Origin of the sequence: Nonomuraea sp. NPDC005692, from assembly GCF_040631115.1 — a bacterium.
In the GTDB taxonomy this organism is placed as follows: domain Bacteria; phylum Actinomycetota; class Actinomycetes; order Streptosporangiales; family Streptosporangiaceae; genus Nonomuraea.
The window spans coordinates 1-55,642 of record NZ_JBEXYU010000025.1 but is presented as its reverse complement, the minus strand read 5'-3'; the positions used below and the strand labels follow the sequence as shown (position 1 = coordinate 55,642).

Sequence of the window (55,642 nt, the reverse complement as noted above, 5' to 3'; positions counted from 1 at the left end):
CGGGGAGCGGGCGCCGAAGAACAGCGGGGTCCAGGCGGCGTTGAGCGCCAGGTTGGCGCCCAGGGCGCGGGCCAGGCCGGCGCGGTCGTCTCCCGAGGTCAGGGCGCGCGCGCCGGCGTAGGCGATCAGGGCGTAGACCGGCGTCCAGACCAGGCCGAACGCCTGCTTGGGCGGCTGCCAGCGGGGCTTGCGCAGCCGGCGGTACCAGGCCGAGCCCGAGGAGGTGGCCAGGCTGCCGAGCGTGGCCGTGGCGGTGACCGCGGCCGTCGTGGCGAGGAGGTTACGGGCGAACGGGCGCATCTGCATGGGCCTGCCCCTACCCGCCAGGGCCGCCGCATGCCCTAGGCGCCCTCCGGCTCCTCGACGACGAGGGCGAGCAGGCCGGGGAAACGTTCGTCGAACTCCGCGCGGCGCAGCCGGTTGAGCCGGCGGGTGCCTTCGTCGCGCTGCTCCAGCAGGCCGACCTGGCGCAGCACCCCGAAGTGGTGGCTGAGCGTGGACTTGGCCACCGGCAGGTGGGCGAACGTGCCGCAGGCGCGGGCCCAGTCGGGCTCCTCGGCCAGCTCGCGGACGATGCGGCGGCGGACCGGGTCGCCGAGCGCGTCGAGGGCGGCCTGCAGCGACACCTCGACGGGAGAGGTGTGGGTCAGGCCGCGCGTTCTGTTCGATGGCGGTCGAACATTGGTGTAGTGTTCCATCTCGATCGAACATTCTAGTCGAGGGAGCGGTCATGGAGACCGGGCACTTCGGGGTGTGGCATCCGCTGTTCGGCAAGGCCCCCGCCGAGCAGGCGCGGCGCGCGGCGGCCGAGATCGAGCGGCTGGGCTACGGCTCCGTGTGGATCAACGAGGGCCGGCAGAGCAAGGAGCCGCTCACCACCGCGGCCGTCCTGCTGGCCGCCACCACCCGCGTCGCGGTCGCGACCGGCATCGCCAGCATCTGGGGCCGCGACGCGACGGGCATGACGGCGGGCGCGAAGACGCTGGCCGACGCCTTCCCGGGCCGTTTCGTGCTGGGCATCGGGGTCAGCCACGGCCCGCTGGTCGGCAGCCGCGGCCACGCCTACGACAAGCCGCTGAGCGCGATGCGCGCCTATCTCGACGGCATGGACGCCGCCGAGGAGGGCCTGCCCGCGGCGAGGGCGCCCCGGCTGCTGGCGGCGCTGCGGCCCCGGATGCTGGAGCTGTCCAGAGACCGGGCCGACGGCGCCCACACCTACTTCGTGCCGCCCGAGCACACCGAGCAGGCCCGCCGCGTCCTCGGCGCGAGCCGGCTGCTGGTGCCCGAGCAGGCCGTGGTGCTGGAGACCGACCCGGCAAGGGCCCGCGAGATCGCCCGCGCCCACCTGGCCTACTACCTGACCCTGCCCAACTACCTGGGCAATCTGCGCGCCCTGGGCTTCACCGACGACGACTTCGCCGGCGGCGGCAGCGACCGGCTGGCCGACGCCATCGTGGCCTGGGGCGACGAAGGGCAGGTCGCCGCGCGGCTGCGGGCCCACCTCGACGCCGGGGCCGACCATGTGGCCGTCCAGCCGCTGTCACCGGGCGGCCCCGACCTCGACGACGCCCTGAGCCGGCTCCAGCGCCTGGCCCCGGCCCTCGGCCTCTGATCGGGGCAGGCGGGTCCGGCGGGTCGGTTTGACTTAGAGCGCACTTCACTTCGTAACGTCGGTCCCATGACAACGCCTCAGCACAGGATCGGTTCGGGTTTCGGCGCGCGCAGCACCGCGGACGAGGTGCTCAAGGGCATCGACCTCACCGGCAGGGTCGCGCTCGTCACCGGCGGCTACTCCGGCCTCGGCCTGCAGACCACGCGCGCGCTCAGCGGGGCCGGCGCCCATGTCGTCGTCCCGGCCCGGCGCCGCGGCGCGGCCGAGGAGGCCCTGGCCGGCATCGACGGCGTCGAGGTGGGCGAGCTCGACCTGGGCGACCTCGACAGCGTGCGCCGCTTCGCCGAGGAGTTCCTGGCCTCCGGCCGCGACCTGCACCTCGTGATCAACAACGCGGGCATCATGGCCTGCCCCGAGACGCGGGTCGGCCCCGGCTGGGAGGCCCAGTTCGCCACCAACCACCTCGGCCACTACGCGCTGGTCAACCGCCTGTGGCCGGCCGTCGAGCGCGGCGGCGGCCGGGTCGTGGCCGTCTCCTCCGGCGGCCACCGGCGCTCCGGCATGCGCTGGGACGACGTGATGTTCGAGCACGGCTACGACAAGTGGCAGGCGTACGGCCAGGCGAAGACGGCCAACGTGCTGTTCGCCGTGCACCTCGACGCCCTGGCCAAGGACGCGGGGGTGCGGGCGTTCGCGGTGCACCCCGGCGGCATCCTCACCCCGCTCCAGCGCCACCTGACCAAGCAGGAGATGGTCGAGGCGGGCTGGATCGACGAGCAGGGCAACCTGCTCAATCCCGGCTTCAAGAGCCCTGAGCAGGGCGCGGCCACCCAGCTGTGGGCGGCCACCTCCCCGCAGCTCGACGGCATGGGCGGCGTCTACTGCGAAGACTGCGACATCGCCGAGCGGGCCGACGGCTCCGGCGGCGGGGTGCATCCCTACGCCACCGACCCCGAGCAGGCCGCCCGCCTGTGGCGGTTGTCGGCCGAGCTGACCGGCGTCGACGCCTTCGCCGGGCGGACGGCCTGACGGTCAGCGTTTCATGGCGCCGTCGGCGATGGCGTCCGCCGCCTCGCCGATGGCCATGCCCACGATCTCCAGGCGGCGTACCAGCTCGCGCTGCTTGAGCGCGTTCGAGGTGACCTCGCCGGAGAAGATCCGGGAGATCTCGTACTGGTACATGCGCCGGATCGCGCCGCCGGCCTTCTTGGCCTCTAGGGCGTCCTGCACCACCGCCGAGGGCCGGGCGGCCAGGCCGCGCACGGCGCTCTCCAGGGCGTCGATGCCCACGATGACCTGGTCGAGCAGCGGCGTGAAGCGGATCTGGTCGGGCACCCGGTACAGGTGCGACTCGCGCACGAAGTCCCGGAGCGAGTCCAGCACGTCGTCGATCGAGCGCGACAGGCGGAACAGGTCCTCGGGGTCGATGGGCGTGACCAGCGCGGTCTTGAGCTCCTCGACCAGGCGGGCGCGCTCCTCGTCGCCGAGGTGCTCGATCGCGCGCATCCGCTCGTGCGCGCCGGTCCTGCCGACCTCGCCGCCGATCATGGCCATCGCCAGCCAGGCGCCCTGCTTGGTGGCCTTGAGCTGGCCGAGCAGGGCGCCGGTGAGCGCGCCGTCCATCCGGCCGGTCATGAGGTCCCGGATCCGGCGCCATCGCTTCACCACGTCCCCCTCAGCCCCTTCAGGACGAACGCCGCCGTCGCGGCCAGCAGCGCGCTCAGCGGGAGCGTCAGCAGCCAGGCCACGACGATCCTGACGGCGGCGTACCAGCGGACCCGGCCGCCGCCCTGCGCGACCCCGGCGCCGACCAGCCCGCCGGCCACGGCCTGGGTCATGCTCACGGGCATACCCAGCGCGGCGCAGGCGAGCACGGCGGTGCCCGCGGCCAGTTCGGCGGCGACGCCGTGCGCGGGCCGGGAGACGATGATCTCGCGGCTCAGCGTACGGCCCGCCCTGGGCAGCCCGTAGAGCGCTCCAAGCCCGAACAGCACCGCCACCAGCGAGGTGCAGGCCAGGGGCGCGCCCTGGAAGCCGAGCGCGATCATGAAGACGGCCAGCATCTTCTGCCCGTCGTTGGCCGCGTAGGCGAGCGTCTGGAGCAGGAACCCGGCCCAGTGCCAGCGGGCCAGGCCGGGCGCGTCGGTCACCCGTACGAGCAGCCGGATGAGCAGCCACGACAGCAGCGCCCCCACGAACGGCGCGGCCAGCCCGAAGGCCAGCACGAGCGCCACCGAGCCGGCCGACACCGGCAGCCCCCACCCCAGCCCGGCCCCGGTGAGCCCGCCCACCACGGCCAGCGTGAGGCTGGTCGGCCGGCCCTTCGCGCTGAGCGTGAACACCACCGCCAGTGCGCAGAGCACGGCCACCGTCATCGCGGCCTGGCCACCGGGGGCGTGGAAGCCCGCCAGCCGGTTCACGAACGTCAGCGCCACCTGGTGGGTGACCAGCGGGACCACCGTGACGAACAGCACCAGCGAGAGGATGCCGACGGCCGGCCTGATCACCGGCAGCTTGAGCCCGGTCGCCAGCAGCGCCCCGCCGTCGTTGATCCCGGACACGACGGCGAACAGCCCCGCGACCCCGATCAGTACGACGGTCTCCAACGGCACGTGTCCCATCCCAGTCGGCGCTGCTCAGCACGGACAAGCCCGATTCCCCTATGGCCCTCATAGGGGAAAGGCGGCTGTCCCATGCGGCGCCACCCCGGATAGCGTCCGTAATGCCCGATAACTACCCAAGATCGAGTGGATTGATGGACGAAGAACTCATTCTGTTGAATCCCGGGCCCGCATGTACGTCGAAGCGGGTCAAGGACGCCCTGCTTCGCGGCGACCTCTGCCACCGCGAGCCCGAGTTCACGGAGTTGCTGTTCAGGATCCGCGAGGCCCTGCCCCGGTGCCTGAACCTGGCCGGCACGCACGAGGCGCTGCTGGTCACCGGGTCGGGTACCGCGGCCATGGAGATGGCGGTCATCAGCTCCGTCCGCGCGGGACGTGGCGTGCTCGTCGTGAACAACGGCGTCTACGGCGACCGGATGATCAAGATCGCGAAGGCGCACGGCATCCCGTTCCACGAGGTCAGGAGCGACTGGACGGTCCCGGCCGACCCCGAGGCCGTCCGGGCGGCGCTGGCCGGGCGCGACGACGTGGACGCCGTGGTCTGCGTGCACCACGAGACCACGACCGGCCTGATCAACCCGATCAAGGAGATCGGCGAGGTGGTGGCCGAGCACGGCGCGCTGTTCGTGATCGACGCGATCAGCGGCACCGCGATCGAGGACCAGGACCTGGCCGAGGTCAGGGCGGACGTCGTCTGCGGCACCGCCAACAAGGGCCTGCACGGGCTGCCCGGCATGTCGTTCATCCTGTGCAGCGAGGCGGCGATCGAGCGGATCCAGGAGGCGCCCGCGCGCAGCCTCTACCTCAACGCCGCCAGCTACCTGGCCGGTCAGCGCAAGGGCGACGTGCCGTTCACCCCGGCCGTGCAGGTCTGCTACTCCCTCGACGAGGCGATCAAGGAGTACGAGGAGGCGGGCGGCTTCGCGGCGCGGACCCGGCTGTACCGCGAGCGGGCGGCCCTCGTCCGCGGCCAGTTCGCCCGTCTCGGCCTGAAAATCCTCGTTGATGAACAATTCAGGTCAAACACCGTAACAATGCTTCATCTCCCCGAAAACGTAACTTATGCGGCGCTTCACGATGAGCTCAAAAAGCGCGGTTACGTTATCTACGCCGGTCAGGGGCAACTTTCCGCGGACTTCTTCAGGATCTGCACGATGGGCGAGATCCCCTGGCACCGGCTGGAACAGCTCGAGGACGCGCTCCGAGAGTCGATCGAGGCAGCTAGGGGTTAACGACGACATGCAGCTCAACCTGCACCGGCTCTGGATCTTCATGACGGTCGTGGAGTGCGGCGGCTTCTCGGCCGCGGCGCAGAAGCTCTACCTCAGCCAACCGTCCGTGTCACACCAGGTCAGGCAGCTTGAGCAGGCGCTGCGCGCCACGCTGATCGACCGCAGCGGCGCCCGCATCAGGCTCACCCCCGAGGGCGAGGTGATGCTGGAGTACGCCAAGCGGGTGTTCCTGCTGGCCGACGAGGCCGTGGCCGCCATCCGGCAGGTCTCCGGGCTGCAGACCGGCAAGCTGGTCGCGGGAGGCACCACCACCGTCGGCACGTACCTCCTGCCGCCGTTGCTGGCCGCCTTCCGCGACCGTCATCCGGGCATCGAGCTCGGCATCCAGGTCGGCAACGGCCAGCGGGTCGAGCGCGGCCTGGTGGACGGCGAGATCGGCGTCGCGGTGCTGGCCGGCGAGCCCGGCGCGGCGCAGCTCGTCAGCGAGCCGATCCTGGAGGACCGGCTCGTCGTCATCACCCAGCCGGGCCACCGGCTGTCCAGCAGAGGCCGCGCCGAGCCCGCCGACCTGACGGGCGAGTTCTTCCTCATCCGCGAGCCCGGCTCCTCCACCCGCGAGCTGCAGGAGCAGGCGCTGGAGACGTGGGGGCTCGAAGAGGCCGGCCGCAGCGAGATCTGGGGCCCGGAGACGATCAAACAGGCGGTCGCCGCGGGGCTCGGCGTCTCGCTGGTGTCCGAGCACTGCGTCGAGCAGGAGCTCGCCGACGGGCGGCTGGCGGCCCTGGAGGTGCTGCCCGCGCCCCAGCCCCGCCCCATCGTGCTGGCCCATCGCCGTGACCGGCTGCTGGGGCCCGCCGAGCAGGCGTTCATCGCCATGCTGCGCAACGTCCGCAGCTGGCCGGGGATCAATCGCTTGAGGAGCATCTCTTGACATCCCTGCCCTCCCGGGCACAGGTCGTGATCATCGGTGGCGGCATCGCGGGCTGCAGCGTGGCCTACCACCTGGCCGAGCTGGGCTGGACCGACGTCGTGCTGCTCGAACAGGGACAGCTCTCCTGCGGCACCACCTGGCACGCCGCCGGGCTCGTCGGCCAGCTCCGCAACACCGAGAGCATGACCAGGCTGATCAAGTACAGCACCGACCTGTACGCCCGCCTGGAGGCCGAGACCGGCTTCGGCACCGGCTGGAGGCAGTGCGGCAGCGTCAGCGTGGCCCGCACCCCCGAGCGCATGACCCAGCTGCGGCGCACCGCGGCCGCCGCCCGGAACTACGGCATCCAGGCCGAGGTCGTCAGCCCGCGCGAGGCCGGCGAGCTGTGGCCGGTCATGCGCACCGACGACCTGGTGGGCGGCGTCTGGCTGCCCGGCGACGGCAAGGCCAACCCGTCGGACCTCACGCAGGCGCTGGCCAGGGGCGCCCAGCGGCACGGCGTCCAGGTGATCGAGCGGGTCCGCGTCACCGGCGTCACCGTGCGCGACGGCGCCGTGCGCGGCGTGCACACCTCCGAGGGCCACATCGAGACCGAGGTGCTGGTCAACTGCGCCGGACAGTGGGCCAAGGAGGTCGGCAGGATGGCCGGCGCGACCGTCCCGCTGCACTCGGCCGAGCACTACTACGTGGTGACCGAACGCATCCCCGGCGTGCGCCCCGACCTGCCCGTGCTGCGCGACCCCGACGGGTACGCCTACCTCAAGGAGGAGGTCGGCGGCCTGGTCGTGGGCGGCTTCGAGCCGGACGCCAAGCCCTGGGGCATGGACGGCATCCCCCACCCCTTCGAGTTCCAGCTCCTGGAGGAGGACTGGGACCAGTTCGCGATCATCATGGAGAACGCGATCCAGCGCGTCCCGGCGTTGGAGAGCGCCGGGGTCAGGATGTTCTACAACGGGCCGGAGAGCTTCACGCCCGACAACATGTTCCTGCTGGGCGAGACCCCCGAGGTGCGCGGCCTGTTCGTCGGCGCCGGGTTCAACTCTGCCGGCATCGCCTCGGCGGGCGGCGCCGGCCGCGCGCTGGCCGAGTGGATCGTGCACGGCGAGCCGACCGGCGACCTGTGGCCCGCCGACATCCGGCGTTTCGCCCGCTGGGCCGGCAACGACACCTGGCTGCGCGACCGGGTCACCGAGACGCTGGGGCTGCACTACGCGATGCCCTGGCCGGACCGGGAGCCGCGGACCGCCCGGCCGCTGCGCCGCTCGCCGGTGCACCACCTGCTGGCCGAGGCGGGGGCGTGCTTCGGATCGAAGATGGGCTGGGAGCGGGTCAACTACTTCGGGCCCGCCACGCCGTCCACGTTCGGGCGGCCGGGATGGCAGCCGTACGTGGACGCCGAGGTGGCGGCGTGCCGGAACGCGGCGGCGCTGTTCGAGCAGACCGCCTTCTCCAAGTTCGTCCTCAAGGGGCCCGAGGCCATGGAGGCGTTGCAGTGGCTGTGCACCGCCGACGTGGACGTCGAGCCCGGCCGGGTCGTCTACACCGGCCTGCTCAACGACCGGGGCGGCTACGAGTCGGATCTGACGGTGACGCGCGTGGCCGGCGACGAGTACCTGATCGTGACCGGCTCGGCCCAGACCACCAGGGACTTCGACCACATCTCCAAGGGCCTCGGCGACCGGCGGGCGGTCCTGGTGGACGTCACCGGCGCGTACGCGGTCTTCGGCGTGATGGGCCCCTCGTCCAGGACGATCCTGCAGTCGGTGTCGAAGTCCGACTTCTCCGCCTTCGACTTCGGCACGTCCCGCCTGGTCGACCTCGGCCACGCCACCGTACGCGCCACCCGCGTCACGTACGTGGGCGAGCTGGGCTGGGAGTTGTACGTGCCCGCCGAGTTCGCCGTCACCGTGCACGAGACCCTCATGGGCGCCGGCGGGCTGACCCAGGCCGGCCACTACGCCATCGAGGCCATGCGCATCGAGAAGGGCTACCGCGCCTGGGGCCGCGAGCTGGGCCCCGAGGTCACCCCCGCCGCCGCCGGACTGCGTTTCACCTGCAAGAAGAGCGGCGGCTACCGGGGAGCGCGGCACGCCTTGGAGACGCCGTCGCGCAGGGTAGTCTCGATCGTGCTGGACGACCCCGCCGCACACCTGTGGGGCGGCGAGTCCCTGCTGTCCGACGGCGTCCTGGTGGGCTACGTCACCTCGGCGGCCCACAGCCCCACGCTCGGCAGGTCCGTGGCGCTGGGCTTCGTCACCGAGGTCTCGCAGGAAGGCGGCGTCACGCTGGAGAAGGTGGCGGTCGACGTGGCCGGTGACCTGTACTCTGCCCAGATCAGCCTCAAGGCGCCCTACGATCCCACGTCCGCGAGAGTGAAGGCATGAGCAGCCACGCCGAGTACATCCTGACCCTGTCCTGCCCCGACCGCCCCGGCGTGGTGGCCGCCGTCTCCGGCCTGCTGGCGGTGCACGGGTGCAACATCATCGAGAGCCAGCAGTTCGGCGACCGGGTCGCTCAGCGGTTCTTCATGCGCGTGCAGTTCTCCGGCCCGCTCGGCGAGGACGAGCTGGGCGCCGCCTTCGCCGCCCTGGCCCCCGACTTCGCCATGGAGTTCAGGCTGCGCGACGTGGCCAGGAAGCCGCGCGTGCTGATCATGGTCAGCCGGTTCGACCACTGCCTCAACGACCTGCTCTACCGGGTCAGGTCGAAGACGCTCGGCATCGAGGTGGTCGCGGTCGCCTCCAACCACCCCGACCTGCGCCCGCTCACCCAGTCGTACGGCATCGACTACCACCACCTGCCGATCACGCCCGAGACCAAGCCGAGGCAGGAGGCCGAGGTGCTGGCGCTGGTCGAGCACTACCAGGTCGACCTGGTGGTGCTGGCCCGCTACATGCAGGTGCTGTCGGAGGACCTGTGCGAGAAGCTGGCCGGGCGGGCGATCAACATCCACCACTCGTTCCTGCCGTCGTTCAAGGGCGCCAAGCCCTACCACCAGGCCCACAACCGGGGCGTCAAGCTCATCGGCGCGACGGCCCACTATGTGACCTCCGACCTCGACGAGGGCCCGATCATCGAGCAGGAGGTCGCCCGGGTCAACCACAGCCACTCGCCGGACGACCTCGTGCGCATCGGGCGCGACGTGGAGTGCGTGGCGCTGGCCCGCGCGGTCCAGTGGCACGCCGAGCAGCGCGTCCTGCTCGACGGCCACAAGACCGTCGTCTTCCCCCGCTGACCTCTTCCCGAGGGGTTACGGGCGGTACGTCCCGAAGAACCAGGAGTTGCCTTCGGGGTCCTTGCAGCCGTACTCGCGCGAGCCGTACGGCTGGTCGGTGAGCTCCATGGTGATCACGGCCCCCGCGGCCCTGGCGTGGTCGTGATGGGCGTCGACGTCGTCGACCGCGATGTAGACGCCGGGCCCGCCCGGCTTCCCCCGGCCGATCATGATCAGGTCGTCCTCGACGAACAGCTCGGCGTGGTCGACGGCTCCGGACTCGTCCTTCGACGACTCGTGCACCCGGAACCCGAACGCCCCGGTCAGGAAGTCGAGCGCCGCCTGCGGGTGCTCGTAGCGGGCCAGTGCGTAGACAGTGCGTTTCATGACTCCAGCATGCGCGGCGGCCCGCCCGCGGGTCTTGGACGAATCTGACCGGGCGTGGTGCCGCCGAGCGCCCGGAACTCGCGGTTGAGATGGGCCTGGTCGTAGAAACCGCACTCGGCCGCGACCGCGGAGATCGGCCTGCCGGAGCGCAGCAGCCGTGCCGCCCGGCCGAACCTGATCACCCGGGCCGCAGTCTTGGGGGCCAGCCCGACCTGGTCGTGGAAGCGGGCCACCAGATGCCGGTGGCTCCAGCCCAGCGACGCGGCCAGCGACGACACGCCGAGCTGCCCGCCCGACTCCAGCAGCCGCGCCCACGCCCACGGCAGCTCGGGGCCCACCTGCGGCCCGGCCAGGATGCGCTCGGTCAGCAGCCGGTCGGTCAGGGCCAGCCGCTCCCGCCACGACGGCGTCGCGGCCAGCCGGTCGAGCAGCTCCCCGGCCCACGGCCCGAGCACGGCCTCCACCGGGACCACCCGGCTCGTCAGATGGCGCATCGGCAGCCCGTACAGCCGCCGCGCCCCGAACGGGGTGAGCACCACCTCCACGCCCTCGCAGGGCCCCTTGACGCGGGTGACCGCGAACCGGTCGGCGAGCCCGCCCGCGAACGCGCCGACCCGCTCCCCGTACGCCTCCATCGGCGCTCCGACGCCCAGGATGAGCACCGCCCCGGGAAGGGCGGCCTCGGCGCGCGTGACGGGCGCGGGATAGTGCTCGCTGTAGGCGCACAACTTGATGACGTACGGCCGCAGCGCAGCGCTGGGGACGGCCTCGACGATGGCCGGCCCCGGGCTGCTCATGCTCCCGACACTACAGACCGGTGTGCTCGGCGAGGAAGGTCAGCGTGTCGGCCGACAGGTCGACCGTCCGGCTCACCGAGCGGGCGCCGTGGCCCACCTCGGCCTCGTTGCGCAGCAGCACCGGCCGCCCGGCCGCCGAGGCGTGCTGCAACGCCGCGCACATCTTCCAGGCGTGCAGCGGGTGCACCCGCGTGTCGGACTGGAAGACGGTGAACAACGTCGCCGGGTAGGCCACCGACTCCTCGACCCGGTGGTAGGGCGAATACCCCCACAACCAGCCGAACTGCTCGGGGTCGTCGGCGCTGCCGTACTCGACGTTCCAGGTCGCGCCGAGGCCGAACTTCTCGTACCTGATCATGTCGAGCAGCGGCGCCGAGCAGACCACGGCCGCGTACAGGTCGGGGCGCTGCGTCAGCGCGGCGCCGACCAGCAGGCCGCCGTTGGAGCCGCCGGAGATGCCGAGCTGCTCGCGGGTGGTGACGCCGGTCTCGATGAGGTGCTCGGCCGCGGCGTGGAAGTCGTCGAACACGTTCTGCTTGTTGGCCAGCATGCCCGCGCGGTGCCAGTCCTCGCCCTCCTCGCCGCCGCCGCGCAGGTTGGCGATGGCGTAGACGCCGCCCGCCTCGACCCAGGCCAGGATCGAGGCCGAGTAGCCGGGGGTCATGGACAGGCCGAAGCCGCCGTAGCCGTAGAGGATCGTGGGCCGGGGGCCGGGCCGCTCGTCGGCGGGGGAGATGATCAGCATCCGGACGTCGGTGCCGTCCTTGGACCGGTACACCACCTGCGACGTGCGCACCGGCGGCACCTCGACCGCGCCCGGCGAGGCGGCCCACAGCGTGGTCTCGCCCGTGCGGGCGTCGTAGCGCTGGATCGTCGGCGGCGTGGTGTTGTCGGTGTAGCCGAACCACGCCTCGAAGCCGCCCTCGGGACGCTCGGAGATGCCGCCGATCGTGCCAAGCCCCGGCGTCGGCACCGAGCCGACGCGCTCGCCGGTCGCCAGGTCGTGGACGGTGATCTCGCTGATCGCGTGGCGGGTCCAGCCCACCAGCATGACCGGACGCTCCAGGTCGTCGAGGATCGCGAAGTCGGACAGCACCGCCTCGGGGTCCTCGGGGATCAGGTCGCGCCAGGTCTCGTAGCCGGGCTCGGCCGGGTCGGTCACGCACACCCGGCCGCGGGAGGCGTCCCTGTCGGTGTGGACGTAGAGCCGGCCGTCGCGGCCGAACACCAGGGCGGTCTGCGCGTCGACGCCCTCCTGCACGACCTTCAGGTCGGGGGAGTCGGCGGGCGAGGCGGTCAGGTCGGCCACCCACAGGTCGTTGCGCGGCGCGGTGCCCTCGTGCGCCGAGACCTGGAGCCAGTGGCCGTCGCGCGAGACGGAGACGCCGTAGTAGTTGGTCATCTTCAGCCCCTGGCCGAAGATCATCACGTCGTCCTCGGTCGAGGTGCCGACGCGGTGGAGGTAGACGCGGCGGTGGAACTGCGCCTCGTTCTCCGGCACCTCGGTGCGCGGCAGCCTGCGCACGTAGTAGAACGCCTCGCCGCCGGGCAGCCAGGCGATGGGGGAGTAGCGGCAGCGGTCGATCGGGCCCTCGACGCGCATCCCGGTCGCGACGTCCATGACGTAGAGGATCGACTCCTCGTCGCCGCCCACCGAGATCTGGTACGCCAGCAGCCGCCCTTCCTTGTCGGGCTGAACGGCGTCGAGCGTGGTGAGACCGGACGAGTCGATCTCCATCGGGTCGATCAGCGCCCGCTCGGTGCCGTCGGCCTCGACCACGTAGTAGACCGCGTGCTCCTGGTCGGGCGTGCGGCGGGAGAAGAACCGGCGCTCCCCGCGCCAGGCCGGAGCCCCCACCGAGCCGGACCGCAGCAGCTCGGCGATGCGGTCCTTGAACCGCTGCTCGCCGCGACTGGCGTTGAACAGCTCGGCCTGCGCGAGCAGCCACTCCTTGGTGTCCGGGCTGTCAGGGTCCTCCAGCCACCGATAGGGGTCGGGGACGGGCGTTTCGTGCAGGATGTCGACGACGTCTTCGCGGCGTGCCGTCGGATAAGGCTCTCGCGTCATGCCAGGAACCCTACTGCCAAGGTGGGGGCGTAAAGCGCTGGTGAAGCGGGCATAAAACGTAACGTGTGTCCCTCTGGTCATTCCGGCTTGAAGATTATGGGGTGGCGGGGACGCTACGGCTAACGCCAGACTTGGTGACAGGACGGTGCCGTGGTGACCATCCGCTGGACCGTCCGGCGGAGGTCCATGTGACGGAAGCACCAGTGCCCCAGGAGGGGCCGACAGGCGGGACATGCCACGGCATGTCCCCTTTGATACGCGCGCGGCAGGGAGAGGCCCGATGACGCGCCAGGTCCTGCTGCTCAACGCCACCTACGAGCCGCTCACCACGCTCTCGCTCCACCGGGCCATCGTGCTGGTGCTGCGGGAGAAGGCCGACGTCGTGCACCGCGACGGGCGGGGCGCCCAGCTCCGCTCGGCGAGTTGCACCCTCGACGTGCCTTCGGTGATCAGGCTCCGCAGATACGTCCGCATCCCCTACCGGTCCCGAATCCCGCTGACCAGGGCCGCCCTCATGCGGCGCGACGACTACCGCTGCGCCTACTGCGGGCAGCGGGCCGAGACCATCGACCACGTCATCCCGAGATCGCGCGGCGGCACCCACACGTGGGAGAACTGCGTCGCCTCGTGCACGACCTGCAACCACAGGAAGGCCGACAAATACCTGGAGGAGCTGGGATGGACGCTGCGCGTCCTCCCGGCGGTGCCGAGGGGCGCCCACTGGCGGCTCATCGGCGCCTCGCTCGTCGGCGATCCCCAATGGGCGCCCTACCTGGAGGCGGCGGCCTAGAAATCCCTTTTGAAGCCGGAGGCCACCGCCTGCCACCATGACGGGTATGTGGACCTTCACCTCCGATCCGGAGGAATTCGCCGCGGTCGCCGAGCCGTTTCTGCTCGGCGACCCGGTCGGCAACACGGTTCCGCTGACCGTCCTCGCCAACCTGCGTGCCGGCCATCCCGCCCAAGACCCCTTCTTCGCCTGGTGGACCGTCGAGGGCCAGGTGCGCGCCGCCGCCTTCCGCACGCCGCCCGCCCCCCTGAGCCTCACGCGCATGCCCGCCGAGGCCGTCGCCCCGCTGGTCGAGGCGCTCGGCGGCGACCTGCCCATGGTCGTGGGGCCGGTCGAGGTGACGTCCGAGGTCGTCCGGCTGCTCGGCGAGCCCGACCGGACGGTGTCCGAACGGCTCTACCGTCTCGGCGCGCTCGCCGTCCCATCCGTGCCCGGTCGCGGCCGGCTCGCCGGGCCCGGTGACTTCCCGCTGATGGTGAGCTGGTACCAGGCGTTCGGGACCGAGGTCGGGCTCGGTGAGGCGCACGACGTCGCCGAGCGGGTCGCCCAGCGGGTGGCCGGGCGCGAGCTGTTCGTGTGGGAGGCCGAGGGCGCGCCGGTCTCGGTGGCCGGGCTCGGCCGGGCGGCCGGCGGCGTGTGCCGCGTCGGACCGGTCTACACGCCGCCGTCGTGCCGCAGGAAGGGCTACGGGGCCGCGGTCACCGCGTACGCCAGCGAGGTGGCGCTGGCCGAGCGGTGCGCGCAGGTCGTGCTCTTCACCGACCTGGACAACCCGACCAGCAACGCCATCTACCGGTCGATCGGCTACGAACCCGTCTCCGACCATGCGCACCTGACCTACACCGGCTCCCGCTCACCGGCCACAGCGAGTTAGGCTTACCGCATGCCGCGTTACGACTTCCGCTGCCGCGCCTGCGGCTCCACGTTCGAGGTCTCCCGTCCCATGTCGGCCTCAGACGAGCCGGCGACCTGCCCGGAGGGCCACGGCGACACGGTCAAGCTGCTGTCCACCGTCTCCATGACCGGTGGCGCCGCCGCTCCCCGCCCGGCCGGCGGTGGTGGTGGCGGCTGCTGCGGCGGAGGTTGCTGCTCCTGACCGGCGGGCCCGGGTGAACGCCTCCACGGCGAGCCGGGCCGCCCGTTCCACGGTCGCCACGCCCGTCGCCATGTCCGGGCTGCGCTCCGACAACACGGCGATGAGCAGTTCGTGCCCGTTCAGCACGATCCGACCCACGCTGTTGACCGTCCACCGGCCGCCGTGCGCCTCGACCGGCAGCCAGCCGTTCTTGAGCGCCACCTCGCCGCCGGCGGCGCTGACGCCCCACGCCTGCGATCCGTCCACCGACGACATGAGCCCCAGCGCCCAGCGGCGGCTCGCGGCCGGCACCGGCCCGGCCGGGTCGGTGAGCTGCTCCAGCACCCGTACCTGGTCCGACGGGTGGCTGAGGGTCATGCCCCACGACAGGCCCGCGCCCGGCCTGGTGTCGCGCACCTCCAGCGCGCGCAGGACCCGGCTGAGCCCCTCCTGGCCGCCGACGGTCATGTACAGCTCGTGCGCGCTCTCGTTGTGGCTCTGGCGGATCATCCGGGAGGCGAGCCTGCGTTCGTACGCGCCGAGCCGCCGGTGCTCGCTCTGCCTGAGCAGCAGCAGGGCGAGCAGGATGTCCACCTTGGCCACGCTGGCCAGCACGAACGGCCTGCCCTCGGCGTAGGAGTACCGCACGCCCGTCGCGCGGTCGTAGACCGAGAGCGCCACCCGCCCAGGACGGCCCCGCAGCTGACGTTCCAGCGCCCGGTCGAGCGCCCGCCCCGTGGCCGGCGGCAGCAGGCGTTCCACGGTCACCGCCTGGCGGTGCGCCACGATCGGGAGCGGAGCCGGACGCGGGGCCGCCGAGCAGGCGGACACCACGACGGGCAGCAGTGCGGCGATGAGCGAGATCCCCCGGACGCGCATGTGCGCGAGCCTGTCACGCCCCGCACCAACGCCCGGGGGCCCGAGGGTCAAGCTTGCGGCAGGTTACGCCGCAGTGCTTCGCCCGCGGCTCACGCCGCAGGCGTCTCTTTGCGGCTCATGCCGCGGTGGTGCGCCGGCGGCGGCGCTGGAAGGGCAGGAACCGGTCGGCCAGGTGCGGCCGCGACGGGGTCAGGGTGGGCTCGACCGCGATGATGCGGTCGAACCGGAACGCCCTGATGGCCCGCCGCATCCGGCACACGCCGACCAGGTACCAGTATTCGCGGTGGACCAGGCAGGTCACCGGCTCGACGTCGCGGGAGGTGACGGCCCCCGAGGCGTCGCGGTAGTGGAGGCGGATCATGAGGCGGCTGGTGATGGCGTCGGCGATGAGCCTGGCCCGGGAGGCGGTCTCCACGGGCAGCGGCTCGGTCAGGGTCGCGAGCGTGGTCGCGATGACGTCGTCGTCGAGCTCCAGGTGCTCGAGCGCGTGTTGCAGGCCGCGCCGTGCGGCGACGGCCTGCGGGCCCGCTCCGAGGTGAGCGAGGGAGAGGGCGATGGCGGCGATCTCGGCGGTCGTCAGCGGGCGAGTCTCGTCCTTCACGACTGTCGTCATACCCCAAGAATAGGGACGACCACCGACAATTTTCGAAAATCTGTGCGGTGGACCCAAGGTCCACCGCACCCTAACTATCGGGACAGCTGCGACAGATCACGCGAGGCGCCGGTAGAGGCGGACGTGGTCATCGCCGCGTACGCCTGCAGCGCCACGCTCACCGGACGGTTGCGGTCGCGCGGCCGGTAGCCGCCCAGGTCGGCCAGCAGCCGCTCGCGCCGCGCGGCCAGCTCGGCCTCCGGCACGCGCAGCTCCATCGACCGGCCGGGGATGTCGATGTCGATGATGTCGCCGTCCTCGACCAGCGCGATCGTGCCGCCCTCGGCCGCCTCCGGCGAGGCGTGCCCGATCGACAGCCCGGACGTGCCGCCTGAGAAGCGGCCGTCGGTGACCAGCGCGCACGCCTTGCCCAGGCCCTTGCCCTTGAGGAACGAGGTCGGGTAGAGCATCTCCTGCATGCCGGGGCCGCCCTTGGGGCCCTCGTAGCGGATGACCACCACGTCGCCCTCCTTGACCTGCCCGCCGAGGATGCCCTCGACGGCCTGCTCCTGCGACTCGAACACCACCGCGGGCCCGCTGAACTTCCAGATCGACTCGTCGACCCCCGCGGTCTTCACCACCGCGCCGTCGCGCGAGATGTTGCCGTAGAGCACGGCCAGGCCGCCGTCGGCGCTGTAGGCGTGCTCGAGGTCGCGGATGCACCCCTGCGCCCGGTCGAGGTCGAGGGAGTCCCAGCGGTTGTCCTGCGAGTACGCCTTCACCGTGCGCACGTTGCCCGGCGCCGCGTGCCACAGCTCGACGGCCTCGGGCAGCACGGTCGGCGACTTGACGTCCCAGGCGGCCAGCGTGTCGGCCAGCGTGCCCCCGTTGACCGTGGGCACGTCGCGGTGCAGCAGCCCGGCCCGGTCGAGCTCGCCCAGGATGGCCGGGATGCCGCCGGCGCGGTGGACGTCCTCGACGTGGTACTTGTTGGTGGCCGGGGCGACCTTGCACAGGCACGGCACCCGCAGCGAGATCTCGTTGATCTCCTTGAGGCCGAAGTCGACCTCGGCCTCGCGGGCCGCGGCCAGGATGTGCAGGATCGTGTTGGTCGAGCCGCCCATCGCCACGTCGAGCGTCATGGCGTTCTCGAAGGCCGCGCGGGTGGCGACCGAGCGCGGCAGGACCGACTCGTCGCCGTCCTCGTAGTAGCGGCGGGTGATCTCGACGAGCTGGCGGCCGGCGTCCTCGAAGAGCTGCTTGCGCCGCTTGTGGGTGGCCAGGATCGTGCCGTTGCCGGGCAGGGCCAGGCCCATGGCCTCGGTCAGGCAGTTCATGGAGTTGGCGGTGAACATGCCCGAGCAGGACCCGCAGGTCGGGCAGGCGTTCTCCTCCATCTCCAGCAGCTCGTCGTCGGACACCGAGGCGTCGGCGGCGGCGACCATCGGGTCGACGAGGTCGAGCTTGCGGCCCGGCGTCTTGCCGGCCTCCATGGGGCCGCCGGAGACGAAGATCGTGGGGATGTTCAGCCGGAACGCGGCCAGCAGCATGCCCGGCGTGATCTTGTCGCAGTTGGAGACGCAGATCATCGCGTCGGCACAGTGGGCGTTGACCATGTACTCGACGGCGTCGGCGATCAGCTCGCGGGACGGCAGCGAGTAGAGCATGCCGCCGTGGCCCATCGCGATGCCGTCGTCGACGGCGATCGTGTTGAACTCGCGCGGGATCGCCCCCGCCTCGCGGATCGCGGCCGAGACCACGTCGCCGACCTCGCGCAGGTGCACGTGGCCCGGGACGAACTGGGTGAAGCTGTTGGCGACCGCGATGATGGGTTTGCCGAAGTCGCTCCCGGCTACGCCGGTCGCCCGGAGCAGGGCCCGGGCGCCGACCATGTTCCTGCCGTGGGTGACCGTACGTGACCTGAGGGCCGGCATTGTGCTTCTCCCATCATGAGGCGAGTCTTCACATGTTACGGCCACCCGCCCGGCACCTGAGACGCATGTCCACTCACCGGACAGCTCAGTCCGGCAACCGTACGGCCGCGAGCTGGGTCGCCTGGGCCACCAGCCGCCCCTTGGAGTCCCATACGTGGGCCACCTCGTCCATCCGGTCGCCGCCGACGTCGGTGGCCGACAGGCGGACCCTGATCGGGCCGGGGGCGGGCAGCCGGCGGATGTAGGCCGAGAGCTGAATCGTCGGCACCCAGCCGGACAGCCCGAGGTCGAACGAGACCGGCGGCACCGGGTCGAGCGCCACCAGCAGGCTCAGCGGGTCCCAGTCGGAGCCGTCGGCCAGACGCTGCCAGCTCGCGATCTCGCCCCGCCTGGTCGGCGCACCGAACGCGAACGCCAGATGGGCCGGATCGACGCGCTCCTCGACCACGGCCATCAGCGGGACGGGGAAGTCCGCGCCGGGCGGGTCGGTGGGCGCGAGGAAGCAGTCCTCCTCGGCCGGCAGCTCGACCGGCGGGAGCGAGGTCCACCAAGGGTCGCCGTCGTCCAGCACGCCGAGCGTGACGTGCGACTCGACGCGCACCCTGCCCTCCTGGGCCAGCGAGACCCGGACCTGGGCCAGGCTCCGGCCGATCCGCAGCGGCTCCACGCGCACGTCGGCCGGGCCGGGCACGGGCGGCTCGACGAAGGCGCCGCTCACGGCGGTCACGTGCGGGTGCCGCTCGCCGGCGCCGCTCTGGCAGGCGGCGCGGGCCAGCACCGCCAGCAGGTAGCCGCCGTGCAGCTTGGTGCCCACGCTCCACTGGGCGTCCAGCGTGGCGCCGAATTCGTCCGCGCCGCGGGCGACCAGCGCGGTCGCCTCCCCGAAAGTCCCCATTTTTCGCGATATCCCTTCCGCAGAAGGTCAGATTGACACCGTCAACCTGACGGCGTCAATGTGAGATCCATGACCGCTGCGAGACGTGTACGCGCCCGGCGCGGAGAAGGCGGCCTGCTGCGGGAGGAGATCCTGCGCGCGGCCGAGGACCTGCTGACCGAGTCCGGCAGCGAGGACGCCCTCACCCTGCGCGCCGTCGCCCACCGCGCCGGGGTGTCCACGCCCTCGGTCTACCTGCACTTCGCCGACCGGGAAGCGCTGCTGGAGGCCGTCTGCCTGCGCGTGTGGGGCGAGTTCGGCCGCATGTTCAGCGAGAACCTGACGGGCGACCCGTTCCTCGCGCTCGGCCGCTGCGGACGGGCCTACGCGCGCTTCGCCCTCGACCATCCCGTGCAGTACCGGGTGCTGATGATGCGGCCCTCGGCCGTGCAGGGCGTGCCGCCGGCCGCCGCCGCCTGTTTCCGCCACATGGTGGACGCCGTCGCCGCCTGCGTGGCGGCCCGCGTGCTCGAAGGCGACCCCGAGGAGCTGGCGCTCGGCCTCTGGTCGGCAGTGCACGGCTGCGTCTCGCTGCTCATCGCCCAGCCGTCCTTCCCCTGGCCCGAGGACCGGGAGGCGCTGATCGACCACATCGTCCGCATCGCCGGGGTGGGCACGGCGCTGCTGTCCCGCCTGCCGGACGCGCTGCCGCCCAGCGGCGTGCTGGCCGCCGAACTGGACGACTTCGGCGCCCGCCTGTCGGCGAGCGTGAAAAATCCCCGCGGAGCGTGACTCCGCGGGGTCGGCCGGCCGTCCTAGCCCTCGCCGTACCGGGCGGGCAGGACCTGGGCGGCGATGTCGTAGAGCCGGTCGATCTCGGCCGGGGTCAGCGCCCGCTCGCGCTTGGTGATCCACTTGCGGGCCCGGTCGCCCTGGTAGACGTCGACGCCGCGGATCGTCATGATCTTCCACGGCACGGGCGGACCGTAGATGGCCAGGGAGGGCACGACGACGACCTCCCGGCCGAACGCCTTGCTGATCAGCTCGCTGGCCTGGGACGCCTCCCACTTGGCCTCGGTCAGCCGCGGCTTCATGTCGAAGGGGCCGTGGAAGAGCTTCTTGCCCGACTGGACGCGGACGGGAAGCCGTTTGTCCCACTTCTCGGAGTCCACGGCGTAGACGCCGGTCGGCCCCACCACGAGGTGGTCGATCTGGGCCTCGCTGCCGGGGATCGCCCTGGCGTGCAGGGTGCGGTAGCCGCTGCGCTCCAGCCGGCGGAGCTGCCCCTCGGTACGCCGCTCGGCCACGGACGCGCGCCGCCACGCAGGCACCGTGGAGTGCGACCGCGCGCGGTAGACCGTTTCGAGTACGGCCGCGATCACCCCGGCGGTCACTCCCAGACGCCAGTCGCGCAGCAGGAAACCCACCACGATCGCCACGCCGATCGCCACGAGCGCGCGGTTGCGCAGGCGGCGGAACCGCGGCTCCTGGAGCAGGTCACGCACGGACGCGCGTTCCACGGGCGCGTAGGTGGTGGTGGGCGCCGATGGTGTCGCGGCGGCGGTGCGCTCGCCCTCTGGCCGGTCGCTCACCCAGATGGGTGACGCGTTGTGACCGTCTTCTCGCTGGTTGTCGGAGTCCACGTAACTCACCGTAGCTCGGAGATCGGAATGATTCCTAGTGTTGACCTGTCCATAGTTTTATGGCCCAGCTCATCGTGTTCCACTCATGTTTTTGGGGTATGTCTTACGTTCTTCTCTAGAGATGCCTAGTGTGCCGATCGTGCGAGAAATTCATGAGCTTTCCGCGCTCGAGCAGGCCCGGGCCGTCCGCGACCGTGACGTCTCGCCGGTCGAGCTCGCCCAGCACTATCTCGACCGGATCGAGCGGATCGACCCCTCGGTCGGCGCGTACGTCACCGTGACCGCCGAGCAGGCGCTCGACCAGGCGCGCCGCCTGGAGAAGGACCTGCCTGACGGCCCGCTGGCCGGGGTGCCGATCCCGGTCAAGGACCTCAATCTGGTCAAGGACGTGCCGATCACCTTCGGGTCGGCGGCCTACCGGGGCTTCGTCGCGCCGGTGGACGACACGGTCGTGACGCGGCTGCGCGAGGCCGGCACGGTCATGCTGGGCAAGACCGCCACCCCCGAGTTCGGGCTGCCCTGCTACACCGAGACCGACGTCTCGCCGCCCGCCCGCTCGCCCTGGGACCTCGGCACGTCGGCCGGCGGGTCCAGCGGGGGAGCGGCCGCCGCCGTGGCCGCCGGGCTGGCGCCGGCCGCCCAGGGCAGCGACGGCGCGGGCTCGATCCGCATCCCGGCCTCGGCGTGCGGCCTGTACGGCATCAAGCCCACCCGCGGCCGGATCAGCTTCGCCCCGATCATCCCCGACCTGGCCGGCATGTCCACGAACGGCCCGATCGCCCGTACCGTGGCCGACGCGGCGGCCCTGCTCGACGTCATGGCGCACAACGAGCCCGGCGACCTCTACCTCGCGCCCCGGCACGAGGGCACGTACCTCGCCTGCGCCGGCCGCGACCCCGGACGGCTGCGCATCGCCCGCTACGCCGACCCCGTCGTGCCGGGGGCCGAGGTCGATCCCGAGGTGCTGGCCGCGTACGAGGGCGCCGCCGAGACCCTCGCCGGCCTCGGGCACGAGGTCGTGGAGATCCCCAGGCCGTTCGGCGCGGACCTCGTGCCGCAGTTCGTCACCCTCTGGTACACCTTCGCCTGCATGCACCCGGTCGCCGACGACCAGCGGCACCTGCTCAGGCCGCTCACCCGGTGGCTGCGCGAGCGCGGCCTGGCCACCACCGCCCCCGCGTTCCTCCAGGCCCAGGCCGCCCTCCAGCTCGCCACCCGGGGCGCGCTCACGATCACGAACGCCTACGACGCGGTGCTCACCCCGACCCTCACCCAGCCGCCCAGGCCGGTCGGCTGGTTCGAGGACGTGGACGAGGTCGAGGAGACGTTCGAACGCATGAAGCGCTTCGCCGCCTTCCCGGCGATCTACAACGTCAGCGGCCAGCCCGCGGTCAACCTGCCGCTGCACTGGAGCGCCGAGGGCCTGCCGATCGGCGTCATGCTGGCCGGGCGGATCGGCGGCGAGGGCACCCTGATCTCGCTGTCGGCCCAGGTCGAGGCGGCCGTGGGCGGGTTCTGGGGCGAGCGGCGGCCGTCCGTCTGGTAGAAGGGCCGCGGTACGGGTCTGGCCGGGCACCCGCCTGAGGATTACGTTCGTCGTGTGAACAGCGCGGCGGAAAGTCTGCTCTTTCTCATCGGGGTGTCCTTGGGGCTGTTCGTACTGATCAGCCTGGTGGTCATGGTGGCGGGGCGGGGCTCGTCCCGGGTGGTGGAGCCGGGCCCGGTGTGGCTGGGCGGGCCGTCCGGGAGCGAGCACGGCGCGAGCACCTCGGCACGGGTGCTGGCCGACGGCGTCGCGCCCTGGGCCCGGACACCCGAACCCGACTGGGCAGCCGCAGCCGCAGCCGCAGCCGCCGACCCGGACGGACGCCTCGGCGGCGCTTCGGCGGGCTGGTGACGTTGCGATGCCCTCCATGAAGCGCCCCTCGAACCAGCCCGCAGATCAGCCCTCCGAGCAGCCACCGACACAACCCTCGGAACAGCCCTCGGAACAGCCCTCGGAGGGGACACCAGCGCAGGCATCGGAGCGGTCCTCGGAACAGCCCTCAGAAGGGGCACCGGCGCAGGCGCCAGAGCGGCCCTTGGAGGGAGCTCAGGCGCTGGCGTCAGAGCGGCCCTCGGAGCGGCTCTCGGAGGGAACTCCGGCGCAGGAGTCCAAGCGGCCCTTGGAGCGGTCCTCGGAGGGGGCCTCGGCGCAGGCGTCGGAGCGGCCCTTGGAGCAGGCACCGACACAGGCTTCGGCGCAGGCACCGAAGCGGGCGCTGACTCGGGTGCCGAGGCGGGCGCTGACGACGGCTCAGGTCGACGATCTCAGGAGGGCCGTCCAGAGAGCCGAGCGGCGCAGCGGGTTGCGCTTCGGCGTGTTTCTGGGCGAGCCGGTCGGCGCGCGACGGCACTTCGCCGAGCGCCTGCACGCCGCCCTGGGCGCCGAGTCGGCCGACGCCGTGGTGGTGTACGTCGATCCGGCGGGGCACGCCCTGGAAATCGTGACCGGCGCGAACGCGAGGCGGCGGCTGAGTGACGGTGCCTGCCGGCTCACCGCCCTGTCGATGGCCACCGCCTTCAGCGCGGGCGACCTGATCGGCGGCCTGCTGTACGGCATCACCGCCCTCGGCGACCAGGCCGCCCGTCAGCACTGACCCGCCCCTCCGAACCCGGGCGCGCCGCCCTTGCCGGCTCGGTCGCACAGGTGCCCTACATGCTCAGACGCGGCACCCTGCACCCAGGGCACTGCCCCTTCGGCTCGCCGAGCTGTCGCCCACCGCCCTTCGGGGCCGGGGCACCGTATCCTTCGGGGCAGACACGCTGTCGTCCGGCACCCTGCGGCCCCGGGCACGCCGCACCCGTCGTCCCAAATGCGCTGTGCCATGCTGCGGCCTCAGGGGTACGGTCCTTTCGGGTCCGGGTGTGCTGCATCTTCGGCTCAGTTGCGCCGTGCCTGGCGGCGGTCAGGCGTTCCGTCCCCTCGAACGCGCGGGTGCCGCCCCCTCGGACTCGTCCCCTCAAATCCCGCGCTGCCGCAGCCGTCGGCTCAGGGATGCTGTACCTGGGGCAGGCTCAGGGGTGCGGGCCCGGGCGTGCTGCATCTTCGGCTCAGGTGCGCTGTGCTCTGCGGCGGTTGGGCGCGACGCCCCCTCGGGCCTGAGGGGAACGCTGCCGTCGGCTCGGCGTGCCTGGTCAGGTGCGTTGCAGCAGGGTGACGACGTGGTCGCTGACGCCGGCGAGCAGGCCGGACGGTTCGATCGGCGCCCCGGCCACGGCCGAGAACAGCGCGGGCAGCCCCGGCAGCGGGAAACCGTCGTCTTTGGCGGCCGCGGCGCCCACCGCGTTCTTGTCCAGTGCCGTCCGGCTGCGCTCCCAGGCGTCGAGCACCTCCTCCGGTGACGGCACCCCGAACCCGTGCCCGACGGGCGCGGCGTGCCGCAGCCGGACGAGCGGCGTCTCGGCGAAGGTCAGCGCGGTACGGGCGCGTACCTGAAGGTCGGCGCGCGGCTCGGGCTCGATCCAGTCCATGGCCGTGCAGGGGTTGCGGCAGGTCGCGACGCAGACCGCGAGCGCGCCCGCGAGCTGGCTGTGCTGCCGGTCGAAGTAGGCCCGCCAGCCCTCGCCGGGCTCGACCGACACCCGCAGCGTGCGGTTGGTGGCCGACTGCTCGGACTTGGTGTGGTCGCACTCGCGGTCGCCGATCACGCCGAACCTGCTCCCGGGCGCGCTCAGCCCGGCGGGCCAGCGGGCCGGGTCGCCGGCGTGGCCGAGCTGCGGCTCGAAGGCCAGCAGCGGCAGGTATTCGCTGGCGATGTGCACGGCCGCGATCATGGGGCTCAGCTCCCGCCGGTGCCAGCGGACGGCGATCGCCTCGAGCAGCAGGCCGTAGGCGGGCTTGAGCGACTCCAGGGCCCCGCGCGGCTGCTCCCGCGGCGTCTGCGGCATGTGGCAGGCGCGGGCGAGCCGGCGCAGGTCGGCCGGTACGGACCTGGCCTCGGCGGCGAAGTCCTCGGCGTCGAGCGAGAGCAGCCGCTGCCCGAACTCGCACACGTCGGAGATCTCGGCCGTGGGGGCGAGCGCCCCCAGATCGGCGAAGGCGTACCGGCGGGCGAGGGCGATCAGCAGCTCACGAGTCGAATCCACGCGAAGACTTTCTCACGATCTTTCAGCAGTCACGGACATTGGGCACGCACGCACCGGACGTCCTGGTGTGGCCACGGGCTTGGGGCGTGCAGGCGTCGGACGTTCTGGAGTGACCACGGGCACTGCACGTGCACACACCGGACGTCCGGGGGTGGTTACGGGCACGGGGCGCGTACGCACTGGACGTCTTCGGGCGGGCTGGTGACCGTGGGCTCGTCCGTGGGCTCCTCAGGAGGCTGGGTGGGCTCCTGAGTCGGCTCGGGCTCGGCGGTGGTCACGGTCGGTGTGGGCTTCGGCGAGACGGTGGGCGTGGCGCTCGGGGTGGTGGGGGCCACGGTCGGGCCGGGGGTCGCGCTGGTGGTGCCGCTCGGCTTCACGGTCGGCACGGCCTTGGTCGGCGGCGCCGGCTCCTTGGTGGTGTGCTCGGGGCTGCTCGGGCTGTGGATCTGCGTGGTCTCGTCGGCGGGCGGCAGCACCTGGCCCGTGCTGGCGGGCTCGGCCGGACGCAGCCACACCGACCCCGCCACCGCGGCCGAGACCACGACGGCGGCCGCCATCGTGCCCACGGCCGTCAGCGTGCGACGCCGGCGGGACCTGCCGCCGTCGGGGGCCGAGGGCATGGTGAGCGACGAGCCGGTGTCGGCCACGGGCATGACGCCCGTCGGCTGGAGGCCCGGGTAGGAGCCCGTGGGAAGACCCGTGTGAGGGTCCGTGGGAAAACCTGCGTGGGAGCCCGTCGTGGGCGCGGCCGCCGGGGACGCGGAAAGCGGCGGGACGGGCAGGGCCGCACCGGTGACCGACGCGCGGGCCGCCCGCGCCATGTCGGACGCCGACGACCAGCGTTGCGCCGGGTCCTTCTGCAGCGCCCGCGTCACCACCTGGCGCACGGCCGGAGGCAGGTCGGCGGGCGGCTCGGGCACGGGCGCGTTGAGATGCTTGAAGATGATCTGCACAGGGGTGTCCCCCTGGTACGGCAGCCGCCCGGTCAGGCATTCGTAGGCCACCACGCCCAGCGCGTAGACGTCGACCGCCGGGGTGACCTCGTTGCCCGCGGCCATCTCCGGCGCGCAGTAGGCGGCCGAGCCGAGCATGGTGCCCGTGGCCGTGAGGTGACCGGCCGAGCCGGAGTGGGCGACCCCGAAGTCGGTCAGCGCCACCTGCCCGTCGGGCCGGACCATGAGGTTGGCCGGCTTGACGTCGCGGTGGACGATGCCCTGGGCGTGGGCCGCGGCCAGCGCGTCACCCACCTCGGCGACCAGGCGCATGGCCTCGTGCGCGCCGAGCGGGCCGCGCCGCAGGACCCGGTCGAGCGACTCGCCCCGGACGTATTCCATCACCAGGTAGCTGACCCGGCGCCCGTCGGCCTCGTGGACGCCGTAGTCGTAGACGCCGACCACGCCGCGGTGCCTGAGCGTGGCCATGGCCCTGGCCTCGTTCTGGAAGCGCTGGGTGAAGGTGGGGTTCTCCGACAGGGCGGGCATCATCACCTTGACCGCGACGGCCCGGCCCAGCACCAGGTCGTCGGCACGCCAGACCTCGCCCATGCCGCCGCCGCCGAGGCGGTCGGCCAGCACGTAGCGGTCGTTGAGCGTGGTACCGGCGCCTAGCACGTACTTGAGGCTAACACCCGGTCTCCGTGCTCAGGCCGTATTCGGCGCAGCGCGAAGCCGGGTCCCCGCCGGGCGTGGCGGGGACCCGTGCGGATCAGGCCGACGCGGCGTCGGTCTCGCGGTTGCGCAGAGCCCGGCTGACGCCGTCGGCGCCCTCCAGGATCAGCCTGCGCAGGGCCTGCGGCGGCTGCTCGGCGGCCAGGAAGTCCTGGGCGGCCTGGACCGTGGCGGGCTCGATGAGCAGCGCGGGGAAGCAGTTCATGGCGAACGTCGAGGCCTTCTCGAACGTCCACTCGCGGTAGACGCGCCCGACCTCGGCGAAGTACTTCTCCCGGTACGGCTCCAGCAGCTCGGCGTGGTGGGCGTCCTGGAAGCCGACGATGGTGTTGCGGGCGATGTGGTTGGCCAGGTCGCCGCCCACGATCCGCTCCCAGGCCGCCGCCTTGGCCTCGGCCGTCGGGATCGCGGCCCGGCACAGCGCGGCCGACCGCTCACCCGTCGCCGTAGGGTCGCGCTCCAGCTCGCCGGCGATGTCGGGCTCGCCCAGCCGGCCGCCGGAGACCAGCGCGGCCACCAGCGTCCAGCGCAGGTCGGCGTCGACGGTCAGCCCCTCGGGCACGTCGGTGCCGTCGAGGATGGCCTGCAGCAGGTCGAGGTCGGCGCCGGAGACCGCCACCGGGGCGAACGCCTGGAGGAAGGCGAGCTGGTGGTCGGAGCCGGGCGCGGCCGAGCCGATCAGCGAGCGCAGCTCGGCGGCCAGCAGCGCCTCGCCCTCGGCCCGCCAGGCCGGGGCGGCGTACTGCTGGACGGCCTGGCGCGCCTGCCGCAGCACCGCCTGCAGGACCGTGATGTCGGAGACCGTGCCCGCGCCGGAGATGACCAGCCGGACGTAGTCGCGGGTGGACATCTCGCCGTCGCGGGTCATGTCCCAGGCCGCCGACCAGCACAGGGCGCGCGGCAGCGACTCGGTGAAGGCCGCGATGCCGCCCTCGACGAGCGTGCGCAGGGAACGCTCGTCCAGCCTGATCTTGGCGTAGGTCAGGTCGTCGTCGTTGAGCAGCACGAGGTCGGGCTGCTCGGCGCCGATCAGCTCGGCCACACTGGTACGGGCGCCCACCACGTCGAGCTCGACCCGCTTGGTCCGGGTGAGCACGCCGTCGGCCAGCGAGTACAGGCCGATGGCGATGCGGTGCGAGCGCAGCGTCGGGTAGTCGGCCGGGGCCTCCTGCAGCACCTCGAAGGAGGTGAAGCGGCCGTCGGACACCTCGAAGGAGGGCCGCAGCGTGTTGACCCACGCGGTCTCCAGCCACTCCTTCGACCACGACGACAGGTCGCGGCCCGAGGTGCGCTCGAGGGCGGCGAGCAGGTCCTTCAGCTCGGTGTTGCCCCAGGCGTGCTCGGCGAAGTAGTCGCGCACCCCGGCCAGGAAGTTGTCCAGGCCGACGTAGGCGACGAGCTGCTTGAGCACCGAGGCGCCCTTGGCGTACGTGATGCCGTCGAAGTTGACCTCGACCGCCTGCATGTCGGGGATGTCGGCGGCGATCGGGTGGGTGGAGGGAAGCTGGTCCTGGCGGTAGGCCCAGGACTTCTCCACGTTGGCGAACGTGGTCCACGCGCCGTTGCCCCAGCGGGTGGCCTCGGCCTGGGCCAGCACGGACACGTACGTGGCGAAGGACTCGTTCAGCCACAGGTCGTCCCACCAGCGCATGGTGACCAGGTCACCGAACCACATGTGGGCCATCTCGTGCAGGATCGTCTCGGCGCGCCGCTCGACGACCGCGTCGGTCACCCGGGACCGGAAGACGTAGTCCTCCAGGAACGTCACGCAACCGGCGTTCTCCATCGCGCCGGCGTTGAACTCGGGCACGAAGAGCTGGTCGTACTTGGTGAAGGGGTAGCGGACGCCGAACACCCGGTGGAAGAAGTCGAAGCCCTGCCTGGTGACCTCGAAGAGGTTGTCGGCGTCGAGGTGCTCGCCGAGCGAGGCGCGGCAGTAGAGCCCGAGGGGGATGCCGTCGTGCTCGGAGGTGACCTTGTAGTACGGCCCGGCCACCAGCGCGGTGATGTACGTCGAGATCACCGGCGTCGGCTCGAACTCCCAGCGCTTGGCCGCCTGGACGCCGCCGTGGCGGCCGGACTGCCCTTCGAGGTCCTCGACCTTGGCCGCGGCGCCGTTGGAGACGACCTCCCAGTCGGCGGGGGCCAGCACGGTGAGCTGGAAGACGGCCTTGAGGTCGGGCTGGTCGAAACAGGCGTACATGCGGTGGGCGTCGGCCGTCTCGAACTGGCTGTGCAGGTAGACCTTCTGGTCGACCGGGTCCACGAAGCGGTGGAGACCCTCGCCCGTGCGCATGTAGCTGCAGTCGGCGTCGACCAGCAGCTCGTTGGACTCCGCCAGCGAGGGGAGGGGGAAGCGGCCCTTGTCGGCGTCGTAGGAGGAGACGTCGAGGTCGGTGCCGTTGAGGGTGACCTTGCGCACGTTGGCGCCATGGAGGTCGATGAAGGTGGAGGCGCCCGGGCTGGTGCTGGTGAAGCGCACCGTCGTGACGCTCTCGAAGCGCTCGTCCCCCTCCGTCAGGTCGAGTGCGACCTCGTACGACTCGACCTTCAACAGCCGGGCGCGCTCGCGAGCCTCGTCCCGGGTCAGGTTGCCTGCCAAGTTGCGCTCCTTTTCACCACTTCGTTGTAGTTTGTCGGTATCCTGCCACGCCGGGAATAGGACCTCGACACCCTCAGGTTATGGCCCCACGTGACTGAGAAGATTCCCGTGGACCTGTGGTTCGATCCTTTCTGCCCATTTGCCTGGGCGACGTCACGATGGCTTCTCGAAGTGGAGAAGGTACGCGCCATCGAGCCGCGCTGGCACGTCATGAGCCTCAACGTCCTCAACGAGGGCAACGACGTGCCCGACTCCTACCGTGAGGCCATCGCCAGGGCCATCGAACCCGTCCGCGTGGTGGCCGCCGCGCGGGCCGCGCACGGCGACGAGGTCGTCGGCCCGCTCTACACCGAGCTCGGCACCCGCCTGCACAACGAGCGCGGGATGAAGGACCTCAGCCGCCTCGGCGAGCTGATCGAGGACTCCCTGGTGGCGATCGGCCTCAGCCGCGACCTCGCCGCCGCCGCCCACTCCACCGAGTGGGACGACGCCGTACGCGCCTCTCACCAGGAGGGCATCACGCTGGTCGGCCAGGACGTCGGCACCCCGGTCATCCGCGTGGGCGCCAACGCCTTCTTCGGCCCCGTGATCACGTCCATCCCGAAGGGCGAGGACGCGGGCAGGCTGTGGGACGGCGTGCTTCTCGTCACCGAGTTCGAGGACTTCTTCGAGCTCAAGCGGACTCGTACCAGACAGCCCACCTTCGACTAGATATGTCGTCCACCGCCGGGGTAAGACTCATACCCCGGCGGTAGGTTCTCGGGCGCGCCGAGGATGAGGAATCTCCCTCTGCCCGCTCCGCGCTCTCGCCAGCCCACGACGTGCACGCGAGGATGGACCCATGCGCCAGCTGTATATCGGCGGTTCCTGGAACGCCTCTACGTCAGACGAGTCCGTCGAGGTCGCCAACCCGGCCACGGAGGAGATCATCGACCGGGTGCCGGCGGGCACCCCCGACGACGTCGAGGCGGCGGTGTCGGCGGCGCGCGAGGCGTTCCCCGCCTGGTCCGACACCTCGGCGGCCCAGCGCGGGAAGCTCCTCGGCGACGCGGCCGAGCTGCTCAAACAGCGCGCCGAGAGCGTCGCGGCGACGATCGCCACCGACATGGGCGCGCCCCTCGGCTTCGCGCTCAAGGTGCAGACGCTGATGCCCGCGGCCGTCCTGTCCTCCTACGCGCAGCTGGCCGAGAGCTACCCCCGCGAGTCCCGTATCGGCAACTCCCTGCTGGTCAAGGAGCCGATCGGGGTCGTCGCGGCGATCACGCCCTGGAACTACCCGCTGCACCAGATCATCTGCAAGGTCGGCCCGGCGCTGGCCGCCGGCTGCACGGTGGTGCTCAAGCCCAGCGAGGTGGCGCCGCTGGCGGCGTACGCGCTGGCCGAGATCCTCGACGAGGTGGGCCTGCCGCCCGGGGTGTTCAACCTGGTCAGCGGGCGCGGCCCGGTCGTCGGCGAGGCGATGGCCGCCCACCCCGAGGTGGACATGGTCTCCTTCACCGGCTCCACCGCGGCCGGCCGCCGGGTCGCCGCGCTCGCCGCCGAGACCGTCAAGCGGGTGGCGCTGGAGCTCGGCGGCAAGTCGGCCAACATCGTCCTGCCCGACGCCGACCTGGCCACGGCCGTCAAGGTCGGCGTGGCCAACTGCTTCATCAACGCCGGTCAGACCTGCTCGGCCTGGTCCCGCATGATCGTCCACCGTGACCAGTACGACGACGCCGTCCGCCTGGCCGTCGAGGCGACCCGCAAGTACACCGTCGGCGACCCCTTCGACGAGGCCACCAGGGTCGGGCCCCTGGTGTCGGCGGCCCAGCGCGACCGGGTGGTCCGCTACATCAACCGGGGCCAGGAGGAGGGCGCCAGGCTCGTCGCCGGCGGCACCGAGCGCCCCCGCGAGCGCGGCTTCTACGTCGAGCCCACGGTCTTCGCCGGGGTCGAGCCCGGCATGACGATCGAGCAGGAGGAGATCTTCGGGCCCGTGCTCGCGCTGATTCCGTACACGAGCGAGGGTCAGGCCGTGGAGATCGCCAACGACACCAGGTACGGCCTGGCCGGCGCGGTCTGGTCGGGCAGCCAGGAGCGCGCGGTCGCCGTCGCCCGCAAGCTGCGCACCGGCCAGGTCGTCGTCAACGGCGGCCAGTTCAACCCGCTGGCCCCCTTCGGCGGCTACAAGCAGTCGGGCGTGGGCCGCGAGCTGGGCGAGTTCGGCCTGGAGGAGTACCTGGAGATCAAGTCGCTGCAGCTGTAGGCCACCGCCCGCCGCGGCCTCAGGCGCGCAGCATGATCCTGCGGGCCTCGTCCTTCGGCAGGCGGTCCACGTACAGCTTGCCGTCGAGGTGTTCGGTCTCGTGCTGGAAGCAGCGCGCCAGCGAGCCGCGGGCCTTGATGCGCACGGGCCGCTGCAGCCGGTCGATGCCCTCGACGGTGACGCCCGCGGCCCGCGCGACGGGGGCGTAGATCGGCGTGCGGGTGCGGCGGTCGGGCACCGACAGGCAGCCCTCCTCGTCGGAGACCTCCTCGGCGTCGTCGACGGTGAGCACCGGGTTGGCGACATGGCCCTTGCGCCCGGCGATGTCGTAGACGAACAGCCGCCGCGACACGCCGATCTGCGGACCGGCCAGGCCCACGCCGTTGACCGCGTACATCGCCTGGAACATCTCCTCGATCAGGCGGCGCAGCTCGCGGTCGAAGTCGGTGACGGGCTCGGCGGGCGTGCGCAGCACCGGATCGCCGATGACGCGGATCTCACGCATGCGTCTCCACTTTCGTAAGGACTGGGGAACGGTAGGGGTCCTTACTCTAGCCAGCGAGTGGGATCGGCGGGGCTGTGGAAGACTGGACGGGTGCGTGTCTACATCGGTGCCGACCATGCCGGCTATGAGCTCAAGAACCACCTCGTGTCCTGGCTCAAGGACCACGGCCACGAGGTGACCGACTGCGGTCCCTTCGTCTACGACGCCGAGGACGACTATCCGGCGTTCGTGCTGCGCGCCGCCGAGGGCGTCGCCGGCGACCCCGGCAGCCTGGGGGTGGTGATCGGCGGCTCGGGCAACGGCGAGCAGATCGCGGCCAACAAGGTGCGCGGCATCCGCGCGGCCCTGGCCTGGAGCGAGGAGACCGCCTCGCTGGCCCGCGAGCACAACAACGCCAACGTCGTCAGCATCGGCGCGCGCATGCACACGACCGAGGAGGCGACCAGGTTCGTCGAGGTCTTCCTGACCACCTCCTTCTCCGGCAGCGAGCGCCACAGCAGGCGCATCGCGCAGCTGACCACCTACGAGACGATCGGCCAGCTGCCCTCGCTGCCCTAGGTCTTGCGTCTGGCCTCGCGCCGTGGCATCTCGTCGCGCAGGGGCCGCCGGTCGGCGGCCTCCTGCTGCTCCTTCGACGGCCTGGACACGTCGCGGGCCCGCATGGCGATGGTCGCGGTTATCTGCAGACTTTGCAGGGCCATGCTCCGAGCCTACGTCCTGTGTCTCAGAACACCAGACCGGCCAGCGGCTTGGGGCTCCACGCCATGGCCGCGGCCAGCGCCCGCACCGCCCCCGGCGTGTGCTCGCGCAGCAGGCCCGCGTCGAGCTGAGCGCCGAGCAGGCCGTCGCCCAAGTACGCCGAGCCGAGCGCGGACACCGGCACCGTCAGGTGCGGCTCGTCCTCCACCGGCTTGCACTCCGCGCCGGTGGTGTCGGCGGTGAGCCGCCGGCGGCCGGCGTTCCACGGGCACACGTCGTCCTCGATCTCGATCACCAGGTCCACGGGGGCCGCGTAGGCGCGGGCGGTCAGGGCCTTGTCGACGTCGACCAGGCGTACCCACAGCTCGTCGGACCAGGTCGCGCGCAGCTGGCGGGAGTCGGCGAACAGCGCGATCAGGGCGTCGTCCACCGGCCGGGGGTACGCCTCCAGCTTGGTGATCAGGTCGCGGTCCAGCATGTTGCGCCACAGCAGGGCGTAGGCCGCCGGGTCGGTCGCCTCCAGCTCGAACACCCGCAGTTCGCCGCTGGGCACGCCGTTGGGGTCCCACGCCGACTTGGTGCGGAACAGCGCGTAACCGCGCACCCCCTCGTCGTCCTCGGCGAGCACCGAGCGCAGCGAGCCCCAGCCGCCCCTGTCGTGCTCCTCGTCGGCCAGGAAGGCGTCCCAGACGTGCCGGTTGCGCTCGTACCGGCCCGGACGCCGGGTCACGACGGTGGCGAACAGCTTCTCGAAGTCGGCCCTGGCCTCGGTGGGGGAGACCACCCTGAGCCGGAGCGCCGGGTCGGTGGGGGCGTCCCGCACGAAGGCCGAGCGGTGCTTGTCGATCTTGTAGGACAGCTCGCTGGCCGCCCTTCCGTACCCGTACCTGCCGTAGATCAGCGACTCGGAGGCGTAGAGGGCGGCCACCGTCTCGCCGCGGTCGCGGATGTCGGAGAGCTGTCGGCGCATCAGCGCGGACAGCACGCCGCGGCGGCGGTGCGAGGGAAGCACGCTGACCGCGGTCACGCCGCCCACGGGGATCTGACGTCCGCCGGGGACCGTCATCGTGAGGCTGAAGACGGACGTGACGCCCGCCATGGTGCTGCCGTCGAAGGCGACCAGGGTGCGGTCGAACTCCGTGGCCGCCTTGAACCGCTCGTCCTGGGTGGGATGCGGCGTCCAGCCGAACCCCTCTGCGAGCACGCCGGCGAAGCCCGGCCACTCGGATTCGTCAATGGGACGGATCGGATAGGTCATCCGTCCACGGTAGGAGCGGGCAAAGGGGGACGGCCACCCAATATCCGTGCTTAATGATCAAGGCGTTGGTCAAGTGGGCTGCCCAAACAGGGGTCAGACCGATACAGTCACACGCATCATGAGTTCCCGTCCGGCGCCGTTGATTCCGCCACGGGTCCGCGCGGTCCTGGTGCGGGTGCCGTTCCTGGTGTCCGCCGTCCGGTTCGTCCGGAGAGGGCCGCTGGCCCGTGACCGCAACCTGCTCATCACGCTGACCGTGCTCTCGCTCGTCATCGGGCTGCTGGCGGCGAAGGTGTCCACCGAGTGGTTCTCGCCGTCGCTGCTCATCCTGGTCACCCTGATCGGCGGGCTGCAGCTGCGGCTGCGCAGCCTGGTCAAGCTGCTGGTGGCGGTGGGCGTCGCGCTGACCTACGTCGCGGCCACGCTCGGCGTGGCGCGGGTGGGGCTGGGGCTCACGGTGACGATCGTGTTCACCACCGTGCTCGCCGTGCTCATGGCCCGTACCAGGGGCAAGCTCGGCGTGCAGGGCCTGCGCGGCGACGCGATGCTGCTGGAGCTGCGCGACCGGCTCAGGAGCCAGGGCGAGCTGCCCCCGCTGCCGAAGGACTGGGGCGGCAAGGTGGTGCTCAAGCAGGCCGGAGGCTCGTCGTTCGGCGGCGACTTCCTGGTCTCCATGCGCGACGGCGACTCCGTGGAGATCGCCCTCGTCGACGTCTCCGGCAAGGGCGTCGACGCCGGCACCCGCGCGCTGCTGCTGTCGGGCACGTTCGGCGGGCTGCTCGGCTCGGTCGACGACTTCCTGCCCGCGTGCAACGCCTACCTCCACCGCCAGCGCGGCGACGAGGGCTTCGTGACGGCCGTACACGTCCGCCTCGACCTCGCCACCGGCGACTACACGATCACCTCGGCCGGCCATCCGCCGGTCGTGAAGCTCGACTCCGGCACCGGCAACTGGCAGGTCGCCTCGGCCAAGGGCGTGGTGCTCGGCGTGGTGCCCGACCTCCACTGCGAGCCCGACAGCGGCACCCTGCGCAAGGGCGACGCGCTGCTGCTCTACACCGACGGCCTGATCGAGCAGCCGGGGCGCGACATCGACGCCGGGCTCGACCGGCTGCTCGGCGAGGCGGAGCGGCTGCTGCCCTCCGGCTTCCGCGACGGCGCCAGGGCGCTGGTCAACGCGATGTCCTCGGGCCACAACGACGACTGCGCGCTGGTGTTGATCTGGCGTCCGTAGTGACGTTTCACACGGGTCAGGTCGTGATGGCGGTCACTGGCAACGGGTTCGGCGGGCTGAGATCATCTGACTGTTCGGGTCCCGGCGGAGCGGCGCGGCTCCACCGGGCCCGTCATCCCGTCCGGTCCCTCACAACCAGCCGCTGTCGCTGGCGATGCGCACGGCGTCGAGCCGGTTGCGGGCGCCCGTCTTGCACATGATCCGCGACAGATGATTGCGGACGGTGCCGACCGACAGGAACAACTGGTCGGCGATCTCCGTCGATCTCGCCCCGCCCGCCGCGATGCGCAGCACGTCGAGCTCCCGCCGGGTGAGCGGGTTGGCGGCCGACTGCAGGGCTGCCACCGCCAGCTCGGCCTCCACCGCCCGCCCGCCCGCGGCGACCTGGCGCACCCCCTCGGCCAGCCGCTCGGGCGCCACCCGCAGGCTCATGAACCCCAGCACGCTCCCGTTGAACGCCCTGCGCACCTGGCCGGGGCTCGGTCGCGCGGAGAGGATCAGCACCGAGCAGCGGGGGACCTGCTCGGTCAGATGCGTGGCGACCGGCAGGCCCGGCAGGTCGAGGTCGACGATCGCGACGTCGGGCGCGCTCGACCGCGCGGCCGGCAGCACACCGTCGGGGCAGCCCGTCTCGGCGACCACCCGCAGGTCGGGCTCGGCTTCGAGCGTGGCCTGCAGACCGCGTCGCACCAAGGGCAGGTGTTCGGCGATGAGTATGCGGATCAAGACGTCCCCCTCCATCGTCTCCCAGGGTGATCGGCTGATCGCTCACTGTCAATGCGGTCCGTTGATTCACCAAAGTGCGGGCAAGCCCGAGGGATGTGATGAGTTCGACTAGTCTGGGAACGTCGAGACCGTCTGTCTGCCTGGAGCGCGCGTAGATGAACTGGCTCTTTGTCGCCGGGATCCTTCTCTTCCTGGTGGGGTTGATGGTCTCCGTCGGCCTCCACGAGGTGGGCCATCTCGTGCCGGCCAAGATCTTCGGTGTCCGGGTGACCCAGTACATGGTCGGCTTCGGCTCGACGGCCTGGTCCATCCGCAGGGGCGAGACCGAGTACGGCATCAAGTGGCTGCCGCTCGGCGGCTACATCCGCATGATCGGCATGCTGCCGCCGCGTCCCGGCGACGACCCCGGCAGGCTGCGGAGCGCGTCGACCGGGCCGTGGCAGGGTCTGATCGAGACCGCCCGCGAGGCCGCCATGGAGGAGGTGCGGCCCGGCGACGAGGACCGCGTCTTCTACCGCAAGAAGTGGTGGCAGAAGATCATCATCATGTCGGGCGGCCCGGCGATGAACTTCGTGCTGGCCTTCATCTTCTTCAGCGTCCTGCTGGTCGGCATCGGCCTGCCGAAGACCGCCCCGATCGTGTCGCCCGACACCAACACGTGCGTGATCCCCACCACCGAGGTGCGCAAGACGTGCGCGCCCACCGACGAGCGCACCCCGGCCGCCAAGGCGGGTGTCAAGGTCGGCGACCGCATCGTCTCCCTCGACGGCCAGAAGATCGCGACCTGGCAGGACGCAACCCGCATGATCCGCGGCCACGGCGCCGGCCCCGTCAAGCTCGGCATCGTCCGCGACGGCAGGCCGATGACGCTCGACGTCGCCCTCATCGCCCGCGACATGGCGAGCCTGACCGACGAGGGCAAGGTCGACAAGGGCGTCGGGTTCCTCGGCGTCGTGCCCTCCCAGGTCTTCGAGCAGCAGAGCATCGGGCAGGTGCCGGGCTACATGAGCGACCTGACCGGCCGCGTCGTGGGCTCGATGGTCAACCTGCCGGCGAAGATGGTCGGCGTCTGGAACGCCGCCTTCTCCGGCGAGAAGCGCGACCCCGAGGGCCCGGTCGGCGTGGTGGGCGCGGGCCGGCTCGGCGGCGAGATCCTGGCCTCCGACATGTCCAACAAGAGCAAGCTGTTCACCTTCGTCAGCCTGCTGGCCGGGTTCAACCTGGCGATCGGCCTGTTCAACCTGATCCCGCTGCTGCCCCTCGACGGCGGCCACATCGCGGGCGGCCTGTGGGAGGGGATCAAGCGCGGCTACGCCAAGATCCTGCGCCGCCCCGAGCCCCGCTACGTCGACATCGCCAAGGTGCTGCCGCTCACGTACGCGATGGCGTTCGTACTGATCATCATGGCCGGTCTGCTGGTCTACGCCGACCTGGTCAACCCCCTCACGCTCGGCTGACCCGGTCGGCGCGCCACTGACTACCGGGTCTGGCGCACCCCGCGACGCCATACCTCGGCGATGTCGCCGACGGCGGTGACGTCCCGGGTGGCGTCGCCTTCGACCAGCACCAGGTCCGCGCGGAGACCGGGGGCGATCCGGCCCCGGTCGGCCAGCCCGAAGTGCCGGGCGGGCACGCTGGTCGCGGCGGCGAGCGCCTCCTCGGCGCCGAGCCCGGCCTCGGTGAGCAACTGCAGCTCGCGGTGCAGGCCGGCGCCGTGGGCAGGCACGAACGGGGTGGCGTCGGTCCCGGCGAGCAGGGGCACACCCGCGCGGCGCAGGGCCCGCAGCGCGTCGACGGCGTTGGCGGAGCTGCCGGGGCGGGCGCAGTCGGCCGTCTCGACGTGCTGGGCGGTGATCGCCTCGAAGTAGGCCAGCGTGGTCACCACGAAGACCCCCTGGTCGCGTACCCGGTCGGCCAGGCACGGCGAGGCCGGGTCGTCCGGCGCCAGGTCGGTCCACACGTGCGCCAGGCCGTCGACGCCGGCGTCGAGCGCGATCTCCACCTCGGCGGCGGTGATCGCATGAGCGATGACCAGCAGGCCCGCCTCGTGCGCCGCCGCGGCCAGGGCGGCGGCGACCTCCGCCGTCATGACGGGGAGGTCGGCCCCGTGCACGGCGCCGTCGTCGATGACGATCTTGAGGTAGTCGGCCCCCTCGGCCACCCTGGCCTGGACGAACGCCGGCGCCTGCGCGGGATCGGCGACGAAGTCGATCGCCGTGACGTCGAGCCCGTCCAGGACGGTGCCCGCCAGGGCCGCCAGCAGCTGGGTCGGGTGCCCGCCCGGCGCGGTGGCCAGCGTGCCGGCACTGCGCAGGTCGGCCACGTCGTCGTTCTCGGCGGCCAGCCGCCGCTGCCCGGCGAGGATCTGCGGGAGGCAGAACATGTCGAGCTCGGTGGTGACCCCGTACCGCAGGACCTGGGCCAGGCTGCCGTCGAACACGTGGGTGTGCGCGTCGATCAGGCCGGGCAGCAGCGTCCGGCCCGTGCCGTCCACCTCGGCATCGGCCGGGTGGTCCGCGCCGGTGCCGACAGCGGCGATGAGACCGTCCTCGATCACCACGTCGGCCGTCGCGATGGTGTGCTCGCCGTCGAACACCCTGACGTCGCGGATCAATGTACGCATCGAAGCTCTCCCTTGTGAGTCGTGACGCCACCACAGAGGGGCAAGCGGCCGGGAACTGTGACATGAGTGGCATAGATCACGCTTGATGCGGTCATGTCACAATCGCCGCGCGACGGGACTCTTCGGTTGCGACAGATGAGGAGGCACGCCATGACACCGACCCCGCGGCACCCGGCCGACGCCGCCACCGAGCAGTTCCTCGGCTACCGCGAACTGCTGTTCTCCGTGGTCTACAACATGCTCGGCAGCGTCGCCGACACCGAGGACGTACTGCAGGAGGTGTGGCTGGCCTGGTCGGCCCGGCACCGCAGGTCGGACGCCGGAACCGTGGAGAACGTCCGGGCCTATCTGGTGCGGATCGCGGTGAACCAGGCGCTGGCCCGGCGGGCGGACCTGAGCCGCCGCCAGGAGACCTATGTCGGCGCCTGGCTGCCGGAACCACTGGTCACGGCCTCGGACAACGCCGGAGGCGCCGCCGGGAGCGGGGAGTCGTTGTCGATGGCGGTGCTGGTCGTGCTGGAGACCCTGTCACCGCTGGAACGAGCGGTCTTCGTGCTGCACGAGGTGTTCGGCTTCAGCCATCCGGAGACGGCCGACATCCTCGGGCGTACGCCGGCAGCGGTCCGGCAGCTCGCGGCCCGTGCGCGCCGCCACGTCCATGCTCGCCGTCCTCGTCACCGGACCGAACCCGACGTCCACGCCGAGGTGACCGAACGGTTCGCCGCGGCCGCCCTCGGCGGCGACCTGCGCGCGCTGCTGGAGGTGCTGGCGCCGGACGTGACCCTGTGGACCGACGGCGGCGGCAAGGGACCCGCCACCAGCCTGCACCCGGTCCACGGCCGGGACCGGGTGGCCGCGCTGTTCATGTCCGTCGCCGCGACGCTGCCCCCGGGCGCGGTGGACCTCCGCTACCGGCGGGTGGCCGGCGACCCGTGCGCGCTCGTCTTCTCCGGTGACGGCCCGCTGGCCGTGGTCGTCGTCGACCTCACGCCCGAGGGCGACCGGATCGCCGCCGTCTACTCGGTCACCAACCCCGACAAGCTCACCGGCGTCCGCTGAGCCGCCGGACGCGGCTAGTTCATCGAGATGTGCACGTGGTCGTAGTGGTTCTCGGTGATGCTGCCGCGGTCGGACATCGAGCGCCAGCCCGAGCCCTGGTTGATGCGCTGCTTCCAGATCACGTACTTGACGCCCAGCTTGGCCTTGTTCTTCAGCGCCCAGTCGGCCAGGCGGTCGCCGAGGGCGTTGTTGACGGCGCTCGGCATGGTGCCGCCCGTGCTCATCATGAAGTCGCAGGCCCGGCCGAGCGGGTGCTCGCCGCTGGAGCCGGACCGGAAGCAGCCCACCTCGTACGGCAGCGAGAAGTTCTTCCGCACCTGCGCCCGCATCAGCTGGGTGCGCGGCGTGATGTTGTCCGAGCCGGACGGCAGCTCGGGCGCCCAGCTCCCGTCGGACTTCTTGCCCGGCCCGAACGGGACAAGGTCCTGGAGCTTCTTCTTGATGTCGTCGATGACGTCCTGGGCGTCGTCGCGCTGCTCGGCCACCTCCGCCGTGCCCGTCTTGAGCTCCGTCGCGAGCGCGGCGGCGGCCGTGGCGGCCTTCTTCTGGTCGTCGCGGGCCTTGGCCACGCTGTCGACGACCGCCTGCTGCTCGGCGGTGAGCTGTTCGAGCACGGCCGCGCCGCCGCCGTCCGGGGTCATCATGAACGCCGGCAGGGAGGTGTCGCCGTTCTGGTAGCGCAGCCGGGCGATCTCGGCGACCCGCTGCTCGGCCGTGGCCACCGCCTGCTCGGCGGCGGTGAGCCGCTGCTGGGCCGCGGTGGCGGCCTGCTGCGCCTTGGCCAGCTCGACGCGCTTGAGGTTGTACGTCTCGATCAGCTTGTCGACCTTGCGGTTGAGCTGCTTGAGCTGGGCCCGCAGCTGCGCCTCCGACGGCTTGGGCGCGGCCGAGACGGCGGCTGACGCGGCGGCCGGATGGACGAGCAGGGCGGTGGCGGTGATGAGACCGACGGCAAGACTCGCGGGGGACGAAGCCGCCACGTGGTTGTTCCTCTCCCTCTGCCGGCCGGGTTAGCTGACGGGTTCGGGCACGGGAGCAGTCCCTACCACTTGCGCGGATTCACCCCGGATGCGATGGGTCCCCGGCTCCCGGGCAACACGCCCGGGATTAGGCGTACAACGGCCGTTATGGCCGATGTCTAACGGGATATTAGTGGTAGATCACGAGTCATGCGACTTTAATGAGAAACCAATTAGTGATCAATCCGTGATCGCAACATGCGTGCCGCCTCCTCCGGCAGCACGTCGTTGACGAAGGCGCCCATGGCCGACTCCGAGCCCGCCAGGTACTTCAGCTTCCCTGGCGCCCGCCTGATGCTGAACAGCTCCAGGTGCAGGTAGGCCAGCTCGCGGCCGTACCGCACCGGCGCCTGGTGCCAGGCCGAGATGTACGGCATCGCCACCCCGAACAGCGCGTCGAGCGCGCGCAGCACCGAGGTGTACAGCGGTGCGAACGCGGCCCGCTCCTCCTCCGACAGCGCCGCCAGGTCGGGCACCTGCCGGTGCGGATACACGTGCACCTCGAACGGCCAGCGCGCGGCGGCCGGCACGAACGCCGTCCAGAGCTCGTTGGCGGCCACCACCCGGGTGCCGGCGGCCCGCTCGGCGGCCAGCACGTCGGCGAACAGGTTGCCGCCCGTGTGCCGCGAGGCGGCCCCGAGCTGGAGCTTGGTGCGCGGGGTCACGTAGGGGTAGGCGTAGATCTGCCCGTGCGGGTGGGGGAGCGTGATGCCGATCTCCTCACCCCTGTTCTCGAAGCAGAACACCTGCTCGACGCCCTCGATGCCGGACAGCTCGGCCGTCCGGTCGGCCCACGCCTCCATGACCAGCCTGACCTGGGCGTTGGAGAGCCTGGAGAAGGAGGAGGAGTGGTCGGAGGTGAAACAGACCACCTCACACCGCCCGACACCCGGTCGCACCTCACTCAGGCCGCCGACATCCCCATAAGTCCCAAAATTTCCGGAGAAAGAGGGGAAGCGGTTCTCGAACACCACCACGTCATAGTCGTGGGCCGGGATCTCCGACGCCCGCGTGTCGGACGACGGGCACAACGGGCACTCGTCGGCCGGCGGCAGGAACGTCCGCGTCTGCCGGTGGCCGGCGATCGCGATCCACTCCTCGGTCAGCGGGTCGTAGCGCAGCTCGGAGGCCACCGGCCGCGGGTCGAGCGGCCGCCGGTCGATCGCGCTCCGGTCGGCGTCGTCGCGCCGGTCGAAGTAGATCAGCTCTCGGCCGTCTGCCAGGTGGGTGATGGTGCGCTTCAAGGCGTGCCCTCCGCGATGATCAGTTCTCCGGCCCGTTCGGCCAGCTCGGTGCGTGCTTCCTCGGGCAGCCCCGCGTCGCTGATGACCACGTCGGCCTCGGTCAGCTCGGCGATCGTGCTGATGCCGACCGTGTTCCATTTGGTGTGGTCGGCGGGGACCACCAGCCGGTGCGCCGCGGCCACCAGCTCCCTGTCGGTCTCGGACTCCAGCAGGTTGGGCGTGGTGAACCCGGCGCGCAGGCTCATGCCGTGCACCCCGAGGAAGAGCGTGTCCACGTGCAGGCGGCGGATCGCCGCCACCGCCACGGGGCCGACGAGCGCGTCGGAGGGCGTGCGCACGCCGCCGGTCAGCACGACCGTGCGGTCGGCGCGCGGGTTGCGGTGGAAGACCTCGGCGACGGGGATCGAGTTGGTGATCACGGTCAGCTCGGGCACCGTGACCAGGTGGTGGGCCAGCGCCCACGTGGTGGTGCCGGCGGAGAGCGCCACGGCGGTGCCCGGCCGTACGAGGGTGGCCGCGTGCCGCGCGATGGCTTCCTTCTCCTGCTGCTGGCGGGCGGACTTGGCGGTGAAGCCCGGCTCCTCGGTCGAGCCAGGGCCAAGGGCCGTCGCGCCGCCGTGGACCTTCTCCAGCAGCCCGCGCTCGGCCAGCACCTCAAGATCACGGCGTATCGTCATGTCGGAGACGCCGAGCTCGCGCACGAGGTCGGCCACCCGGACGCCGCCGCTGCTGCGCACGCGTTCCAGGATCGTCTGCTGACGCTGCTGTGCGAGCACGCCCACCCCTTCCAACAGATTCCACCAAATTATGACACGAGTTTGTTGAGGAATGTTAGGTCACGGCGTATCGCTTGTGCGACGCGCGGGCAGGGGAGACCTTGTAGGTCACGATCCCGACCGTCGGAGGTGAGCCCATGGCGAAACGTGCACGCAAGGGCAGGGGGCGCAAGAAGAAGAAGGCGAACCACGGGAAGCGCCCGAACGCGAACTGAACACGGGTGGCCGCGATCCCGCGGCCACCCGTTGTCAGCTCAGCCGGGCAGCTCGGTGAGCGCCTGGTCGAGGCGTTCCTGCGGAAGTGTGTAGTCCTCCAGTTCGCCGGCCAGGTGGCGGTCGTAGGCGGTCAGGTCGAAGTGGCCGTGCCCGCACAGCGCGGTGAGGATCACCTTCTCCTCGCCGCTCTCCTTGCAGCGCAGCGCCTCGGCGATGGTCTCGGCCAGCGCGTGCGTGGGCTCGGGGGCCGGGACGATGCCCTCGGTACGCGCGAAGCGCACGCCCGCCTCGAAGCACTCGCTCTGGGTACGGGTCACCGCCTCGAACAGCCCCAGCTCGTACATGTGGGACAGCAGCGGCGCCATGCCGTGGTAGCGCAGCCCGCCGGCATGGATCGGGTCGGGGACGAAGGAGTGCCCGAGGGTGTGCATCTTGAGCAGCGGAGTCAGCCCGGCGGTGTCGCCGAAGTCGTAGGCGTACACGCCGCGGGTGAACGAGGGGCAGGCGGCCGGCTCGACGGCCCTGAACCGAGTGCCGATCCGTCCGGCCAGCTTCTCGCGCAGGAAGGGGAAGGCGAGGCCGGCGAAGTTGGAGCCGCCGCCGGTGCAGCCGATGACCAGGTCCGGCAGCTCGGGCAGCTGCGCCAGGGCCTCCTCGCCGATCACCGTCTGGTGCATGAGGACGTGGTTGAGCACCGAGCCGAGCGCGTACCGGGCCTCGGGGTTCGCGGCGGCCACCTCGACCGCCTCGCTGATCGCCAGCCCCAGGCTGCCGGGGGAGGCGGGGTCGTCGGCCAGCGCCTTGCTGCCCGCGCCGGTGAGGGGGGAGGGGCTGGGGTGGACGGTGGCGCCGTACACGCGCATGAGCGAGCGCCGGTACGGCTTCTGGTCGTAGGACGCACGCACCATCCAGATCCGGCATTCGATGTCGAACTGGGCGCAGGCGAACGCCAGGGCCGACCCCCACTGTCCCGCGCCGGTCTCCGTGGTCAGCAGCCGCACGCCTTCCTTGGCGTTGTAGTACGCCTGCGGCACGGCGGTGTTCGCCTTGTGCGACCCGGCCGGTGAGACGCCCTCGTACTTGTAGTAGATGCGGGCCGGCGTGTCGAGCGCCTTCTCCAGCCGGTGCGCCCTGATCAGCGGGGTGGGCCGCCACAGCCGGTAGACGTCGATGACCTCCTTGGGGATGGGCACGTAGCGGTCGCCGCTGACCTCCTGCGCGATGAGCTCCATGGGGAACAGCGGCGCGAGGTCGTCCGGCCCGACGGGACGGCGGGTGCCGGGGTGCAGGGGCGGCGGAGGCGGCACGGGAAGATCGGGAACGATGTTGTACCAGTTGCCAGGGATCACCGTTTCAGTTTGAGCCGCCCCTGTGAGCCGTCAAGGGTATGGACGCGGACACGTTCCTTCTTTACCTTGGTTGAAACAGTTCACAGGAGGAGCGTATGAAAATCGATGCGGTCGTGTTCGACATCGGCGGGGTGCTGGAGCTGACGCCGTCCCTGGGCGTGACGGCCAGGTGGGAGGACCGGCTCGGCCTGCCCGCCGGTCACATCGACGCCCACCTGGAGCCGACCTGGCTGGCCGGCGCGGTCGGAGAGGTGACGGAGGAGCAGGCCGGCGCCGAGGTGGCCGAGCTGCTGGGCGCGCACGCCGGGGCGTTCATGGCCGACGTCTGGACGGAGTACCTCGGCACCCCCAACACCGAGCTCATGGCGTACCTGGGCGCCCTGCGTCCGCGCTACCGCACGGGCCTGGTGAGCAACAGCTTCGTCGGCGCCAGGGAACGCGAACAGGCCGCGTACGGCTACGCCGGCCTGGTGGACCACATCGTCTACTCGCACGAGGCGGGCATGCGCAAACCGGACCCGCGCATCTATCTGATGGCCTGCGACGTCCTCGGCGCCGACCCCGCCGCCACGGTGTTCCTCGACGACCACGAGCCGTACGTCGAGGGCGCCCGCGCGGCCGGCCTGCACGCCGTGCGCTTCACCTCGAACGCCCAGGCCGTCGCCGAGCTGGACGCGCTGCTCGGGCTCAGCCGTCCGTCAGCACCGCCGGCCGGTCCGGATGGTCGGCCCTGACCACCACGTCGGCGGCCCGCTGGGGGCGCACCTCCTGTTCGTACCGCTCGTAGGCCGGCAGCCGCCACCGCTCGTCCTGCGGGGTGCGCCGCGCCAGCGCCCCCGCCGACAGCCACACGTGCACGCTCACCTCGAACGGCAGCCCCCGCCCCAGCAGCAGCGTCCCGTCCACGAGCACCACCCCGCCCGGCGCCAGCTCCCGGTAGGGCAGCCGGTACGCGCGATCGATCCCGCTGTCCCACAACGCCGGCAGCACCCGCCCCGAGCCGCCCGGCTCCAGCGGTTCGAGCACCTCGCGCAGCAGGCCCTTGACGTCGAGCCAGTCCTCGTAGAAGACGTCGGGATCGGTCCGGCCGTGCTCCAGCCGCAGCGAGGCCGGCCGCAGGAAGTCGTCCGCCGACACCCGCAGCACGGGCCGGCCGCGCAACCGCAGGGGCGCGACCAGCTCGTCGGCCAGCGCGCCGGGCCCCGCCGCGGGCGCCCCGTCGACCGCCACCCGCACCCAGGCGTCCCTGGGCCGCGCGGCGACGAGCTCGGCCAGCTCCTCGACGAGCGCCTCCCGGGAGATCGGACGTGCACGCATCGACGCCAGCCTACGCCCCCGAAGATCACAAAAGGCCAGGCCCCCCGAACCGGGGATGACCTGGCCTTTCGCCTACGAGAGCGGACGACGGGAATCGAACCCGCGTAGCTAGTTTGGAAGACTAGGGCTCTACCATTGAGCTACGTCCGCGCGAACCGGTCGAACTCTGGTCTAGACTTCATCCGGTCGTCAGGGCGTAAGCGTACCGGAGTAACGGAGCGCATGCGCACCCGGCGAGGCGGGGCGTGGCGCAGCTTGGCAGCGCGCTTGCTTTGGGAGCAAGAAGTCGCAGGTTCAAATCCTGTCGCCCCGACCAGGTCAGCGGGCCCTCTCCGACACGGAGGGGGCCTCTTGCCTTTCCAGGACGCACGCCGAAGCCGGACGAACTGCCCACTAAGGTCGAGGCGTGACAGACAATCGTGTACCCCCTCCCTTCGCCGGCGACGAACGGGCCATGCTCGACAACTGGCTCGAATGGCATCGCGGCACGTTGGCCGTCAAATGCGCCGGCCTGACCGACGAGCAGCTCAGGCTCCGCTCCGCCGAGCCGTCCACCATGTCGCTGCTCGGCCTGGTCCGGCACCTGGCGCACGTGGAGCGCGTCTGGTTCCGCCGCGTGCTGAACGGCGAGGACATCCCCCGCCTCTGGAACAAGGACGTCGACAACGACGCCGACTTCAACGACGTGGACGACGCCTCGGTGGAGGAGGCGTTCGCCACCTGGCAGGACGAGATCGAGCGCGCCCGCGCCATCTCGGCCGCCAAGCCCCTCGACGCCGTGGGCGACCGTAACGGCCAGGACTGCACCCATCGCTGGATCCTCGTCCACATGATCGAGGAGTACGCGCGCCACAACGGCCACGCCGACCTGCTGCGCGAGCGCATCGACGGCGCCACCGGCGAGTAGCGGCAGGCGGGGGCTCAGCCCTCTTCGGCGCCCTCTTCGGCGCGGAACAACGCCCACACGGCCTTGCCGCCGCGGTCGAGCGGGTCCCAGCCCCAGCACTGGCTGTAGGTTTCGACGATGTAGAGGCCGCGTCCGTTCTCGGAGATGAAGTCCGGCTCCTTGCGGCGCGGCACCTCGTCGCTCGGGTCCGCCACCGCCAGCAGCACGTGCGGCGACACGCGCATCAGCAAGAGCTCGATCTCCCGCCGGCCGGCCGCGTACATCGCGTACCTGACGGCGTTCGTCACCAGCTCGGACACCACGAGCGCGGCGTCGTCGCTCAGCTCGTGCAGGCCCCATCCCCGCAGCGTGGAGCGGGTCACGTCCCTGGCGGTCTTCACCGAGTCGGCCTGGAAGGGCAGGGGGCACGCGGTCGTGTTCGGCTTCCCACCCTTGAGCAGGTGGTCGAACCCCACCTCACGGGTGATCTGCAGGCAATCGGCAGTGGCCAGAGGATCCTCCACCATGCCGCCGATACCTCCCCGTAGCCCTCGGTTTAGTGCATGTTTGGCCCACAATGCACTAAGCCATCATGGGTCACGAACGCGGCGGCTGCAAGACCCAAATGCACGTGCAGCTGCAATGTGCAACAGCATGCGCCTTTTGGGGCAAATCTCTCCTAATCGGACACGAGGTTGAGACCTTGTCATACCCGGCAATGTGGTGTCACTGTGTGTGCGGACCTTGATAGGAGGCAAAGTGACGCAGAACCAGCCGGGTTCCGGGCCGACGGCGCTGCGCATCCTCCTGGGCTCCCAGCTGCGAAAGCTCAGGGAGGCGAAGAACGTCACCCGCGAGGAGGCGGGCCACCTCATCAGAGGCTCCGAATCCAAGATCAGCCGCATGGAACTGGGCCGGGTGGGGTTCAAGGAACGTGACGTCTCCGACCTGCTGACCCTGTACGGCGTCGTGGACCCGCAGGCGCGAGCCGCCGTCCTCGACCTGGTGGCCACCGCGAACGAACCCGGCTGGTGGCACCGGTTCAACGACGTCCTGCCCACGTGGTTCCAGGCGTACGTCGGCCTTGAGGAGGCCGCCGCCCGGATCAGGACCTACGAGGTCCAGTTCGTGCCGGGACTGCTGCAGACCAAGGAGTACGCCAGGGCGGTCGTCACCGCCGGAGCGGCGGGCATCGCGGCGGAGGAGATCGCCAGGAGGGTCGACCTCAGGCTCGAACGCCAGCGCATCTTCGACCGGCCGGACGGCCCCGTCTTCTGGGCCGTCATCGACGAGGCGGCGCTGCGCCGGCCCATCGGCGGCGTCGAGGTCATGCGCGCCCAGCTCGAACACCTCATCGACCTCATGCGGCAGCCCAGCATCACCATCCAGATCATGCCGTTCAGCTTCGGCGGTCACAGTGCCGAGGGCGGCGCCTTCAGCATCCTGCGTTTCCCCGACCGCGACCTGCCCGACGTCGTCTACGTCGAGCAACTGGCCAGTGCGCTGTACCTGGACAAGCGTGAGGACGTGGACCGATACACAGAGGTCATGGAGCGGCTGTGCGCCGTGAGCACCACTCCTGATGAGACGATCGATCTGCTGCGGACGATCGCCGAGGAGTTCTGACGGCGACGGCGTCGTTGTTCGGTACGCATCTGCCCTAGACTGGCCATCGGCGTTGGATCCCGCCGTGGCGGAGCATGCCCAACGCCGCTCATGTGGGCGCGGCGCGTGAGCCGTACCGAATGGACGCGCCCGCGATCACTCGTAGCTTGATCAAGGAGACCATTCCGTGAAGACCGCTGTCGAGGAGCTCAGCCCGACCCGGGTCAAGCTCACCGTCGAGGTGCCGTTCGAAGAGCTGCGCCCGAGCATGGATGCGGCGTACAAGAAGGTCGCGCAGCAGGTGCGCGTCCCCGGGTTCCGGCCTGGCAAGGTTCCGGCCCGCATCATCGAGCAGCGCTTCGGCCGGGCGGTAGTGCTGGAGGAGACCCTCAACGACGCGGTGCCCAAGCTCTACGGCCAGGCCGTCGACGAGGTCGACGTGTTCCCGGTGAGCCAGCCCGACATCGAGGTCACGAAGATCGACGACGGTGAGCAGATCGAGTTCACCGCCGAGGTCGACATCCGGCCCAACTTCGAGGTGCCCGACTACCAGGGCGCCGAGATCACCGTCGACTCCGCCGAGGTCTCCGACGAAGACGTCGACGCCCAGCTCGACTCGCTGCGCCAGCGCTTCGCGACGCTGACCGGCGTCGAGCGCGCGGCCGCCAACGGCGACTTCGTGGTGATGGACCTGCGCGCCGAGATCAACGGCGAGAACATCGAGGAGCAGCAGGCCAGCGAGGTCTCCTACGAGGTCGGCGCCGGCTCGGTGCTCCAGGGCCTCGACGACGCCCTCGCGGGCATGTCCGCGGGCGAGGAGAAGAGCTTCAAGACCGAGCTCGTCGGCGGCGAGAACGCCGGCGAGGAGGCCGACGTGATCATCAACGTCAAGTCGGTCAAGGAGAAGGTCCTGCCCGAGCTCGACGACGAGTTCGCCCAGCTCGCCAGCGAGTTCGACACGCTCGACGAGCTCAAGGCCAGCATCCGCGAGCAGGCCCGCCGCAACAAGCTCATCGACCAGGTCGTCCAGGCCCGCGAGAAGGCCCTCGACGCGCTGCTCGAGAAGATCGACATCCCGCTGCCCGAGAGCGCGCTCAAGGCCGAGGTCGACGCCCGCAAGCACAACCTCGACCACCAGATCGCCGAGAGCGGCCTGAGCCGTGACGCCTTCTTCCGTCTTTACCAGACGACGGAGGAGGAGCGTTTCGCCGAGTTCGACAGCAACTCCGCCAAGGCGCTCAAGGTCGGCTTCGTGCTTGACAAGATCGTCAAGGCCGAGGAGCTGGGCGTCAACGAGCAGGAGCTGACCAACTTCGTGGTGCGCCGCGCCATGGAGATGGGCGTCCAGCCCAACGAGCTTGCCAAGCACCTGGCCGACAACGACCAGCTCACGCTGGCCATGGTCGAGATCGTCCGTGACAAGGCCAAGTCCGTCCTGGGCGACGCCGCCAAGGTCGTCGACGGCGAGGGCAACGAGGTCGACCTCAAGGCCATCTACGCCGAGATCAACGGCGCCCCGGTCGAGGACGAGGCCGACGAGGCCGCCGAGTCCGAGGAGAAGGCCGAAGCCTGACCTTCCTTCCCCGAAGCCCCCGCACCCCATGGGTCCGGGGGCTTCGGCGTCTTCCGGCCTCGGCGGCGCGCCATGCGCGTCCTCAAGGCGACCGAGCGCGTGTACGCGCCCAGAAGGCTCCTCACGATCCCGCGGGGCGCGGTCGGTCCCTCAGGTGCGGGGACCGCCCTCCGAAGCCTTGACAGCCCCTCACCGCCACCGCCCGCGCGACCGCTTCCCCGCCACGGGACGGCGTCCACCGGTACGCAACCCCACAAGCTCCACGAGCCCCATCAGCACGGAACCATCCCCGCCGAAACGCCCACAGAGCCGGACCACGAGCTGGACGTGGAGGAACGGCGTAGGCTGACAGAAGACCGGTCACCCAGACCTGCGCCGTCAGCGAACAGTACGGGGGACCGGGCATGACCTGTGGGCGTCGCGCGTTAAGGTCACAAGCAAAGCCAATCACTTACGACGCATCGGAAGGTGACGCTGTGACCAGCCCGCCGACCTTCTATCAGCCTGAGTCGCGAGGCCGTGAGAACGGCTCGTCCTTCCGGCTTGAGGACCAGCTTTACCAGCGCCTGCTGCGTGAGCGCATCATCGTGCTCGGTCAGGAGGTCAACGACGAGATCGCCAACCGGATCTGCGCCGAGCTGTTGCTGCTCGCGGCCGACGACCCCGAGCGCGACATCACGCTGTACATCAACTCGCCGGGGGGCTCGGTGAGTGCCGGTATGGCGATTTACGACATGATGGAATATGTGCCTAACGACGTGTCCACGGTGGTGATGGGCATGGCCGCCTCCATGGGGCAGTTCCTGCTCACCGCCGGCGCCCGCGGCAAGCGCTACGGCCTGCCGCACGCCCGCGTCATGATGCACCAGCCGTCCGGCGGCATCGGCGGCACCGCGGCCGACATCGCCATCCAGGCGGAGCAGATGCTCTACGTGAAGAAGACGCTCGCCGAGCGGATCGCCTTCCACACCGGGCAGCCGCTGGACCAGATCGAGTCCGACTCCGACCGTGACCGCTGGTTCACGGCCGAGGAGGCGAAGGACTACGGCTTCATCGATCACGTGGTGCGCAGCGCGCGGCAGGTGCCCTCCGTGGGCCCGGTCTCCTAGGGGGAGCTGACATGAACATCCAGAGCCGTTACGTTCTCCCCTCCTTCGTCGAGCGCACGTCCTACGGCGTGAAGGAGATGAACCCGTACAACAAGCTCTTCGAGGACCGCATCATCTTCCTCGGAGTGCAGATCGACGACGCGTCGGCCAACGACGTGATGGCCCAGCTGCTGACGCTGGAGTCGCTCGACCCCGACCGTGACATCAGCATCTACATCAACTCGCCCGGCGGCTCGTTCACGGCCATGACGGCGATCTACGACACGATGCAGTTCGTCCGGCCGGAGATCCAGACCGTCTGCCTCGGCCAGGCCGCGTCCGCCGCGGCCGTGCTGCTGGCCGGCGGCACCCCGGGCAAGCGCTTCGCGCTGCCCAACGCCCGGGTGCTGATCCACCAGCCCTCCACCGAGGGCGGTGGCCAGGGAAGCGACATCGAGATCCAGGCCCGCGAGATCCTCCGCATGCGATCCCTCCTCGAGGACATCGTGGCGAAGCACACGGGCAAGGCCTCCGCCGACATCCGCAAGGACATCGAACGCGACAAAATTCTCAACGCGGACGAGGCAAAGGCGTATGGTCTGATCGACGACATCATCCCGACCAGGAAGAAACGAGCTCAGGCCGTCGCTTCCTAGTTGAGATGTGACGCACCGGAGCGCTGCCCAATAGGGCACGTTCCGGTGCGACTCGCCGCTAGGGGGCTCACTGAGGGCCCAGAAGACGGTAACGTCGAAACCTGAGCGGTTCGGCCTAGTCCGGAGGATGTCCGGAGACACTGCTCGCGTGAGCAGGGCGGTCCCACGCAAAGGAGTATCTGGGGTGGCACGCATCGGCGACGGGGGAGACCTGCTGAAGTGCTCTTTCTGCGGGAAGAGTCAGAAGCAAGTCAAAAAGCTCATTGCCGGTCCAGGCGTCTACATCTGCGATGAGTGCATCGATCTCTGCAACGAGATCATCGAGGAGGAGCTCTCCGAGTCCTCCGAGCTCAAGTGGGACAACCTGCCCAAGCCGAGGGAAATCTACGAGTTCCTCGACGCCTACGTCATCGGACAGGACAAGGCGAAGAAGGCGCTCTCGGTGGCGGTCTACAACCACTACAAGCGGGTGCAGTCCGGCGACCGGGGTAGAGACGACGGCCTTGAGCTGGCCAAGAGCAACATCTTGCTGCTCGGGCCGACCGGGTCGGGAAAGACTCTCCTCGCACAGACTCTGGCGAAGATGCTCAACGTGCCCTTCGCCATCGCCGACGCGACGGCCCTCACCGAGGCCGGGTACGTCGGCGAGGATGTCGAGAACATCCTGCTCAAGCTCATCCAGGCCGCCGACTACGACGTCAAGAAGGCCGAGACGGGCATCATCTACATCGACGAGGTCGACAAGATCGCCCGCAAGAGCGAAAACCCGTCGATCACTCGCGACGTCTCCGGCGAGGGCGTGCAGCAGGCGCTGCTGAAGATCCTCGAAGGCACGACGGCCTCGGTGCCGCCGCAGGGCGGGCGCAAGCACCCGCACCAGGAGTTCATCCAGATCGACACCACCAACGTGCTGTTCATCTGCGGTGGAGCCTTCGCCGGCCTCGAGAAGATCATCGAGTCGCGCATCGGCAAGAAGGGCATCGGCTTCAACGCCATCATCCGCTCGAAGGAAGAGGTCGACACGGCCGACATCTTCGGCGACGTGATGCCCGAAGACCTGCTGAAGTTCGGCATGATCCCCGAGTTCGTGGGCCGTCTGCCGGTCATCACCTCGGTTCACAACCTCGACCGCGAGGCCCTCATCCAGATCCTCACCGAGCCCCGCAACGCGCTGGTCAAGCAGTACCGCAAGCTGCTGGAGCTCGACGGCGTGGAGCTGGAGTTCACCGACGGCGCCCTGGAGGCCATCGCCGACCAGGCCATCCTGCGCGGCACCGGCGCCCGCGGGTTGCGCGCCATCCTGGAGGAGGTGCTCCAGTCCGTCATGTACGAGGTGCCCTCCCGCCAGGACGTCGCCCGCGTGGTCATCACCCGCGAGTCGGTGCTGGAACACGCGATCCCGACGCTCGTCCCGCGCGACCAGCTCGCCGCCAAGCAGCAGCGCACGCCGCGCGAGAAGTCGGCCTGACCGTCTTACGAAACGCCCCCGGGATTCAACCCGGGGGCGTTTCGCTTGTCCGGCTCCCTAGAATTGGTCACTGTGACCACGCAAGAGCTGCCCACCCAATACACGCCGGCCGACGTCGAGACCCGTAGCTACGAGCGCTGGGTGTCCGAAGGCTACTTCCACGCCGACCCGGGCAGCTCGCGCGTGCCGTACAGCATCGTCCTCCCTCCGCCCAACGTGACGGGCGTCCTGCACATCGGCCACGCGCTCGACCACTCCGTCCAAGACGCGCTGACCCGCCGCGCCCGCATGCAGGGCCGCGAGACGTTGTGGCTGCCCGGTATGGACCACGCCGGCATCGCCACCCAGAACGTCGTGGAGCGCGAGCTGGCCAAGCAGGGCCTGTCCCGCCACGACCTGGGCCGCGAGGCGTTCGTGGAGCGCGTGTGGGGGTGGAAGGAGGAGTCCGGCGGCAGGATCCTCGGCCAGATGCGCAAGCTGGGCGACGGCGTCGACTGGGAGCGCGAGCGCTTCACCATGGACCCGGGGCTGTCGCGGGCCGTCCAGACCATCTTCAAGAAGCTCTTCGACGACGGGCTCATCTACCGCGCCGAGCGCATCATCAACTGGTGCCCGCGCTGCCTGACCGCGCTGTCCGACATCGAGGTCGAGCACAGCGAGGACGAGGGCGAGCTGGTCTCGATCCGCTACTCCGACGAGATCGTCGTGGCCACCACCCGCGCCGAGACCATGCTCGGCGACACCGCCGTGGCCGTCCATCCCTCCGACGAGCGCTACGCCCACCTGATCGGCACGATGGTCGAGGTGCCGCTGACCGGCCGCATGATCCCCGTGGTCGCCGACGAGCACGTCGATCCCGCCTTCGGCACCGGCGCGGTCAAGGTCACCCCGGCCCACGACCCCAACGACTTCGAGATCGGCCGCCGTCACTCGCTGCCGTCCCTCACCGTCATGGACGAACGCGGCGTCATCACCGCCCACGGCCCCTTCCTGGGGCTCGACCGCTTCGAGGCGCGCCCGGCCGTGGTCGCCGCGTTGCGCGCCGAGGGCCGCATCGTCGCCGAGAAGCGCCCCTACCTGCACTCGGTCGGCCACTGCTCGCGCTGCAAGACCGTGGTGGAGCCGCGGCTGTCGCTGCAGTGGTTCGTCAACGTCTCGCCGCTGGCCAAGGCCGCCGGCGACGCCGTGCGCGACGGCCGCACCCGCATCCACCCGCCGGAGCTGGCCAAGCGCTACTTCGACTGGGTCGACGACATGCACGACTGGTGCATCTCCCGCCAGCTGTGGTGGGGCCACCGCATCCCGGTCTGGTACGGCCCGGGCGGCGAGGTCGTCTGCGTCGGCCCCGACGAGGAGCCGCCGGCCGGTTACACCCAGGACTCCGACGTCCTCGACACCTGGTTCTCCTCCGGGCTTTGGCCGTTCTCCACGCTCGGCTGGCCCGACTCCACCCCGGAGCTGGAGAAGTTCTATCCGACCTCCGTGCTCGTCACCGGCTACGACATCCTGTTCTTCTGGGTGGCCAGGATGATGATGTTCGGCCTCTACGCCATGGACGGCCGTCCGCCGTTCCAGACCGTGGCCTTGCACGGCATGGTCCGCGACCAGTACGGCAAGAAGATGTCGAAGTCGTTCGGCAACGTGGTCGACCCGCTCGACTGGGTCGAGCGTTTCGGCGCCGACGCCACCCGCTTCACGCTGCTGCGCGGCGCCAACCCCGGCGCCGACGTGGCGGTGAGCGAGGAATGGGCGGCCGGTTCGCGCAACTTCTGCAACAAGATCTGGAACGCCACCAGGTTCGCGCTGATGAACGGCGCGGCGGTGGGCTCGCTCGACGGGCTCGAGCTCACCGCGGCCGACCGCTGGATCCTCTCGCGCCTGCAGACCGTGGTGAGCGCCGCCGACGCGGCCTTCGACGAGTACGAGTTCGCCAAGGCCTCCGACCTGCTCTACCACTTCGCCTGGGACGAGGTCTGCGACTGGTACCTGGAGCTGGCCAAGATTCAGCTCGGGGAGGGGCTCGAACACACCCGGCTCGTGCTCGGGCACGTGCTCGACGCGCTGCTGCGGTTGATGCATCCGCTGGTGCCGTTCGTCACCGAGGAGTTGTGGCGGGCGGTGACGGGTGGCGAGTCGATCGTCGTCGCCCCCTGGCCGCAGAGCGACGCCCGCTACACGGATCCGGCGGCCGAGGCCGAGATCGACGCTCTGCAGGAGCTCGTCACCGAGGTCCGCAGGTTCCGTTCCGATCAGGGGCTCAAGCCCGGCCAGAAGGTGGCCGCCCGTCTGGGGTTGTCCGGCACGCCGCTGGAGGCCCAGGAGAGGGCGATCCGCGCGTTGCTGCGGCTGACGGAGCCGGCTGAGACGTTCAACGCCACAGCGCGCTTCAGCGTGGGCGCGGTGACCGTGGAGATCGACACTGCGGGCGCCATCGACGTCGTGGCCGAGCGCAAGCGTCTGGAGAAGGATCTTGCCGCCGCCCGGAAGGAAGCCGCGCAGGCGGCCGGCAAGCTGGGCAACGAGCAGTTCATGTCCAAGGCGCCCGACGACGTGGTCGCCAAGGTCCGGGGCCGGGCCGAGCAGGCCGCCGCGGACATCGCGCGCCTTGAGGCACAGCTGTCCGGGCTCGGTGTTTAGACCATACGAACGCGGGGAAGGTCCATTCGTTACCGAAGATGGACCTTCGACGTCCTCAGGGCTGCTAGAGTTTTCAACGCGGGGCCGATCGGCACCGACACCCCTTCTGATCAACCCCGACTTTCGGGCTGTCTGACCTGGCGGTTGGACAAAGGCCGGAAGTTAGAGTAAGTTAGCAGGGTTGCTCCGAAACGGGGCAGGTCCGGAAGCTCCCGGATCGGGCGGTTTGACAAGAATCGTCCGGATCTGGTAGACTGAAGGAAATGAAATGTGAGCGCCTCTGAACGAGGATCCGGGAATGGGTTCTGGTGAGGAAGTACGCGTCCGTTTCTTGAGAACTCAACAGTGTGTTAAAAGCCAGTGCATGAAACACATGCATAACCCCGTCCAAATCTTCGGATGGACGGATTCCT

General features: G+C 70.9%; 52 protein-coding genes, 2 tRNA genes and 1 riboswitch (1 of these 55 cut by a window edge). Of the genes, 28 read left to right on the top strand and 26 right to left on the bottom strand.

What is annotated here, in order from left to right:
- Together ABZ459_RS37040 and ABZ459_RS37035 are read right to left on the bottom strand one after the other, a co-directional pair.
- A protein-coding gene (locus tag ABZ459_RS37040) for a TspO/MBR family protein (protein WP_357980571.1) crosses the window boundary here: on the bottom strand, positions 1 to 306 show its 5' portion. Its footprint begins 165 nt before the window's first position; 306 of the gene's 471 nt are visible here — the first part of the coding sequence; its start codon is at positions 304 to 306; its stop codon lies off the left edge, out of view.
- A gap of 35 nt (positions 307 to 341) precedes the next feature.
- On the bottom strand, positions 342 to 698 hold the full coding sequence (locus ABZ459_RS37035; protein ID WP_357980568.1) for a helix-turn-helix domain-containing protein: 357 nt from the start codon (positions 696 to 698) through the stop codon (positions 342 to 344).
- A 32-nt stretch (positions 699 to 730) separates the two neighbouring features.
- Between ABZ459_RS37035 and ABZ459_RS37030 the strand changes: the two genes are divergently transcribed.
- Together ABZ459_RS37030 and ABZ459_RS37025 are read left to right on the top strand one after the other, a co-directional pair.
- Positions 731 to 1,612 carry a TIGR03620 family F420-dependent LLM class oxidoreductase gene (locus ABZ459_RS37030; protein ID WP_357980564.1) on the top strand — a complete coding sequence of 294 codons (882 nt, stop codon included), beginning with the start codon at positions 731 to 733 and terminating at the stop codon, positions 1,610 to 1,612.
- A 66-nt stretch (positions 1,613 to 1,678) separates the two neighbouring features.
- Complete coding sequence (locus tag ABZ459_RS37025) at positions 1,679 to 2,641, top strand: SDR family NAD(P)-dependent oxidoreductase (protein ID WP_357980561.1); 963 nt, start codon at positions 1,679 to 1,681, stop codon at positions 2,639 to 2,641.
- Positions 2,642 to 2,644: 3 nt separating this feature from the next.
- Here the strand turns inward: ABZ459_RS37025 and ABZ459_RS37020 are convergent, their stop codons facing one another.
- Both ABZ459_RS37020 and ABZ459_RS37015 read right to left on the bottom strand, forming a co-directional pair.
- Positions 2,645 to 3,277: a DUF47 family protein gene (locus tag ABZ459_RS37020; RefSeq protein WP_357980558.1), complete on the bottom strand. Its 633-nt coding sequence runs from the start codon at positions 3,275 to 3,277 to the stop codon at positions 2,645 to 2,647.
- Complete coding sequence (locus tag ABZ459_RS37015) at positions 3,274 to 4,224, bottom strand: inorganic phosphate transporter (protein ID WP_357980555.1); 951 nt, start codon at positions 4,222 to 4,224, stop codon at positions 3,274 to 3,276. The genes ABZ459_RS37020 and ABZ459_RS37015 overlap by 4 nt, the downstream gene beginning before the upstream one ends.
- 143 nt (positions 4,225 to 4,367) lie before the next feature.
- Here ABZ459_RS37015 and ABZ459_RS37010 point away from each other — a divergent pair, with 143 nt between their 5' ends.
- The 4 genes from ABZ459_RS37010 to purU are packed head-to-tail and all read left to right on the top strand — an operon-like array spanning position 4,368 to position 9,631.
- The gene (locus ABZ459_RS37010) at positions 4,368 to 5,465 is read left to right on the top strand and encodes an aminotransferase class V-fold PLP-dependent enzyme (RefSeq protein WP_357980552.1); all 1,098 of its coding nucleotides are present in this window, start codon (positions 4,368 to 4,370) and stop codon (positions 5,463 to 5,465) included.
- Between the two features lie 7 nt (positions 5,466 to 5,472).
- Positions 5,473 to 6,396, top strand: a complete 924-nt coding sequence (locus tag ABZ459_RS37005; protein ID WP_357980549.1) for a LysR family transcriptional regulator — start codon at positions 5,473 to 5,475, stop codon at positions 6,394 to 6,396.
- Positions 6,393 to 8,780 (top strand): FAD-dependent oxidoreductase, encoded by a 2,388-nt coding sequence (locus ABZ459_RS37000; protein ID WP_357980546.1) that lies wholly within the window; start codon positions 6,393 to 6,395, stop codon positions 8,778 to 8,780. The genes ABZ459_RS37005 and ABZ459_RS37000 overlap by 4 nt, the downstream gene beginning before the upstream one ends.
- Positions 8,777 to 9,631, top strand: a complete 855-nt coding sequence (gene purU, locus ABZ459_RS36995) for a formyltetrahydrofolate deformylase (RefSeq protein ID WP_357980543.1) — start codon at positions 8,777 to 8,779, stop codon at positions 9,629 to 9,631. Before ABZ459_RS37000 ends, purU begins: the two co-directional genes overlap by 4 nt.
- A gap of 15 nt (positions 9,632 to 9,646) precedes the next feature.
- Here purU and ABZ459_RS36990 read toward each other — a convergent pair whose 3' ends face one another.
- The 3 genes from ABZ459_RS36990 to ABZ459_RS36980 are packed head-to-tail and all read right to left on the bottom strand — an operon-like array spanning position 9,647 to position 12,862.
- Positions 9,647 to 9,997 (bottom strand): VOC family protein, encoded by a 351-nt coding sequence (locus ABZ459_RS36990; RefSeq protein ID WP_357980540.1) that lies wholly within the window; start codon positions 9,995 to 9,997, stop codon positions 9,647 to 9,649.
- Positions 9,994 to 10,794, bottom strand: coding sequence for an AraC family transcriptional regulator (locus ABZ459_RS36985; protein ID WP_357980537.1), 801 nt, complete (start codon positions 10,792 to 10,794; stop codon positions 9,994 to 9,996). Before ABZ459_RS36985 ends, ABZ459_RS36990 begins: the two co-directional genes overlap by 4 nt.
- A gap of 10 nt (positions 10,795 to 10,804) precedes the next feature.
- Complete coding sequence (locus ABZ459_RS36980; RefSeq protein WP_357980534.1) at positions 10,805 to 12,862, bottom strand: prolyl oligopeptidase family serine peptidase; 2,058 nt, start codon at positions 12,860 to 12,862, stop codon at positions 10,805 to 10,807.
- 280 nt (positions 12,863 to 13,142) lie between these two features.
- Here ABZ459_RS36980 and ABZ459_RS36975 point away from each other — a divergent pair, with 280 nt between their 5' ends.
- From ABZ459_RS36975 to ABZ459_RS36965, 3 genes are read left to right on the top strand one after another with little or no spacing between them, the layout of a single operon-like run.
- Positions 13,143 to 13,652: an HNH endonuclease gene (locus ABZ459_RS36975; protein WP_352322827.1), complete on the top strand. Its 510-nt coding sequence runs from the start codon at positions 13,143 to 13,145 to the stop codon at positions 13,650 to 13,652.
- A 46-nt stretch (positions 13,653 to 13,698) separates the two neighbouring features.
- Positions 13,699 to 14,526 carry a GNAT family N-acetyltransferase gene (locus ABZ459_RS36970; protein WP_357980532.1) on the top strand — a complete coding sequence of 276 codons (828 nt, stop codon included), beginning with the start codon at positions 13,699 to 13,701 and terminating at the stop codon, positions 14,524 to 14,526.
- 9 nt (positions 14,527 to 14,535) lie between these two features.
- Positions 14,536 to 14,748 carry a zinc ribbon domain-containing protein gene (locus tag ABZ459_RS36965; RefSeq protein ID WP_357980529.1) on the top strand — a complete coding sequence of 71 codons (213 nt, stop codon included), beginning with the start codon at positions 14,536 to 14,538 and terminating at the stop codon, positions 14,746 to 14,748.
- Between the two features lie 973 nt (positions 14,749 to 15,721).
- Here ABZ459_RS36965 and ABZ459_RS36960 read toward each other — a convergent pair.
- The 3 genes from ABZ459_RS36960 to ABZ459_RS36950 form a co-directional block, all read right to left on the bottom strand.
- Positions 15,722 to 16,219, bottom strand: coding sequence for a WYL domain-containing protein (locus ABZ459_RS36960; RefSeq protein WP_357980526.1), 498 nt, complete (start codon positions 16,217 to 16,219; stop codon positions 15,722 to 15,724).
- Between the two features lie 74 nt (positions 16,220 to 16,293).
- Positions 16,294 to 18,132 (bottom strand): dihydroxy-acid dehydratase, encoded by a 1,839-nt coding sequence (gene ilvD, locus ABZ459_RS36955; protein ID WP_357980523.1) that lies wholly within the window; start codon positions 18,130 to 18,132, stop codon positions 16,294 to 16,296.
- A gap of 85 nt (positions 18,133 to 18,217) precedes the next feature.
- Positions 18,218 to 19,027, bottom strand: coding sequence for a thioesterase family protein (locus ABZ459_RS36950; RefSeq protein WP_357980521.1), 810 nt, complete (start codon positions 19,025 to 19,027; stop codon positions 18,218 to 18,220).
- A gap of 69 nt (positions 19,028 to 19,096) precedes the next feature.
- On the opposite strand from ABZ459_RS36950, the gene ABZ459_RS36945 reads away from it, so the two are divergent.
- Positions 19,097 to 19,798 carry a TetR/AcrR family transcriptional regulator gene (locus ABZ459_RS36945; protein WP_357980519.1) on the top strand — a complete coding sequence of 234 codons (702 nt, stop codon included), beginning with the start codon at positions 19,097 to 19,099 and terminating at the stop codon, positions 19,796 to 19,798.
- 23 nt (positions 19,799 to 19,821) lie between these two features.
- On the opposite strand, the gene ABZ459_RS36940 is transcribed toward ABZ459_RS36945, so the two are convergent.
- On the bottom strand, positions 19,822 to 20,649 hold the full coding sequence (locus ABZ459_RS36940) for a nuclease-related domain-containing protein (RefSeq protein ID WP_357980516.1): 828 nt from the start codon (positions 20,647 to 20,649) through the stop codon (positions 19,822 to 19,824).
- A 139-nt stretch (positions 20,650 to 20,788) separates the two neighbouring features.
- On the opposite strand from ABZ459_RS36940, the gene ABZ459_RS36935 reads away from it, so the two are divergent.
- From ABZ459_RS36935 to ABZ459_RS36925, 3 genes are all read left to right on the top strand, one after another.
- Complete coding sequence (locus ABZ459_RS36935; RefSeq protein ID WP_357980513.1) at positions 20,789 to 22,195, top strand: amidase; 1,407 nt, start codon at positions 20,789 to 20,791, stop codon at positions 22,193 to 22,195.
- 54 nt (positions 22,196 to 22,249) lie between these two features.
- The gene (locus ABZ459_RS36930; protein WP_357980510.1) at positions 22,250 to 22,546 is read left to right on the top strand and encodes a hypothetical protein; all 297 of its coding nucleotides are present in this window, start codon (positions 22,250 to 22,252) and stop codon (positions 22,544 to 22,546) included.
- Positions 22,547 to 22,919: 373 nt separating this feature from the next.
- Positions 22,920 to 23,288 carry a DUF5130 family protein gene (locus ABZ459_RS36925; protein ID WP_357980507.1) on the top strand — a complete coding sequence of 123 codons (369 nt, stop codon included), beginning with the start codon at positions 22,920 to 22,922 and terminating at the stop codon, positions 23,286 to 23,288.
- A gap of 538 nt (positions 23,289 to 23,826) precedes the next feature.
- On the opposite strand, the gene ABZ459_RS36920 is transcribed toward ABZ459_RS36925, so the two are convergent.
- The 3 genes from ABZ459_RS36920 to pepN form a co-directional block, all read right to left on the bottom strand.
- Entirely contained in the window at positions 23,827 to 24,777 is a 951-nt protein-coding gene (locus tag ABZ459_RS36920; protein ID WP_357980504.1) for a hypothetical protein, read from the bottom strand.
- Positions 24,778 to 24,932: 155 nt separating this feature from the next.
- On the bottom strand, positions 24,933 to 26,387 hold the full coding sequence (locus ABZ459_RS36915; protein WP_357980500.1) for a protein kinase: 1,455 nt from the start codon (positions 26,385 to 26,387) through the stop codon (positions 24,933 to 24,935).
- Between the two features lie 94 nt (positions 26,388 to 26,481).
- Entirely contained in the window at positions 26,482 to 29,046 is a 2,565-nt protein-coding gene (gene pepN / locus ABZ459_RS36910; protein ID WP_357980497.1) for an aminopeptidase N, read from the bottom strand.
- Positions 29,047 to 29,136: 90 nt separating this feature from the next.
- Here pepN and ABZ459_RS36905 point away from each other — a divergent pair, with 90 nt between their 5' ends.
- Positions 29,137 to 29,757 (top strand): disulfide bond formation protein DsbA, encoded by a 621-nt coding sequence (locus ABZ459_RS36905; protein WP_357980494.1) that lies wholly within the window; start codon positions 29,137 to 29,139, stop codon positions 29,755 to 29,757.
- A gap of 130 nt (positions 29,758 to 29,887) precedes the next feature.
- Positions 29,888 to 31,291, top strand: coding sequence for an aldehyde dehydrogenase family protein (locus ABZ459_RS36900; protein WP_357980491.1), 1,404 nt, complete (start codon positions 29,888 to 29,890; stop codon positions 31,289 to 31,291).
- 19 nt (positions 31,292 to 31,310) lie between these two features.
- On the opposite strand, the gene def is transcribed toward ABZ459_RS36900, so the two are convergent.
- Entirely contained in the window at positions 31,311 to 31,796 is a 486-nt protein-coding gene (gene def / locus ABZ459_RS36895) for a peptide deformylase (protein WP_357980488.1), read from the bottom strand.
- Positions 31,797 to 31,886: 90 nt separating this feature from the next.
- Between def and ABZ459_RS36890 the strand changes: the two genes are divergently transcribed.
- Complete coding sequence (locus tag ABZ459_RS36890; RefSeq protein ID WP_352360446.1) at positions 31,887 to 32,354, top strand: ribose-5-phosphate isomerase; 468 nt, start codon at positions 31,887 to 31,889, stop codon at positions 32,352 to 32,354.
- Here the strand turns inward: ABZ459_RS36890 and ABZ459_RS36885 are convergent.
- Together ABZ459_RS36885 and ABZ459_RS36880 are read right to left on the bottom strand one after the other, a co-directional pair.
- Positions 32,351 to 32,497, bottom strand: a complete 147-nt coding sequence (locus tag ABZ459_RS36885) for a hypothetical protein (protein WP_352323622.1) — start codon at positions 32,495 to 32,497, stop codon at positions 32,351 to 32,353. The two genes, ABZ459_RS36890 and ABZ459_RS36885, sit on opposite strands and share 4 nt — an antisense overlap.
- Before the next feature lie 23 nt (positions 32,498 to 32,520).
- Positions 32,521 to 33,753 (bottom strand): GNAT family N-acetyltransferase, encoded by a 1,233-nt coding sequence (locus tag ABZ459_RS36880; RefSeq protein ID WP_357980485.1) that lies wholly within the window; start codon positions 33,751 to 33,753, stop codon positions 32,521 to 32,523.
- A gap of 118 nt (positions 33,754 to 33,871) precedes the next feature.
- Between ABZ459_RS36880 and ABZ459_RS36875 the strand changes: the two genes are divergently transcribed.
- Complete coding sequence (locus ABZ459_RS36875; RefSeq protein WP_352323620.1) at positions 33,872 to 34,987, top strand: PP2C family protein-serine/threonine phosphatase; 1,116 nt, start codon at positions 33,872 to 33,874, stop codon at positions 34,985 to 34,987.
- A 129-nt stretch (positions 34,988 to 35,116) separates the two neighbouring features.
- Here ABZ459_RS36875 and ABZ459_RS36870 read toward each other — a convergent pair whose 3' ends face one another.
- Positions 35,117 to 35,713, bottom strand: a complete 597-nt coding sequence (locus ABZ459_RS36870; protein WP_357980482.1) for a response regulator transcription factor — start codon at positions 35,711 to 35,713, stop codon at positions 35,117 to 35,119.
- 155 nt (positions 35,714 to 35,868) lie between these two features.
- Between ABZ459_RS36870 and ABZ459_RS36865 the strand changes: the two genes are divergently transcribed.
- Positions 35,869 to 37,170: a M50 family metallopeptidase gene (locus tag ABZ459_RS36865; protein ID WP_357980480.1), complete on the top strand. Its 1,302-nt coding sequence runs from the start codon at positions 35,869 to 35,871 to the stop codon at positions 37,168 to 37,170.
- Positions 37,171 to 37,190: 20 nt separating this feature from the next.
- On the opposite strand, the gene ABZ459_RS36860 is transcribed toward ABZ459_RS36865, so the two are convergent.
- Complete coding sequence (locus ABZ459_RS36860; protein ID WP_357980477.1) at positions 37,191 to 38,336, bottom strand: amidohydrolase family protein; 1,146 nt, start codon at positions 38,334 to 38,336, stop codon at positions 37,191 to 37,193.
- 150 nt (positions 38,337 to 38,486) lie between these two features.
- Here ABZ459_RS36860 and sigJ point away from each other — a divergent pair, with 150 nt between their 5' ends.
- Positions 38,487 to 39,395, top strand: a complete 909-nt coding sequence (sigJ, locus tag ABZ459_RS36855) for an RNA polymerase sigma factor SigJ (RefSeq protein ID WP_357980474.1) — start codon at positions 38,487 to 38,489, stop codon at positions 39,393 to 39,395.
- A gap of 14 nt (positions 39,396 to 39,409) precedes the next feature.
- Here sigJ and ABZ459_RS36850 read toward each other — a convergent pair whose 3' ends face one another.
- The 4 genes from ABZ459_RS36850 to ABZ459_RS36835 all read right to left on the bottom strand — a co-directional run bounded on the left by ABZ459_RS36850 (position 39,410) and on the right by ABZ459_RS36835 (position 43,999).
- Entirely contained in the window at positions 39,410 to 40,375 is a 966-nt protein-coding gene (locus ABZ459_RS36850; protein WP_357980471.1) for a hypothetical protein, read from the bottom strand.
- A gap of 5 nt (positions 40,376 to 40,380) precedes the next feature.
- A riboswitch (cyclic di-AMP (ydaO/yuaA leader) is annotated at positions 40,381 to 40,519 on the bottom strand.
- Between the two features lie 68 nt (positions 40,520 to 40,587).
- Positions 40,588 to 41,658 (bottom strand): galactose-1-phosphate uridylyltransferase, encoded by a 1,071-nt coding sequence (gene galT / locus ABZ459_RS36845; RefSeq protein WP_352323614.1) that lies wholly within the window; start codon positions 41,656 to 41,658, stop codon positions 40,588 to 40,590.
- Positions 41,655 to 42,434, bottom strand: coding sequence for a DeoR/GlpR family DNA-binding transcription regulator (locus tag ABZ459_RS36840; RefSeq protein WP_357980467.1), 780 nt, complete (start codon positions 42,432 to 42,434; stop codon positions 41,655 to 41,657). Before ABZ459_RS36840 ends, galT begins: the two co-directional genes overlap by 4 nt.
- Before the next feature lie 254 nt (positions 42,435 to 42,688).
- On the bottom strand, positions 42,689 to 43,999 hold the full coding sequence (locus ABZ459_RS36835; protein ID WP_357980464.1) for a TrpB-like pyridoxal phosphate-dependent enzyme: 1,311 nt from the start codon (positions 43,997 to 43,999) through the stop codon (positions 42,689 to 42,691).
- Between the two features lie 95 nt (positions 44,000 to 44,094).
- Between ABZ459_RS36835 and ABZ459_RS36830 the strand changes: the two genes are divergently transcribed.
- The gene (locus ABZ459_RS36830) at positions 44,095 to 44,733 is read left to right on the top strand and encodes an HAD family phosphatase (RefSeq protein ID WP_357980461.1); all 639 of its coding nucleotides are present in this window, start codon (positions 44,095 to 44,097) and stop codon (positions 44,731 to 44,733) included.
- Here ABZ459_RS36830 and ABZ459_RS36825 read toward each other — a convergent pair.
- Together ABZ459_RS36825 and ABZ459_RS36820 are read right to left on the bottom strand one after the other, a co-directional pair.
- The gene (locus ABZ459_RS36825) at positions 44,687 to 45,316 is read right to left on the bottom strand and encodes a uridine kinase (RefSeq protein ID WP_357980458.1); all 630 of its coding nucleotides are present in this window, start codon (positions 45,314 to 45,316) and stop codon (positions 44,687 to 44,689) included. The genes ABZ459_RS36830 and ABZ459_RS36825 overlap by 47 nt on opposite strands.
- Positions 45,317 to 45,395: 79 nt before the next feature.
- A tRNA-Gly gene (locus ABZ459_RS36820) sits at positions 45,396 to 45,466 on the bottom strand.
- Between the two features lie 89 nt (positions 45,467 to 45,555).
- Between ABZ459_RS36820 and ABZ459_RS36815 the strand changes: the two genes are divergently transcribed.
- Both ABZ459_RS36815 and ABZ459_RS36810 read left to right on the top strand, forming a co-directional pair.
- Positions 45,556 to 45,632 (top strand) — tRNA-Pro (locus ABZ459_RS36815).
- 90 nt (positions 45,633 to 45,722) lie between these two features.
- Positions 45,723 to 46,223 carry a DinB family protein gene (locus ABZ459_RS36810; protein WP_357980455.1) on the top strand — a complete coding sequence of 167 codons (501 nt, stop codon included), beginning with the start codon at positions 45,723 to 45,725 and terminating at the stop codon, positions 46,221 to 46,223.
- Positions 46,224 to 46,237: 14 nt separating this feature from the next.
- Here ABZ459_RS36810 and ABZ459_RS36805 read toward each other — a convergent pair whose 3' ends face one another.
- Positions 46,238 to 46,729 carry an ATP-binding protein gene (locus ABZ459_RS36805; RefSeq protein ID WP_357980452.1) on the bottom strand — a complete coding sequence of 164 codons (492 nt, stop codon included), beginning with the start codon at positions 46,727 to 46,729 and terminating at the stop codon, positions 46,238 to 46,240.
- Positions 46,730 to 46,961: 232 nt separating this feature from the next.
- On the opposite strand from ABZ459_RS36805, the gene ABZ459_RS36800 reads away from it, so the two are divergent.
- The 6 genes from ABZ459_RS36800 to ABZ459_RS36775 all read left to right on the top strand — a co-directional run bounded on the left by ABZ459_RS36800 (position 46,962) and on the right by ABZ459_RS36775 (position 55,229).
- Positions 46,962 to 47,828, top strand: a complete 867-nt coding sequence (locus ABZ459_RS36800) for a helix-turn-helix transcriptional regulator (RefSeq protein ID WP_352360394.1) — start codon at positions 46,962 to 46,964, stop codon at positions 47,826 to 47,828.
- A 166-nt stretch (positions 47,829 to 47,994) separates the two neighbouring features.
- Positions 47,995 to 49,380 (top strand): trigger factor, encoded by a 1,386-nt coding sequence (gene tig, locus ABZ459_RS36795; protein WP_357980449.1) that lies wholly within the window; start codon positions 47,995 to 47,997, stop codon positions 49,378 to 49,380.
- 476 nt (positions 49,381 to 49,856) lie between these two features.
- The gene (locus ABZ459_RS36790) at positions 49,857 to 50,489 is read left to right on the top strand and encodes an ATP-dependent Clp protease proteolytic subunit (RefSeq protein WP_352323605.1); all 633 of its coding nucleotides are present in this window, start codon (positions 49,857 to 49,859) and stop codon (positions 50,487 to 50,489) included.
- Positions 50,490 to 50,500: 11 nt separating this feature from the next.
- A complete protein-coding gene (locus ABZ459_RS36785; protein WP_352323604.1) occupies positions 50,501 to 51,124 on the top strand; it encodes an ATP-dependent Clp protease proteolytic subunit in 624 nt (207 codons plus the stop codon).
- A gap of 184 nt (positions 51,125 to 51,308) precedes the next feature.
- The gene (clpX, locus tag ABZ459_RS36780; protein WP_185067261.1) at positions 51,309 to 52,592 is read left to right on the top strand and encodes an ATP-dependent Clp protease ATP-binding subunit ClpX; all 1,284 of its coding nucleotides are present in this window, start codon (positions 51,309 to 51,311) and stop codon (positions 52,590 to 52,592) included.
- Positions 52,593 to 52,664: 72 nt separating this feature from the next.
- Entirely contained in the window at positions 52,665 to 55,229 is a 2,565-nt protein-coding gene (locus tag ABZ459_RS36775; RefSeq protein WP_357980444.1) for a valine--tRNA ligase, read from the top strand.
- The last annotated feature ends 413 nt before the right edge of the window (positions 55,230 to 55,642 follow it).

What these genes read in the sequence shown, in the direction of transcription:
- ABZ459_RS37035 (WP_357980568.1), bottom strand. Translation starts at nt 698, where the DNA reads ATGGAACACTACACCAATGTTCGACCGCCATCGAACAGAACGCGCGGC.
- ABZ459_RS37030 (WP_357980564.1), top strand. Translation starts at nt 731, where the DNA reads ATGGAGACCGGGCACTTCGGGGTGTGGCATCCGCTGTTCGGCAAGGCC.
- ABZ459_RS37025 (WP_357980561.1), top strand. Translation starts at nt 1,679, where the DNA reads ATGACAACGCCTCAGCACAGGATCGGTTCGGGTTTCGGCGCGCGCAGC.
- ABZ459_RS37010 (WP_357980552.1), top strand. Translation starts at nt 4,368, where the DNA reads ATGGACGAAGAACTCATTCTGTTGAATCCCGGGCCCGCATGTACGTCG.
- ABZ459_RS37005 (WP_357980549.1), top strand. Translation starts at nt 5,473, where the DNA reads ATGCAGCTCAACCTGCACCGGCTCTGGATCTTCATGACGGTCGTGGAG.
- purU (WP_357980543.1), top strand. Translation starts at nt 8,777, where the DNA reads ATGAGCAGCCACGCCGAGTACATCCTGACCCTGTCCTGCCCCGACCGC.
- ABZ459_RS36990 (WP_357980540.1), bottom strand. Translation starts at nt 9,997, where the DNA reads ATGAAACGCACTGTCTACGCACTGGCCCGCTACGAGCACCCGCAGGCG.
- ABZ459_RS36985 (WP_357980537.1), bottom strand. Translation starts at nt 10,794, where the DNA reads ATGAGCAGCCCGGGGCCGGCCATCGTCGAGGCCGTCCCCAGCGCTGCG.
- ABZ459_RS36980 (WP_357980534.1), bottom strand. Translation starts at nt 12,862, where the DNA reads ATGACGCGAGAGCCTTATCCGACGGCACGCCGCGAAGACGTCGTCGAC.
- ABZ459_RS36975 (WP_352322827.1), top strand. Translation starts at nt 13,143, where the DNA reads ATGACGCGCCAGGTCCTGCTGCTCAACGCCACCTACGAGCCGCTCACC.
- ABZ459_RS36970 (WP_357980532.1), top strand. Translation starts at nt 13,699, where the DNA reads ATGTGGACCTTCACCTCCGATCCGGAGGAATTCGCCGCGGTCGCCGAG.
- ABZ459_RS36965 (WP_357980529.1), top strand. Translation starts at nt 14,536, where the DNA reads ATGCCGCGTTACGACTTCCGCTGCCGCGCCTGCGGCTCCACGTTCGAG.
- ABZ459_RS36960 (WP_357980526.1), bottom strand. Translation starts at nt 16,219, where the DNA reads ATGACGACAGTCGTGAAGGACGAGACTCGCCCGCTGACGACCGCCGAG.
- ilvD (WP_357980523.1), bottom strand. Translation starts at nt 18,132, where the DNA reads ATGCCGGCCCTCAGGTCACGTACGGTCACCCACGGCAGGAACATGGTC.
- ABZ459_RS36950 (WP_357980521.1), bottom strand. Translation starts at nt 19,027, where the DNA reads ATGGGGACTTTCGGGGAGGCGACCGCGCTGGTCGCCCGCGGCGCGGAC.
- ABZ459_RS36945 (WP_357980519.1), top strand. Translation starts at nt 19,097, where the DNA reads ATGACCGCTGCGAGACGTGTACGCGCCCGGCGCGGAGAAGGCGGCCTG.
- ABZ459_RS36900 (WP_357980491.1), top strand. Translation starts at nt 29,888, where the DNA reads ATGCGCCAGCTGTATATCGGCGGTTCCTGGAACGCCTCTACGTCAGAC.
- def (WP_357980488.1), bottom strand. Translation starts at nt 31,796, where the DNA reads ATGCGTGAGATCCGCGTCATCGGCGATCCGGTGCTGCGCACGCCCGCC.
- ABZ459_RS36885 (WP_352323622.1), bottom strand. Translation starts at nt 32,497, where the DNA reads ATGGCCCTGCAAAGTCTGCAGATAACCGCGACCATCGCCATGCGGGCC.
- ABZ459_RS36880 (WP_357980485.1), bottom strand. Translation starts at nt 33,753, where the DNA reads ATGACCTATCCGATCCGTCCCATTGACGAATCCGAGTGGCCGGGCTTC.
- ABZ459_RS36875 (WP_352323620.1), top strand. Translation starts at nt 33,872, where the DNA reads ATGAGTTCCCGTCCGGCGCCGTTGATTCCGCCACGGGTCCGCGCGGTC.
- ABZ459_RS36865 (WP_357980480.1), top strand. Translation starts at nt 35,869, where the DNA reads ATGAACTGGCTCTTTGTCGCCGGGATCCTTCTCTTCCTGGTGGGGTTG.
- ABZ459_RS36860 (WP_357980477.1), bottom strand. Translation starts at nt 38,336, where the DNA reads ATGCGTACATTGATCCGCGACGTCAGGGTGTTCGACGGCGAGCACACC.
- sigJ (WP_357980474.1), top strand. Translation starts at nt 38,487, where the DNA reads ATGACACCGACCCCGCGGCACCCGGCCGACGCCGCCACCGAGCAGTTC.
- ABZ459_RS36830 (WP_357980461.1), top strand. Translation starts at nt 44,095, where the DNA reads ATGAAAATCGATGCGGTCGTGTTCGACATCGGCGGGGTGCTGGAGCTG.
- ABZ459_RS36825 (WP_357980458.1), bottom strand. Translation starts at nt 45,316, where the DNA reads ATGCGTGCACGTCCGATCTCCCGGGAGGCGCTCGTCGAGGAGCTGGCC.
- ABZ459_RS36805 (WP_357980452.1), bottom strand. Translation starts at nt 46,729, where the DNA reads ATGGTGGAGGATCCTCTGGCCACTGCCGATTGCCTGCAGATCACCCGT.
- ABZ459_RS36785 (WP_352323604.1), top strand. Translation starts at nt 50,501, where the DNA reads ATGAACATCCAGAGCCGTTACGTTCTCCCCTCCTTCGTCGAGCGCACG.